This window comes from Vibrio agarilyticus (assembly GCF_012641465.1).
GTDB lineage: Bacteria > Pseudomonadota > Gammaproteobacteria > Enterobacterales > Vibrionaceae > Vibrio > Vibrio agarilyticus.
In genome coordinates this window covers 115,343-173,013 of record NZ_JABAIK010000010.1, presented here as the reverse complement: position 1 = coordinate 173,013, position 57,671 = coordinate 115,343, and the positions used below count along the sequence as shown (strand labels likewise).

General features: G+C 46.0%; 51 protein-coding genes and 1 tRNA gene (2 of these 52 running past the window's edge). 24 read left to right on the top strand and 28 right to left on the bottom strand.

Annotated features, from left to right (window positions below; translation table 11 throughout):
• The 3 genes in view from HGP28_RS11985 to HGP28_RS11975 are tightly spaced (at most 48 nt apart) and all read left to right on the top strand, a layout consistent with a single transcriptional unit that may run on beyond the window.
• Nucleotides 1–307, top strand: the 3' portion of a protein-coding gene (locus HGP28_RS11985) for a hypothetical protein (RefSeq protein WP_168836706.1). Its footprint begins 302 nt before the window's first position; the window shows 307 of its 609 coding nt (coding positions 303–609); the start codon falls outside the window, past its left edge; its stop codon occupies nt 305–307.
• Nucleotides 308–312: 5 nt separating this feature from the next.
• Entirely contained in the window at nt 313–2,127 is a 1,815-nt protein-coding gene (locus tag HGP28_RS11980) for a helix-turn-helix domain-containing protein (RefSeq protein WP_246225693.1), read from the top strand.
• A gap of 48 nt (nt 2,128–2,175) precedes the next feature.
• Nucleotides 2,176–4,143, top strand: a complete 1,968-nt coding sequence (locus HGP28_RS11975) for a DNA polymerase (protein ID WP_168836704.1) — start codon at nt 2,176–2,178, stop codon at nt 4,141–4,143.
• A 1,314-nt stretch (nt 4,144–5,457) separates the two neighbouring features.
• Here the strand turns inward: HGP28_RS11975 and HGP28_RS11970 are convergent.
• From HGP28_RS11970 to HGP28_RS19440, 5 genes are all read right to left on the bottom strand, one after another.
• Nucleotides 5,458–6,159, bottom strand: a complete 702-nt coding sequence (locus HGP28_RS11970; protein ID WP_168836703.1) for an AraC family transcriptional regulator — start codon at nt 6,157–6,159, stop codon at nt 5,458–5,460.
• Nucleotides 6,113–6,889, bottom strand: a complete 777-nt coding sequence (locus HGP28_RS11965; RefSeq protein WP_168836702.1) for an EAL domain-containing protein — start codon at nt 6,887–6,889, stop codon at nt 6,113–6,115. Before HGP28_RS11965 ends, HGP28_RS11970 begins: the two co-directional genes overlap by 47 nt.
• A gap of 653 nt (nt 6,890–7,542) precedes the next feature.
• Nucleotides 7,543–7,740 (bottom strand): hypothetical protein, encoded by a 198-nt coding sequence (locus HGP28_RS11960; RefSeq protein WP_168836701.1) that lies wholly within the window; start codon nt 7,738–7,740, stop codon nt 7,543–7,545.
• Nucleotides 7,741–7,850: 110 nt separating this feature from the next.
• Nucleotides 7,851–8,033, bottom strand: a complete 183-nt coding sequence (locus HGP28_RS11955; RefSeq protein WP_168836700.1) for a hypothetical protein — start codon at nt 8,031–8,033, stop codon at nt 7,851–7,853.
• On the bottom strand, nt 7,991–8,125 hold the full coding sequence (locus HGP28_RS19440) for a hypothetical protein (protein ID WP_369333942.1): 135 nt from the start codon (nt 8,123–8,125) through the stop codon (nt 7,991–7,993). Before HGP28_RS19440 ends, HGP28_RS11955 begins: the two co-directional genes overlap by 43 nt.
• A 228-nt stretch (nt 8,126–8,353) precedes the next feature.
• On the opposite strand from HGP28_RS19440, the gene HGP28_RS11950 reads away from it, so the two are divergent.
• Nucleotides 8,354–9,211: a helix-turn-helix transcriptional regulator gene (locus HGP28_RS11950; RefSeq protein WP_168836699.1), complete on the top strand. Its 858-nt coding sequence runs from the start codon at nt 8,354–8,356 to the stop codon at nt 9,209–9,211.
• Between the two features lie 532 nt (nt 9,212–9,743).
• Here HGP28_RS11950 and HGP28_RS11945 read toward each other — a convergent pair.
• The 4 genes from HGP28_RS11945 to HGP28_RS11930 all read right to left on the bottom strand — a co-directional run bounded on the left by HGP28_RS11945 (nt 9,744) and on the right by HGP28_RS11930 (nt 12,531).
• Nucleotides 9,744–10,175 (bottom strand): DUF2787 domain-containing protein, encoded by a 432-nt coding sequence (locus tag HGP28_RS11945; protein ID WP_168836698.1) that lies wholly within the window; start codon nt 10,173–10,175, stop codon nt 9,744–9,746.
• Nucleotides 10,176–10,277: 102 nt separating this feature from the next.
• Nucleotides 10,278–10,778, bottom strand: coding sequence for a hypothetical protein (locus HGP28_RS11940; protein ID WP_168836697.1), 501 nt, complete (start codon nt 10,776–10,778; stop codon nt 10,278–10,280).
• A gap of 44 nt (nt 10,779–10,822) precedes the next feature.
• Nucleotides 10,823–11,206 carry a hypothetical protein gene (locus tag HGP28_RS11935; protein WP_168836696.1) on the bottom strand — a complete coding sequence of 128 codons (384 nt, stop codon included), beginning with the start codon at nt 11,204–11,206 and terminating at the stop codon, nt 10,823–10,825.
• A gap of 92 nt (nt 11,207–11,298) precedes the next feature.
• A complete protein-coding gene (locus tag HGP28_RS11930; protein WP_168836695.1) occupies nt 11,299–12,531 on the bottom strand; it encodes a tyrosine-type recombinase/integrase in 1,233 nt (410 codons plus the stop codon).
• A 422-nt stretch (nt 12,532–12,953) separates the two neighbouring features.
• On the opposite strand from HGP28_RS11930, the gene HGP28_RS11925 reads away from it, so the two are divergent.
• A complete protein-coding gene (locus HGP28_RS11925; RefSeq protein ID WP_168836694.1) occupies nt 12,954–14,504 on the top strand; it encodes a helix-turn-helix domain-containing protein in 1,551 nt (516 codons plus the stop codon).
• Between the two features lie 398 nt (nt 14,505–14,902).
• Here HGP28_RS11925 and HGP28_RS11920 read toward each other — a convergent pair whose 3' ends face one another.
• Nucleotides 14,903–15,469, bottom strand: a complete 567-nt coding sequence (locus HGP28_RS11920) for a hypothetical protein (protein ID WP_168836693.1) — start codon at nt 15,467–15,469, stop codon at nt 14,903–14,905.
• A gap of 510 nt (nt 15,470–15,979) precedes the next feature.
• A tRNA-Leu gene (locus HGP28_RS11915) sits at nt 15,980–16,064 on the bottom strand.
• A gap of 234 nt (nt 16,065–16,298) precedes the next feature.
• On the opposite strand from HGP28_RS11915, the gene HGP28_RS11910 reads away from it, so the two are divergent.
• Nucleotides 16,299–16,793 (top strand): RDD family protein, encoded by a 495-nt coding sequence (locus HGP28_RS11910; RefSeq protein WP_168836692.1) that lies wholly within the window; start codon nt 16,299–16,301, stop codon nt 16,791–16,793.
• 119 nt (nt 16,794–16,912) lie between these two features.
• Here the strand turns inward: HGP28_RS11910 and HGP28_RS11905 are convergent, their stop codons facing one another.
• The 4 genes from HGP28_RS11905 to lptF form a co-directional block, all read right to left on the bottom strand.
• The gene (locus HGP28_RS11905) at nt 16,913–18,232 is read right to left on the bottom strand and encodes a DUF1501 domain-containing protein (protein ID WP_168836691.1); all 1,320 of its coding nucleotides are present in this window, start codon (nt 18,230–18,232) and stop codon (nt 16,913–16,915) included.
• 2 nt (nt 18,233–18,234) lie between these two features.
• Nucleotides 18,235–19,962 carry a DUF1800 family protein gene (locus tag HGP28_RS11900; protein ID WP_168836690.1) on the bottom strand — a complete coding sequence of 576 codons (1,728 nt, stop codon included), beginning with the start codon at nt 19,960–19,962 and terminating at the stop codon, nt 18,235–18,237.
• Nucleotides 19,963–20,166: 204 nt separating this feature from the next.
• Nucleotides 20,167–21,237, bottom strand: coding sequence for an LPS export ABC transporter permease LptG (gene lptG, locus HGP28_RS11895; RefSeq protein ID WP_168836689.1), 1,071 nt, complete (start codon nt 21,235–21,237; stop codon nt 20,167–20,169).
• A 2-nt stretch (nt 21,238–21,239) separates the two neighbouring features.
• Complete coding sequence (lptF, locus tag HGP28_RS11890) at nt 21,240–22,343, bottom strand: LPS export ABC transporter permease LptF (RefSeq protein WP_168836688.1); 1,104 nt, start codon at nt 22,341–22,343, stop codon at nt 21,240–21,242.
• A 191-nt stretch (nt 22,344–22,534) separates the two neighbouring features.
• Here lptF and pepA point away from each other — a divergent pair, with 191 nt between their 5' ends.
• From pepA to HGP28_RS11875, 3 genes are all read left to right on the top strand, one after another.
• Nucleotides 22,535–24,043 carry a leucyl aminopeptidase gene (gene pepA, locus HGP28_RS11885; RefSeq protein WP_168836687.1) on the top strand — a complete coding sequence of 503 codons (1,509 nt, stop codon included), beginning with the start codon at nt 22,535–22,537 and terminating at the stop codon, nt 24,041–24,043.
• A 96-nt stretch (nt 24,044–24,139) separates the two neighbouring features.
• The gene (locus tag HGP28_RS11880; RefSeq protein ID WP_168836686.1) at nt 24,140–24,589 is read left to right on the top strand and encodes a DNA polymerase III subunit chi; all 450 of its coding nucleotides are present in this window, start codon (nt 24,140–24,142) and stop codon (nt 24,587–24,589) included.
• A 417-nt stretch (nt 24,590–25,006) separates the two neighbouring features.
• Nucleotides 25,007–27,862 (top strand): valine--tRNA ligase, encoded by a 2,856-nt coding sequence (locus tag HGP28_RS11875; protein ID WP_168836685.1) that lies wholly within the window; start codon nt 25,007–25,009, stop codon nt 27,860–27,862.
• Between the two features lie 86 nt (nt 27,863–27,948).
• Here the strand turns inward: HGP28_RS11875 and HGP28_RS11870 are convergent, their stop codons facing one another.
• Nucleotides 27,949–28,965, bottom strand: coding sequence for a M48 family metallopeptidase (locus tag HGP28_RS11870; protein WP_168836684.1), 1,017 nt, complete (start codon nt 28,963–28,965; stop codon nt 27,949–27,951).
• The gene (locus HGP28_RS11865) at nt 28,965–30,200 is read right to left on the bottom strand and encodes a YjgN family protein (protein WP_168836683.1); all 1,236 of its coding nucleotides are present in this window, start codon (nt 30,198–30,200) and stop codon (nt 28,965–28,967) included. Before HGP28_RS11865 ends, HGP28_RS11870 begins: the two co-directional genes overlap by 1 nt.
• Before the next feature lie 303 nt (nt 30,201–30,503).
• Between HGP28_RS11865 and HGP28_RS11860 the strand changes: the two genes are divergently transcribed.
• Nucleotides 30,504–30,890 (top strand): DUF2061 domain-containing protein, encoded by a 387-nt coding sequence (locus HGP28_RS11860; protein ID WP_168836682.1) that lies wholly within the window; start codon nt 30,504–30,506, stop codon nt 30,888–30,890.
• Nucleotides 30,891–31,039: 149 nt separating this feature from the next.
• Nucleotides 31,040–31,606, top strand: coding sequence for a GNAT family N-acetyltransferase (locus HGP28_RS11855; protein WP_168836681.1), 567 nt, complete (start codon nt 31,040–31,042; stop codon nt 31,604–31,606).
• Here HGP28_RS11855 and HGP28_RS11850 read toward each other — a convergent pair.
• Together HGP28_RS11850 and rraB are read right to left on the bottom strand one after the other, a co-directional pair.
• Nucleotides 31,548–32,429: a hypothetical protein gene (locus HGP28_RS11850; RefSeq protein ID WP_168836680.1), complete on the bottom strand. Its 882-nt coding sequence runs from the start codon at nt 32,427–32,429 to the stop codon at nt 31,548–31,550. The genes HGP28_RS11855 and HGP28_RS11850 overlap by 59 nt on opposite strands.
• A 141-nt stretch (nt 32,430–32,570) precedes the next feature.
• On the bottom strand, nt 32,571–32,990 hold the full coding sequence (gene rraB / locus HGP28_RS11845) for a ribonuclease E inhibitor RraB (protein ID WP_168836717.1): 420 nt from the start codon (nt 32,988–32,990) through the stop codon (nt 32,571–32,573).
• 378 nt (nt 32,991–33,368) lie between these two features.
• Here rraB and arcA point away from each other — a divergent pair, with 378 nt between their 5' ends.
• From arcA to HGP28_RS11820, 5 genes are all read left to right on the top strand, one after another.
• Nucleotides 33,369–34,595 (top strand): arginine deiminase, encoded by a 1,227-nt coding sequence (arcA, locus tag HGP28_RS11840; RefSeq protein WP_168836679.1) that lies wholly within the window; start codon nt 33,369–33,371, stop codon nt 34,593–34,595.
• Between the two features lie 86 nt (nt 34,596–34,681).
• On the top strand, nt 34,682–35,686 hold the full coding sequence (locus tag HGP28_RS11835) for an ornithine carbamoyltransferase (RefSeq protein ID WP_168836678.1): 1,005 nt from the start codon (nt 34,682–34,684) through the stop codon (nt 35,684–35,686).
• Between the two features lie 284 nt (nt 35,687–35,970).
• Complete coding sequence (pyrB, locus tag HGP28_RS11830) at nt 35,971–36,903, top strand: aspartate carbamoyltransferase (protein ID WP_168836677.1); 933 nt, start codon at nt 35,971–35,973, stop codon at nt 36,901–36,903.
• Between the two features lie 11 nt (nt 36,904–36,914).
• Nucleotides 36,915–37,379 (top strand): aspartate carbamoyltransferase regulatory subunit, encoded by a 465-nt coding sequence (pyrI, locus tag HGP28_RS11825; protein ID WP_168836676.1) that lies wholly within the window; start codon nt 36,915–36,917, stop codon nt 37,377–37,379.
• A 123-nt stretch (nt 37,380–37,502) separates the two neighbouring features.
• Nucleotides 37,503–37,892, top strand: coding sequence for a RidA family protein (locus HGP28_RS11820; RefSeq protein WP_168836675.1), 390 nt, complete (start codon nt 37,503–37,505; stop codon nt 37,890–37,892).
• A 172-nt stretch (nt 37,893–38,064) separates the two neighbouring features.
• Here HGP28_RS11820 and HGP28_RS11815 read toward each other — a convergent pair whose 3' ends face one another.
• Together HGP28_RS11815 and rluA are read right to left on the bottom strand one after the other, a co-directional pair.
• Nucleotides 38,065–39,027, bottom strand: coding sequence for a D-2-hydroxyacid dehydrogenase (locus HGP28_RS11815; protein WP_168836674.1), 963 nt, complete (start codon nt 39,025–39,027; stop codon nt 38,065–38,067).
• Between the two features lie 55 nt (nt 39,028–39,082).
• Nucleotides 39,083–39,820, bottom strand: a complete 738-nt coding sequence (gene rluA, locus HGP28_RS11810) for a bifunctional tRNA pseudouridine(32) synthase/23S rRNA pseudouridine(746) synthase RluA (protein WP_168836673.1) — start codon at nt 39,818–39,820, stop codon at nt 39,083–39,085.
• Nucleotides 39,821–40,231: 411 nt separating this feature from the next.
• On the opposite strand from rluA, the gene HGP28_RS11805 reads away from it, so the two are divergent.
• Nucleotides 40,232–41,455, top strand: a complete 1,224-nt coding sequence (locus HGP28_RS11805; RefSeq protein WP_246225697.1) for an Nramp family divalent metal transporter — start codon at nt 40,232–40,234, stop codon at nt 41,453–41,455.
• A gap of 84 nt (nt 41,456–41,539) precedes the next feature.
• On the opposite strand, the gene rapA is transcribed toward HGP28_RS11805, so the two are convergent.
• Complete coding sequence (gene rapA, locus HGP28_RS11800) at nt 41,540–44,449, bottom strand: RNA polymerase-associated protein RapA (RefSeq protein ID WP_168836671.1); 2,910 nt, start codon at nt 44,447–44,449, stop codon at nt 41,540–41,542.
• A 261-nt stretch (nt 44,450–44,710) separates the two neighbouring features.
• Here rapA and HGP28_RS11795 point away from each other — a divergent pair, with 261 nt between their 5' ends.
• The 3 genes from HGP28_RS11795 (at nt 44,711) to mutM (ending at nt 47,872) form a co-directional block, all read left to right on the top strand.
• A complete protein-coding gene (locus tag HGP28_RS11795; RefSeq protein WP_168836670.1) occupies nt 44,711–46,087 on the top strand; it encodes a PhoH family protein in 1,377 nt (458 codons plus the stop codon).
• A gap of 401 nt (nt 46,088–46,488) precedes the next feature.
• On the top strand, nt 46,489–47,013 hold the full coding sequence (locus HGP28_RS11790; RefSeq protein ID WP_168836669.1) for a hypothetical protein: 525 nt from the start codon (nt 46,489–46,491) through the stop codon (nt 47,011–47,013).
• Nucleotides 47,014–47,059: 46 nt separating this feature from the next.
• Nucleotides 47,060–47,872: a bifunctional DNA-formamidopyrimidine glycosylase/DNA-(apurinic or apyrimidinic site) lyase gene (gene mutM / locus HGP28_RS11785; protein ID WP_168836668.1), complete on the top strand. Its 813-nt coding sequence runs from the start codon at nt 47,060–47,062 to the stop codon at nt 47,870–47,872.
• On the opposite strand, the gene HGP28_RS11780 is transcribed toward mutM, so the two are convergent.
• Nucleotides 47,867–48,832, bottom strand: coding sequence for a glycosyl transferase family 90 (locus tag HGP28_RS11780; RefSeq protein WP_168836667.1), 966 nt, complete (start codon nt 48,830–48,832; stop codon nt 47,867–47,869). The two genes, mutM and HGP28_RS11780, sit on opposite strands and share 6 nt — an antisense overlap.
• Before the next feature lie 143 nt (nt 48,833–48,975).
• Nucleotides 48,976–49,470 (bottom strand): pantetheine-phosphate adenylyltransferase, encoded by a 495-nt coding sequence (gene coaD / locus HGP28_RS11775; RefSeq protein WP_168836666.1) that lies wholly within the window; start codon nt 49,468–49,470, stop codon nt 48,976–48,978.
• Nucleotides 49,471–49,575: 105 nt separating this feature from the next.
• On the opposite strand from coaD, the gene HGP28_RS11770 reads away from it, so the two are divergent.
• Nucleotides 49,576–50,610: a glycosyltransferase family 9 protein gene (locus HGP28_RS11770; RefSeq protein ID WP_168836665.1), complete on the top strand. Its 1,035-nt coding sequence runs from the start codon at nt 49,576–49,578 to the stop codon at nt 50,608–50,610.
• On the opposite strand, the gene HGP28_RS11765 is transcribed toward HGP28_RS11770, so the two are convergent.
• Both HGP28_RS11765 and HGP28_RS11760 read right to left on the bottom strand, forming a co-directional pair.
• Nucleotides 50,579–51,358, bottom strand: a complete 780-nt coding sequence (locus HGP28_RS11765; protein ID WP_168836664.1) for a glycosyltransferase family 2 protein — start codon at nt 51,356–51,358, stop codon at nt 50,579–50,581. The two genes, HGP28_RS11770 and HGP28_RS11765, sit on opposite strands and share 32 nt — an antisense overlap.
• Before the next feature lie 51 nt (nt 51,359–51,409).
• On the bottom strand, nt 51,410–52,462 hold the full coding sequence (locus HGP28_RS11760; RefSeq protein WP_168836663.1) for a glycosyltransferase family 9 protein: 1,053 nt from the start codon (nt 52,460–52,462) through the stop codon (nt 51,410–51,412).
• A 103-nt stretch (nt 52,463–52,565) separates the two neighbouring features.
• Here HGP28_RS11760 and HGP28_RS11755 point away from each other — a divergent pair, with 103 nt between their 5' ends.
• On the top strand, nt 52,566–53,306 hold the full coding sequence (locus HGP28_RS11755; protein WP_168836662.1) for a 3-deoxy-D-manno-octulosonic acid kinase: 741 nt from the start codon (nt 52,566–52,568) through the stop codon (nt 53,304–53,306).
• A 4-nt stretch (nt 53,307–53,310) separates the two neighbouring features.
• On the opposite strand, the gene HGP28_RS11750 is transcribed toward HGP28_RS11755, so the two are convergent.
• Both HGP28_RS11750 and HGP28_RS11745 read right to left on the bottom strand, forming a co-directional pair.
• Entirely contained in the window at nt 53,311–54,360 is a 1,050-nt protein-coding gene (locus tag HGP28_RS11750; protein ID WP_168836661.1) for an O-antigen ligase family protein, read from the bottom strand.
• Between the two features lie 530 nt (nt 54,361–54,890).
• Nucleotides 54,891–55,436 (bottom strand): YrbL family protein, encoded by a 546-nt coding sequence (locus HGP28_RS11745; RefSeq protein ID WP_168836660.1) that lies wholly within the window; start codon nt 55,434–55,436, stop codon nt 54,891–54,893.
• A gap of 290 nt (nt 55,437–55,726) precedes the next feature.
• Between HGP28_RS11745 and HGP28_RS11740 the strand changes: the two genes are divergently transcribed.
• Together HGP28_RS11740 and HGP28_RS11735 are read left to right on the top strand one after the other, a co-directional pair.
• The gene (locus HGP28_RS11740) at nt 55,727–56,917 is read left to right on the top strand and encodes a UDP-N-acetylglucosamine 4,6-dehydratase (protein ID WP_168836659.1); all 1,191 of its coding nucleotides are present in this window, start codon (nt 55,727–55,729) and stop codon (nt 56,915–56,917) included.
• 9 nt (nt 56,918–56,926) lie between these two features.
• Nucleotides 56,927–57,671: the 5' portion of a LegC family aminotransferase gene (locus tag HGP28_RS11735; protein WP_168836658.1), read on the top strand. It continues 404 nt past the right edge of the window; only the first 745 of its 1,149 coding nucleotides appear in the window; its start codon is at nt 56,927–56,929; its stop codon lies off the right edge, out of view.

Genomic DNA, 57,671 nt, shown 5'->3' with positions numbered 1-57,671 from the left:
GCAGCGTATGGAGGTGCTCGCCATTCCAACGGCAAACAAACCGACCTCGTTGCTCCCATTATTAAAGCCACTATTTGGCCAAGCGGGTCTAGCCATCAGTATCACGAAAAACGGATACCAATACAGTGTTTCATCGAAACAGCTGCCGACTGGTTTAGCTCTTGATCAAGACACCATCGAGTCTTTTCAACAGGGGCTGGATACCAAGTCATTTGCTCTGAGTGATATTTATCAGACCGCGACCAATGAAGAATTTGAGGCGCTTCCTAACATCAAGACCCGCCTCGCATTCAAGCGGGCAGCATAATGGTCATGACTACACAACTCATTAGCGGGGCCATGCGCCTCGCTAACTTTAGGCATGAAAACAGTGCTGAGGTTATTCTTCAGCATTGCCTAGAGCACCAGAACGTTGTCGTCAACTGGCAAGTCGGCGTCGGCAAGTCCCATAACATGGATCAAGTGACTGAAACGGCGATTCTCTCAGGCACTTACGATCTTGTAATTGTGATGACCCCTACTCGCAGCATTATCGATGAGCGTAAATTTATAACAAACCCACCAGAAGATATTGAAGTCATCAATATCCGCCCTCGCCCTACTGAACTATGTGGTAAAGAGCGCAATCAAGCATGGGAAAAATATGAAGCACGGAACCTTGCTCAATTAGGCAAGCGGCACTGCTGTGAGTTGTGCCCTAGGCGCTCTGAATGTTTCTGGCCTAGCCAATACGGTAAAGATCTACAAGGCAAACAGGTAGTGTTCGCAGCTCAAGCGCACCTTGAGCATAACCCGTACTTTATTGCTCATATAAGGCAAATGACTTCATCGGAGAAAGTGCTGGTCATATTTGATGAGGCGAATGTCAGCCTAGCCGATTACAGTCGCATCATTACGTTAGACTCTATCCATCAGTTAATTGATGCAACGAAACGTTCCGATGTGTCCAAAAAACGCAAAGCCGAAATTGCCCATTACTTAGGCTGTTTGATCTGTGCGCCAAACGAGGACTTACAAGATGCCCATGCTTGGGCTTTCCCTCGCCTTAGTACTAACGAAATGTCTCAGATCTTGACCTGTGGTGATGAACTATTTGGTGAGTCATTTCACAACATCATTTACGACTTACAAGCCTTTGGTTCTTCCAGCGCTGAGTCTCGTGAAAAATTACCGAATGGCGATATCCGCTTTCCCGCATCTCCGTTTACTTCCGGGAGTAATGTGCTGCTCTACAGTGGCACCACTCATCTATCCATTTTAAAGATGCGGCTAGGTATCGATTTCTATTCGCCATACGACAACTACGAATTTAAAGGCGAGGGAACAACATGGTTGAACCTTGCTTCATCGATAGGAGCCAGCACTAATTTCAAAAAGAATGCCCCACAAATACTGGATGTCTTCTTACAGCTAACTGTACAGCGAATCCAGTCAGGCAAGCGTGTTCTACTGGTGTCAAAAAAAGATCACGTTGATTTCTGCATTGAAGCACTAAACCAACTGCTGGTAGAGCAAAATGTTAATGATATCCGTGTGGTACATGGCGAAAATTATGCGGAAAGCTCAGATTTGACTTTAGTTCCTGTCATTCACTATGGCGTTATCGGCATCAATCAATATGAAGGGTTCGACTGCTGTTACTGCCTCAATAGTTATTACGTCACCGAGAAAATCCTCAGCGATTCGATTCAAGGGTTGCGTGCAAACAATGAGCGTATTGAAGTTACGATTTCCCACTCGAAAAAGCCGCGTCGTCGCCATGGCGTCGTATCAGAACAACATCGTTTCACCGATGTTGCCGAAGTCGCAGACCCAATGTTGCAAACACTTGAGATGGGAACAGTGGTCCAAGCTGTTGGTCGCGTGCGTCCATTTACCAATAGTCGTGAAATCATTACGTTCCAGAACAATGATGCTCTAGCGACGACCTATGACAAAGAGTTCTCTAACTTGGCGGAATTGCGCAATCACTTCGGATTAGCACCCAAACGCACACGTAGCAGCAATTCTAAAGCGGATAATATTAGAGCTCTCAGCGCTAAAAACCTCAAACAAACTGAAATAGCGAAGCAGTTGGGTATCAGTGCTCGACAAGTGCGCCGCTATTTACATCAAACCGCCGCCTAACTTCATTAATTTGGGCGTGATAATTCGCCCTTTCCGAGGATTAGAACCATGAATTTACTTCAGGGAATTGAGCAGTACTTTGCCCCAACTAAAAACAAAAAGGTATCAACCATAGTTCTACCTAAAAGCCCTAACTTTACCAGTGGAAAAACTACGCAGATCAATACGCAGCAGGGGCTATGTGACTTTATCGACCTAGCATTACAACTGCCTCTCAGTCATGTCGGTATTGAGTGCAAACATATTTACGGCACATCTCACGTAACCTTGCCCAATGATTACGACAAATATGATATCTCTGCAATTCAGCCAACTGAACTGTGTCTAACTCTCTGCACTGGCGATGTAACGTCAGTAGAGCAGCATACCTTTATCATTAACTTGGCGTCAGATATTGAAGCTCGCCAACTACAAACCCTATTTGACTTGCCAGTCACTTTTATCTCTTACGATGCTAACAAGCTGCTGCATTGCCTTTGGGCTTTAGAGCTTAAAGAGCCCAGGCATATCTGGGACATACTGATTGCAGAAAAGGCTCGCTACCTTGGGCTGCACCAGTTCGATAAACGCCAAGAGTTTGATGGCCTAGTGGCCAAAATCGAGGCTAAAGATAGCTTTGCTTCTGAGCGCGGTAATTTCTATAGCCTAAAAGCGACTGCTGCTCGTTATGGCGTGGAGTTCTCATTGGCAGAGCAAAGCGGAACATTGTGCGAGAAAGTTGCTCAATTATACATGCCGCAAGTCCAAGCGACCGTTATGCAAGGTATTCACGGCCATTTAATTGAAGTGGAAATGCCTTGGATTGTTACCAATGCGGCAATGGAGAAAAATGGTCTCCTTGTATCTCGCGAGCAATGTGAAAAAATTCTCATTGGAACGAAAGAAAAGCTCGCTCAATGGCAAGCAGAACTTGAAGCCTATGGACTAATCAACCCAAACAGTCATGATGAAAAAATTACTTTCTTCAATTCGCTTGGCTTGCTGCATCACTTTAAAGAAGGTAACGATTATCGCTTTGAACGTGGGATATTAAGCGCTAACTATGACTTGCACCCAGCAGTGAAATTGTTAGCTAAGTACTCAAATATGGCATCAATTTCTAAAGACATCACTTTTCAGCCGGGACTTGTCGGCGCTGATGGCCGCATCCATCCAGTACACAAGCACCTAGATACCGTAACGGGCCGTCAAGCGACAATGGCACCCAACATTTTTGGCCTACCTGCTGTACTTCGGCCTATCGTAGTTGCGCCAGAATGTTATGGCATTGGTGAGGTGGACTTGGCTCAGATTGAAGTGGCTATTACCGCAGCTGTCTACAACGATGCCAATTTGATTGAGAAGTACAACGCTGGTGACTTGTACTCCGCATTAGCTCAAGAATTTTACCAAGGCGAGTTGCCAGAAGAACATACGCATTGCTCGCTAGTTATGTTCAAAGAACACCACGCAGATAAGCGCCATGTTATGAAGCAATGCACTCTAGGTCTAATTTACGGCATCACCGCCTTTGGATTGGCTAAAAAGCTCAAAGTATCAGAGTTCAAAGCAAGGCAACTCATGGACGAGTTTCTAGCCATGTTCCCTACTTTGGAAAAAGCCATGCATACAGCGCCTCAATACGGCGCGATTCGGGGTTATGTAAGCACAGCTACCGGACTGCAACGACAGCGCACCGAAAATGCCGAACGCAATCGCAGCGAGAAAAACTGGATGATTAATATGCCAGTTCAAGGAACCGCTGCTGCGCTGTTTAAAATGGCAGGCAACCGCCTACATCAGCTATACAAGCGCTATGATGCTAAACTGATTGTTGCCCTGCATGACGCCTTTGTATTTGAGGCACCACTAGACAAGCTAGACGAAGTGGCCGCACTCACCTCTCAAGTCATGATTCAAGTGATCCAAGAAAAATATCCACAGCTCAACATTCGCACAGATATCAACGTCACATCGCCCAATTGTTGGAATAAAGACGGCAACGCAGCCAGTATTGATGGCTGGCTGAGCAGGTAACAAAGTGGACGCCAAGCCTATATAGAATTTCTAATTAGGCTCCATGTCCACCTCGCCGACATTTGAGGGCACGATACACATAGCGTGTATCATACTTTCTTAGTTAGCACCGACTTTACGGAACCAACGAGTTATGTATTTCGAGAACTGTTTGCGGCCAAATGAGTTATGACCATTCTTCTGAGCTAAGTCGTTCCTAAAGCAGGATCGAACATAGTTCCTCAGATATGTCGATTCAGCCATTGGTCCGTATGATTTTTCATATTGGCAGATGCTATCATCTAGTACCTCTAGGTATGACTGCATGTTGCCTGTTTTCAATTCAGCGGTGTTTTTCTCAATGATTTTCTCGAAGTTTTTCATTTTTATTGCTCCATCTATTTCTACAAGTTAGTTCCCCTTGCCAACCGTGCAGGGTTATTAATTTGTTAGAAAAAGAATGAAAAACTTAGATGAGCTTAAAGGGCTCTTTGTTACCTACTAGGCAACGTGCGGATCTACTGGGGCTTATTACTGTCGAAAAAAAGTAGAGACGTCCCATCCCTACTTTTCACACATCGATGTTAATCACCCAGAACTTCATCAATGACCAAGCCGAGTGCAAAACCAGCAACCGCCCCACTTATCAAACCCCAGGGCCCAAAGCGTGCGCCAAGCGTACCAAATAACTGAGCTGCTTTCAGTCCAGTATCCCTTTTAGACTTCGGTAACTGTGTTGGCCTGGGGTAACATGCACTTCCTCGTTTCTTCATTTTTATCTCCTATTTTGCAGACATGAAAAAGGGCGAGTTGCACGGTATTCCAATCGTTGTGTGGTGAGAATGGTTTGATTTTTTTATTTAGTGACTAAATACAACGCTGAATGAATAAAAAATAAATTTTATTATAAACATAAGGTTTTCCTTGTAGAGCCTCCCCCCACTTAACAGCGGGTTTCTTTCAATAATGAAAGGCAAGGGTTTCAAATAATTTAGAAACCCTTTTATTTATAAATAACACTCGCATAAATATGCGATTTTGCAATGAATTATTTTCAGGTAAATTCTTATGAGTTTTTTAATTGCAAATTCTACATCATGCATAACATGTCAATGTTGCATTTATAGAGTCATGCCTAGGAATTTTTTAGAACGAAACATAACAAGGCGCAATCAAAAAAAATATGCTTGCACACAATGCGGTGAAATTAAATTTGTAAAAATGCCATATAAAATCAGATAAATAATATCAATATCCTATAAAAACAAAAGAGCCACACATTAAAAAATATCATGAAATGTATGACTCATCTGTATATTAAATAAACCATTTAAATTATAATCGACTCTTCCTATACTCCGATGGAGTCATTCCATATTTTGCTCTAAATTTCTTTGAGAAGTAAGATCCAGAGTTAAATCCCGAGTTATAACAAACTTCTCCTATTGCAAGATTTGTTCTTTTTAACAACCCTCTAGAGTACTCAAGCCTTATATCATCAACAAAATCAATTAACAGTATACCTTCTTTTCTTAATGCTCGATAAAGCGTTGACTGAGACATATAAAGAACTGCTCCAAGACGCGAATAAGTCCATTTTTCTGTCACATTAGACAATACTACATTTCTTAACTTTGCCTTAAATTTAGAATCCTTGGCCCCATCTAGAATTCTTTTCTGAACCACATGAGATATATAAAAATCAAGTGCCTTAGGTATATAATCATCATTTGACTTAATCAGAGACATCGCTTTTAAATACGATGATATATCTGAAAAAAAATCATTATGAAATGCACCCCTGCACTTATACAACCTAATTTTTAGATTGGATGATAATTCACCAAAAACAAAAACTCTGATAATTTCATTCTTAGGAAGGAATATTATCTCACCCTCAGAGAATTTAATTAAATTTCTTTTATGAGACAAATAACCACAGCAAGAAAAAGATATTATATGATTACGCCGAAATTTGGCCAGATAAAAATTAGACGACCCACCCCTCAGGTTCAATTCCTTTGAATTTATTTCCATAATTAATCTCATTCACTTTATTACTTGAGTCACTCCAATTGACAGGATATGAAAAATAATATCCCTGACAACCCGCACCAATAGATTTAATTAATTTAGCTTGATACGATGTCTCTATTCCTTCAAATATTAACCCTTTCTTAGTGAATGGTGACAAAACTATATTTAAAGCTTTTACCGATAGTGGTTCATTATCATTGTGAAATAAAAATGACTTATCAATTTTTATCACATCCCAGAGAATAATCCCCAATGTCAAATTAGCTTGCTTGTTATTATAGTGATAATCGTCGAGCCAAATCTCCACTCCGTTAGCCTGGAGAAGACTTATGTTATTTTTTATTTCTTGAGAATCTGTAAAACAGTTTAATTCATTAATTTCAAGCGCAACAAAGTTAGAACCAATATCAATAATATCACTAACAAAATTTTCGTCTGACAAGCAACTAACATTTATGTTAATTGACACTTTTTCTTTAAAACCATAACTCCTCGCCGCCTTTATTTGATAAATTGCCATTTTTTTTATGAATTCATCATCAATTTTCTCAAAAAAGTCTTGACTATCATATCGCTCACCAGCCTGTCCAGTCACTCTTGACAAAATCTCATAGCAAGTTATTTCATTGCGTTTCGGTGAGTATATTGGTTGATATAGAAAATCAAAAATGGCGTATGTATCTGAATTCTCGACTATAACACCACCATCAACCCCAACGAAATTATACATTTCTTCCTCCTTTAAGAGTATTTGCGATGTTTTTTGTTAACTGTATTCAAATTTACAGAATTATATAACGAACATATACCATAGATTCATTTTCGCGATGATATTGATTGTTTTTTTTCATAACGCCAAATAATTATCCATTAAATTATCACTGTTATTCCAATTGGAAATATCGCAAACAGAAATGCATAAACAAAATTAATCATAATGAAAGAAAATGACAATCGATAAAAAAAATATGTCGTCGCAAAAACAAAAGCATGCTCACATGATTGCACCCATTTTCTATGCGATTAGATATCTGTAATATTTGAACTGTTTTTTATACTCTTAGTTATTAATTTTAATTAACATGTACTCAACAATCACTCACACACATATATATATGGCAAAGTTAATTATCGAATCTGATCCCTGCACATCATGTAAGTGCGTAACCTATCAATTAATTAAACGAAACTTTATCGAAAAATTAATCACAAAAAGAAAATATATAAAGTATCAATGTGTGGACTGCGGAAAAATGTACTTTACTCCGGGGAGATGCATCAATTAAAATCATATTTAATTTCATAAAGGTTACAATTAACAACCTAGTAAAAATGAAAGCAATAAATAGAATAGGCGTAGAACGCCTACTCAATTATTCTTTATTAAGATTTACCAAGCACACCACCTATAATACAAAACATCATAACACAGACAGGAGTAGCTAGGGGATGTGGGATCTTGGAGCCAATCATTGCTCCAATTAAACATCCACGTCTAGCCCCCTCAAGACTCAAATCAACCTCATATTTATGTGGATTCTTAGTGTCTAATCCATTATTAAATATTGAATTTTTTTTCATATTAATCCTTTATATTTCATTTTCTAGTGCTGTTTGAAAGATCTTCGCCGCATTACGGTGCGTTAATTTTTACACTGTTAAAATGCAATTCACGTTCTTTCTATTCATAATTAATCGTTATCGTCACTGTCTTCATCATCGTCTTCCCACAGCTCATGCCAGTTCATACCCAGCTCGTTGAGCGCTTCTTCTTCGGTATAACCGTTTTCATTCATGCACTGCTCTACGTCAGCGTTTAACTTAGGCATGATTATGAACACTTCTTGCAGTAGTTCTGGGTTACTTGCTTGCATGAATTACAGACCCATTGCCCACATCGACTGCATGAGGTTCCCCCCATCACATCTGTTTTTTTACGGCATTTATGGCAAGTCCAACGTTTCATCATTTTTTATTTTTCCTTATTTAGATCAGTTGCATCGCAACACTGGTGAGATTATTTACCGACACTCGGACAGCTTGTGTCCTCTCATTCGGCAATTTTGTTTAAGTAGAGAAAACCCAGAAGCAATAAGGCTTATAAAACCTATGCCAGTTCTGGGTGCTTAACGTTTTCATTCATTTAAAAATCAAACGGACGCAACCTGTCCAAGCCGACCGTTACGATGTAGAAATGAGTGATAAGAGTGAAAAGTTAGCCTTTCGATTAAGTGACATCCTGACCCGTTTATTCATGGGTGAGGTGCTTTCTATCGAGCAGCTAATGAGGGATTATCAGGTCAGTGAAAAGACCCTACGTCGTGACTTCAATGAAAGACTCATCAAAGCTCCCATTACGAAATGTGAAGAGGGTTACCGCCTTGCGCCAGTCAGCCGAGTTGCTGTACCGAATATTCAAAAGATAATGAGCGAATCCGGGCTATCGGGAATGGTTCCTAACGGGATCACATTCAGTCGCGCATATCAAAACCTCCTATTTAAAAACCCACGAACGGAAAATACTGAATCGCTTGATGTGATGTTTAGAACCTTATCGGACGCCATCACTTCAAAGTCCATCATTGACCTTGCTTACCAAGGACAAGTCATCGAATCCGTTCACCCCTACAGACTCGTCAACGACCGTGGACTCTGGTACTTAGCCGCTACCCACTCAGGCATCCTGTATTCGTACAGATTGAGCAAGATTTCGCAGATTTACCGCCGTGAGGATAAATACAAACCTAGCCCTAAAGTTCGAGAGTCCATCACCAGTCAGGGAATGGAATGGTTAACAGCGGAAAAGGCTGATGTCTTATTACAGGTTGATGCGGATATAACGGAGTTTTTTCTTGATGGCATGACGCTGCCTAATCAGCAGATATTAAAACAACTTGAAGACGGCAGTCTGCTCATTAGCTCTCGCGTTACCAAGCTAGGCGACGTGATACCGACGCTCAAGGCTTTGATGCCCAAAATAGAAGTGCTCTCTCCTGTGAGTTTAAAGTTAGAGTTAATACGTGAGCTCAATGCCTCACTGGAAAGGCTATAGTTGAGAAGCGATTTGCAAAAGGTGATAAATGATCGTCGGCATAAAAGTCTTACGCGATTTCACTACACCATAAATTCTCACCTTTTAGCTACATTTTTAAAACAACCTTATTAAGGTGCACTCTTGGTGCTGATATTAAAGCCGATGATTATGGACAAACTCAGGGTAAATCGAGCTTCTGACCCACTCTCTATACCCGCCCTGAAGGAAACACCGTTCTCACTCCCATTGCTCGTTGAAGCAATGGGAGTCACTGATGTCAAAAGCTCAGAACAAACCAACCAGACTGGTTAGAATTAAAATCCACTCCTTGGTTTAAAGCACCATTTCTCTAGCTCCATTGAACTGTTCCCCTCTGAATCCCGACTGCAACGTTTAAGTAAAACGTTGTAGAACGTTACCCAAATGAAAAAGGCCCCCCATCACACCATGACAAACATGGAACAATGGGAAGCCTTAATTTCACTAGGAAGTGACTGGCGAATTTTATGGTGCATACATGGTGCTTTCAACTTGATTGGTTAGCGATGGACTAATCCACCGTGACTTTTATCTCATCGAACACGCCCATCTCGACGTAGCTGAGAAAGTTCGATTCCCACATCGAGTAGAACTCCATTACCTCGCTACTGGTTATCGGCAACTCAGGAACATAAGAAAAGCCCACCGTTCCCGATGAGAAGTTAAAGTCCACCTCTTTAACCAGTTCAGGATATGGACCACCGCAGTAGGCAAAGTCAGTGATGTAATCAAAGATCCACTGGTCGTAAAGTCGAACCAGTCTTATTTCAACTGGGTGCCAACCACCATCTTCAACACTATATGTAGTATCTCGGAAGTTAAACACCACCGATTGGATCATGGGAGTCCATTTGCCTGATTCGCTGATCACTCGGTTTAAAGCATCTTGAAGATCAACACTGACAGGCAGCAGTAATCGCTCAACGTCAAAAGTTAAGGTCATAATAAAGTCTCGTTTAGTTTGCAAGGGGAGCACTCTTGGTCAGTGCTAGGTATGAAAAGCCAGAGCAGGCTTGGTTGGTAAGGATTAATGAATTTTTCAGGGTTATTCTGATTTAGTTTCGTCACTCACTAGAGACAGCAATTCATCACGACGTTGCTCGTAGTCTGGCGCTAGAACATGGAGAAACACCGATTTCTCCGTTGGGATGATAAGATCTAACCCACGACAACAAGCCGCCAAGAAACCAGCATTATTGGCACTGCCACCTTTGAACACTGACTTGAATACAGTGCTCTTAAATGGCTTATCAGTCTGCCCGTTTAGTACAGTGAATATATCTTCAAGCGCGATCCATTCCTTAGAGTGAAGGCCGCCTCCCTCATTACCAGAAAGACGGATAAACAACGCTTTTAGATCATCATGCTCCGAAACCTCATAGAACACATGGTTTGTTGTTTTCGGTGATAACTTTTTCGCTTTGCCATCGAATACGATATTAGTGAAATGATCGACTGGCAGTTCCTCCGCAACTGTTACTTGTTCATTGCCCTCTGCGATTTCAGGTTGAACCACTTCTTGTTGTTGGTTTGGTTTACGTGCCATAGGACACCTCCTTTAAGATGGAATTGTTCAGGTTGAATTTGGTTTTAAGATTCAGCTTGATCAGTTAACTTGGCGACAGGGAACGTTGGACTGTTCATTGGAGCGCAGCAGTAAACGCCACCACCCTCCATGGTCACTATGGCGACCGCCAGCAACCAAGGACAATCATCATCGTTTAACAGCAGAACCCATTCAGGGTAATTTGAAACAAAGCGTAGGAAGTGCTGATCTTCTTCGGCTTGTTCACTCAAGGTTTCGTCGTTATCGGACTCCTCGATCAAGTACAAGGTTGTAGTGACCTCATCCCAGAACGCTTTAGTGCTTTCTTCATCACCGAATGGCTCTATCAAATGTTCTAACAGTTTCGCTTTAATCCCATCAGGCATTGGCAGCGATGCGACTTCTTCAAACTTGTTTACTTTTTTCATCGTGAGTTTCCTTTTAGCAATGAAAAAGCCCCTGTTTAGCGATGAACTAAACAGGGGCTTTTCTAATGTATTTTTCAAATCAGCGGCACTGGCTACCAACGTATTTCGGGCTTTGCCGTGACCATGTCCGATAAGTAAGAGCCTATCTCTCTTCGGCGTCCAACAGTCAGCTTGGAATAACGCCTTGTACTTGATAGATCTGCATGGTTTAACTGTTTGGCAATGTCGTGCAATGACACTCCGTTCGAGGCCAATAAACTTCCTACCGTATGGCGTGCCGAATGCAGTGTCATATTCGCTTTATCTCCCGGTATCTCAGGCAACCCCATCTTGGCTTTAATCGCCTTGAATGCATGCCTAGGTTGTCCTATCGGCTTGCCTCTTTTGCGTCCAGGAAAGAGAAAAGGATTATTCGACACATCAGGCACCATTCTTAAAATATCAAGCATGTAATCACTCAAGTAAATAATGTGGCTACTACCGTTTTTCGTATGCGGAATAGTGAGGGTTTTCTCCTCCCAATTGATATCGGATTTCAAGCGCAGTCGCATCTCCTTATCCCTTGTTCCCGTTAAAAACAGCAACGCTAGATACGCACCAATGCTTTTATCATCGTGGTTCATAGCGTGGCTAATGAACTCCTTGAGCTGAACTTCCGAGAAGTAACCCGTACGCACATTATCTTCTTTCATCAAGCTAACCTTGCTTGCGATTAATGGCGCGTCCATCAATTTATAAGATTGGCGATTGATCGTTTTCAATAGTGCCAAAACGCGATTGATTGAGGCCACTGCATAAGGTTTGCCCGTGGTTTCACTAATCGCTTCCTGCATTTCCATTTGAATCTTAATGATATGTGCCGCAGTGAGCCGATGTATCGACACTTGATGAATAGACTTGGCATGACGAAACCGTGCGACATCGTCTTTCCATGAGCGTTTCTGCTTGGCTAATGGCAAATAGACTTCATTGAAAAATCGTTCAAGGGTCATAGAAGAATCAATCTTTCCAGTATCACGTTCAATCTTCGGATCGTGACCATCTAGGATTTGTTGACGATACTCTTTAGCAAGCTTTCTCAGTGTCGATAAGTCCGTTTCGGGATGCTTACCAAGCCCGATGGAAGCTTTTTTACCCGTTACTGGACTGATATATCGAAGCAAGAAGCGCTTGTTACCAGACTTACCCACTAGGCAGCGAACACCCGTAGGCAAACCAGAGTCTTTCATAGCGGATAAGTTGACTTCGTAATCGGTCGATTTAGCGTTGGCAGGGTTGGGCTTGAGATTGTTTAGATAGGCAGTGGTGAGTCGTTGTGTGCTCATTCAAACCTCCATTAACTAGATATTCAATTAGTTAATATGTGTTTGAATGGCAATTTGTTACAGCGACATGATACGGTTAGAGGCACCACAAAAATTACGCAAAACTTCCGCCGGATAAAAGTAAAGCTTCAATACATAAGGCAACAAGGGAGGTTTATTTATGTAAAATTTACGCAGCACGGCATTTAAGCTCAATAACTCTCCTCTCATGTAAAAAATCACCCAAAAGTAACGAATGGCAGGGTATCTTTCAGCCCAAAACACCTTAAAAACACCCAAAATTTCTCTGTTGATTTCTTTAAAAATAAAAAATTACTTTTAATTTCAATTAATTACAAAAACACACTTACGTAAATTTTCCTTTTATTTTCTTATTATATGCATTTATAGTCATTTCAAACTTAATCCCAAAAGAGGTGTCTATGTCAGAATCAATAACCCACAACCAAAAGCTTGATAAGGACTGCGCAAAAAGCATTGTCGAGCAACTTGAATCGTTAAATATAGCTCCATCAGAAATCGCTCGCAGATGTGGCGTAAAACAGTCCAGAATCAACGGGTGGAAAGACGGTCAGAAACCTAGCGATGAATACCTTCAAAAACTAAGAGCATTGTTAAACCTCCGCTTACCGAACCATAAAGCAGAAACATTCCAAGTTTCAAAATGCGTGCGTTTAGCTTTATCTAAAGAAGACCTAGACCTATTTCTGGTAAAGCAAGTAAAAGCCTTTATAGGAGGGCTCGAGTCACTTCCTTTTGAACTACGTGAGAAATTCGACAGTACAGTGTCATTAGAATCATTAAATGAGGTTATCGCGACTCAGTATCACTTGTATGTTTGCAAGGAAGTTGATTCCGACCTCCATTTCTCCAAGAAGCAAGAACACTTACTCAGCCAAATGTCACCTTATGTAAAACCATTTAGCGTATTACCATCAAGTTACCAAAACACTATGCAAGCCGTACTCGCACAACTTAAAAAAGCGATTCAAGAGGCAGAAGAACAAATAGAAAGCAAAACGCATCGTGAGAAAAACCAACGAGAGTTCTTCAAGAGCACTATTGAGTATTCCATTTCAAGTAGCTTACAAAGAACCCTATACAATCGAAACCCCGATCAAAACCTTGAAGAGATAAAAGACGAGCTTCTTCAACAAGTCGACAAAGCTCTACAAGATTTTAACTACACTGGCACGTACTTCACACACCCGTTAGCAGAACTCGTGAGCATTATGACGAGAGTTGCTCAATTTCTCGATGACAGTCAATTTGGTCCTAAGTACGGCATGCTACGGCTAGAAAATCGTGATGCCTATTTCTCTGATTCTATTAGCAAGCCTGACGGTTTTATCGAATTTGACGATATCGAATTCGCAATTGATTCCGCTAAAAAACTTCAAGGCACCTTTGAAAAATTTATAGAGGAACAGCAAGATCGCTACTCAGAACTCTTTAACTTTAAGGAGAAAGAGCTAGGACTATGTTCCAAGCTAGATAGCGATAAAGTATTTCACCAAAAAGCTTGTGAAGCTCTCACATCAGGTAAAGAGCTTGAGGTTCTAGATCCTCGCCTGAATGACCTATCTGTTATTGCCGATAGCATTTTGAAATCAGGCCAGCTAAAAATTGCTTTGGACGGAAATAAACATGAGTTAGAACTATTAAACGGACTCAAAGACATGTTGACTGCACAAACACCCGAACCAGTCATTCATACAGTTCAAATTGGTGGTAAATTGGCTTTCTCTACAGAAAGAGAAAGCCAAGGGAAGACTTTAATATATTCTTTAGACAACAATGATCTAATTCTTCTTCAAGAAGCTAGCATCTTCGACCAAAAAATCTTAACAATACAGCCAAAACTAGCAGCAGAAGAGCTACTAGATCATATCGATGTCAATCTCAAAGAGTCAGTTAAGCAATCACTGCTAGAACACGGCTACATGTTCAGTGATGTCGAGGTTTTTGGGTAACTGACACGAAAAAAAACGCTTACAGAAAAAGAGGTTTTCGAAGGGCTTAGTGTCTGATTTCGTCAGCAGAACCACTAACATACTATTAATAATAACGAGTACAACAGCGGCCTACGGCAAGCGGTTGTACTCGTTATTATATATTTAATATCAAAATCCAATCACCACAGTACTGTCAATTCATCCCACCGCATCCATGCCATCGTTCAGGCTCCGATACCACAACCACAATTACATCCCATAGCGCACATAGCAACTCCACGAGCAACAATAGGTTTAAGTCTACAGCCAGCGGCCCCCTACTCAGTGGTCAGTGACAGTTACCGCAGAGAAGCCCCAAAATAGTCACCCAGTGGACATTTAACGGCGATATTTACGACTTGATGCTACTAGCAAGGCTAACATCTCACCCACATTTTCTTCGACTGAGGAGAGCGCTTGATTTGATTGCTTTTCGATAGCTCATTAATTGCTTTAGTAAAATCAGATTTAGATAACCCTAACCGCTGCTGAAATTCGGGATCTAACGAGTGCGGTGATTTAAGAGCTTTTAATAACTTGGCTTCTGCTGAGTTCGGTTTTGGTGATGTTGATGCTGATTCAGTGATAGGTACGACAGTCTGCTCTCTAGTTCGAATGATCTGACAGTTAGCCCCAAGTTGATCACACTGAAATTCAAATGCCGTAATTAGATTTTCATCATTACTGTATAGCTCGAAATGAATCGAACCTAATTGCTTCTTATCCAAAGCCAGTAACACTCTTGATAGGTAGGCAATAATGTAGAAATCAGCTTGGTTCTGTCCTGTGGGGTAATCATTCAAGCAAAGGTACATAGACTTTTCGCATACCAACTTAACCGCATCTGATTTCGAGAACACAAATACCTTATCGACAATCGAGGCATTAATCTTTTCAAGCTCTTTCAGCCCAACATTTTCCGCATCGACGAATATCACTTTCATAGTGCAATCAACTCCATTTGGATGACATTACACCAAAGATTACACAGTTGCATATCGAACACAACTTGCCGATGAATGTGTCTGTGTAGTTGTTTGTTGATGTATATCCCCTACGGCTTTAATACACACTAACCAACAAACCCCATGATAAAAGGCTTAAAGACCAATTCATCAAAACGAACTTTCACCCAAACCAAACTACCTACCTGAACCCATAGCACTGTAAATTCACCATGGTCGCACCATGGTTCTTACCCCCCACAGCCCTTGGCAATACTGGCTTGCATCTTTGTAGCAACCGGTGTTTGTTGGATTTACTAGGATTCCCTTGCGCACAGAATCGGCATGCGATGAACCATAGATGGACCATGGGAGAAATTTCAGCGTTGATAACGAGAGTCTATCGGGAGAGACTTTTCGCTGATAACAGGAAAGGAAAACTGAGGTAAACTTTTGATTGTGTTAGAAACAACAAAGCCCCGACTTTCGTCGAGGCTTTGTCTTTAAATTTGGTACCGGTGGGCGGACTTGAACCGCCACTCCCGAAGGAAACGGATTTTGAATCCGTCGTGTATACCAATTTCACCACACCGGCATCGGGAATGCTCCCGTTGTTGCCATGAACTATACCAAGTTTCTAAATGACTGCAACACAAAATCATATGAGCTTGATTCAATTGCTGCGATTTGCACCACTTCGCACCAGCTATAATCTCGTAAAATTGTGAGCTAACATCGTGGCCAAGAAGTTTAAATGGCCGTAAGCCTTTTTTCCTTTTAATCAAGCCAGTATGCTAAAGCTACACTTTTACAACCGAACCCAATACCTATGAATTCCAGTGCTACATCGCACCACTCAGCCTCATTAACCCAAGCAGGATTTGGCCGCAGAGTGGCTGCGCTACTTTATGATGGGCTCATTGTTATTGCGCTTGAAATGCTGGCAGCAGGTGTGGTTGTTGCAACGCTTGAAGCGCTACTCGCTTTTGGCGTGATTCACTACGCCGGCTATCAAGATGTCAGTGATATGCTGACTCACCACCCGGTTTGGAGCCCTGTTTACGTTGCGTATTTAGCCTTGGTTTGGATTGGTTTTTTTACTTTTTTCTGGGTGCGCGCTGGGCAAACCCTTGGCATGCGCGCTTGGAAATTGGAAGTGCAAAACCTACAAGGGGGCCGTATCACGGTCAGTCAAGCGCTGATCCGACTCGCCACATCCGGCTTTGGGCTGGCTAATTTAGCCGCGTTACTCGACCCTAAAAAGCGCGGGGTTCATGATATGTGGGCTAAAACTCAAGTCGTGGTGTTGTCGCAACCCCGTTAAATAGAGCGCCAACCCACTGAAGATGCAGCCAGACAGTCAGCAACTAACGTCCATTATACCCAAGTGATCTCAAGAGTGCCGACCAACAAAGCTGCAACTTCAGGTGGAAAGAGGATTATCTACACTTTGAGGATGTTGAGTGCCTCAAATTTGATCGCGTTGGGGAACACATGGTTAATTGCCGTTTCCGTCGCCCCGAGCCAACGAGCCACTGCAATATTAATTTGATCGGTTGCCGTAGTCGGTAGTAAGCGTCCACGCTCCACCATATTGGGCCCATCAATATTGTATTCTGGCCATCGGCCAATAAACTGAGTGCTTTGTACATCACCGCCCAAAATCAACTGATGCCCACCCCAACCATGATCCGTACCAGTACCATTGACCGGAATTCGGCGACCAAAATCTGACATTGTCATCGTGATCACATCATGATGCAGTCCCAGCACTTTGAGGTGCTGATAAAACGTGGCTAACGCATCGCTCAGTTCAGCGTATTTTTCATCCAACGTTTCCTGTTGATTCGCATGAGTATCGAACCCTGAGAGTTGCAAGAAAAACACTTGTTGCTGATGCCCCAATGCAGCTCTACTCCGAATCAATTTTGCGGTAACTTTGCATTGCAAACCCAGTCCCGTATCAGGATAAACAAAAGCATCGTGTTCATCGGCTGCATCAATCACATCTATGAGATCTTGCGCGACGTGAATCGCATCACGTCCCACCTGTGCTACCGTTGCGTCAAAAGGATCTGACCACCCATTCTCTAGATAACTATCCAACTGCTGCGTGATATTGGCACCCGTGTTGAGCTTGGCAATGTTATCACCACGAATGATATTCTGGCTGAGTGTGCTCGCTCGCAGCACCAGTGCATCACCTGCGTGGCTAAATAAAGGGTCAATGTTCGATGAGTCATCACGGATCACGTCCATCAAACGCCCGACCCAGCCGGTGGTGAGATTGTGGCCAGCCGCGCTTTTCGCCAGCTCGACTTTTTGAGAGTTATGGGAGAACAAAAACGGCGGCAAACGATACGCTTGGGTTTCGGCTTGTGCTTTAGTCACAGGTTCACGCAATACACCACAATTGACGATAACGTTCCCCTCTTGACGATTAAGCAGTTCCGCCAATTGTGTCATTTTCGGGTGCAAACCGAGGGCGACGGTTTGATCATTATGATCAAACCCCGTTTGAGGGATCGGCAATAACCGCGCTTCATCGATGGCCAATTCGGGCCGAATAGCTTGATATTGCGAATAATGCTCACCGGTTGGTATCACCATGTGAGCCGAGTCATTGCCGCCATCAAGCATCACAATCACCAATGCTTTGCTTCGACTTGCGCTAGAGGCGCAAGCCAACGATGCGGTTCCTAACATTGGCGCGGTTAAGGAAAATAGCGCCATATTTTTTAGTACATCACGACGAGAAACCATGGTTACCTCTGAATTAAAAATTCTGGACTGGTCACTGCCAGCGTGATCGCAAGAGCGGCTTTATTGTGATAAGCCGTTGGCTTCTCCTTCTCAGCACCAGTGAGAATCGCTTGCGTGAGTTCATCACTCATAGCGCCACCGAAAAAGCGTTGATTGATCAAGTTCGGCAATGCCATCGCATCGGCGTCTTGCGCAGCGGCATGGTAGTCAGTGAGGTCAAAATGAAGGGCATTATCGCAACGCAGCGTATCGGGTTTTGCCACTCGATTCATGCGCGTTCTTACGATGTTTTGATAGCCAATAAATCCAGCCCACGGAAAAATCTCAAATTCAGGGGCAAAGAGTTGATTATCCAATAAGGGGCCACTGGGTTTATAATCCGGTGAATAAAAATTAAACACCGAATTGGCACTGAGCGGCCCCTGCGCAACTGATTTGAAAACTTCATTGGTATCTAATACAAACGCGTTTGAATCGGATTTTTCAGCGTTTAGGCGATGAAACACTTCCGCTAGTGCAAGGACAGGCTCTTTCAATTTTTGTATTGGATAACGCGTTGAATCGACAGCGCCATTAAGCGCTTCACTATCAAGCCAAACGGCAGCCAATACGCTTTTTAAATCGCCGCGCACGCCTTGACCATTATCAACAAACACACTTGCGACGCGCTCAATATACTCAGGCGAAGGATTGGAGGTGACCAAGCGCTGGATCAGATGACGGGCAACAAACGGTGCGGTGTTCGAATGTTCAAATAGAATGTCTAATACCGCTTGCACATCCTCTAATGGCGCTTGGCCTGCGGGCAATACATGGCCAAGCACGACTTTCGCTTCACTATCGTGCCATACACCCCATTTATCACTGCCCGGCTCCATCGGCTTCACATAGCCTTTACCGTGGATGATTTTGCCTTCCTCATCGCGTTCAATGTCAGAATAAGTCCAGCCACTGAGTGCGCGTGCGACTTCTTCAACATCTTTTTGAGAGTAAGTGCTTATCGGGTTGCCGCTGGCATCACGCTTAACGGAGCCATCAAGATTAAGCTCATACAGTCCGATAGTGAAAAGCTGCATCACTTCACGAGCAAAGTTTTCATCCGGAAAGGTGCCTCGTTTTGGGTTGGCCTTTTTGCTATTTGCCATACTCAAAAATGCCCCCATCGCAGGGCTGAGAGTGATCTCTTCAAGCAGATCACGATAGTTACCAAAAGCGTGCTTGAGAAGAATGTCATAATAGGCCGTCAATGCCTGCGGATGGTTGCGCATTGGATTGTCTTTGCGGCTGACCACCAAAAGCTGGCTTAGTGCAAATGCCGCGCGTTGACGCAGCTGATCCTCACCAAAGAGTAGGCTCTCCCACCAAATGCCTTCGCGCACATCGCTACGATCAAAGCGAACCCAGCGGCAATTGTCTTGAGGCACCGCTCCTTGCAATGCAGTGTCAATCGCATCATAACGCGATTTTTGGCTAGCAAAGGGCAACGCAAACTGCTGACTCATCCACGTTATATAACCTAACGCCGCTAGCTCCTCGGCGACATCTTCATCACCCGTCGCGGTAGCGTGCTGCAACAAATGAGTCTGTTGCTGAGGCGTTAATACCTCAGGCGCAGATTGCGGTAACCAATACGGTAGCGCGCTATTCTCACTCTCATTCGATGACTGGCTTGAACCCAGACACCCGGTTAATAACAGTGCTGTGCCAAATGCGATAATTTTTTGTGCCACTTACACATTCCAACAATAAAACGAAGTCGTGGATATACCACCCCGTTCTTCTGAAACAAACAGCGGAATGTCAAAATTATCAATAAGTGTCGTTTTGATTCAAATTTATCGTATGCGTACTTGAATATAGATATAAAAAAAGAAGACCTTACGGTCTTCTCTTAATTCATATCGGTTTCACATTCCAAACGGTATGACAGTTTGCTATAACTTTCGTCGCAACAGCATGATGGCGATAATAAGAAATACCACGCTCGGCGCCAACGCGCCGATCACAGGTGGAATGCCATACACTAAGGTCAAAGGACCAAAAAATTCGCTGGAAATGTAAAACGCGAATCCCGCCACCACGCCAGAGAGCACTCGCGCGCCCATAGTTACACTACGCAGCGGCCCAAAAACAAATGACAGCGCCATCAGCATCATCACCGCGACAGAGAGTGGCTGAGACACTTTGCGCCAAAATGCCAATTCATAACGCGAAGCATCTTGCTCTGATGCTTTAAGGTAACTGACATAATCATATAAACCACTTAATGCCAGCTCTTCTGGCTTCACCGTCACCACCGCCAACTTGTCTGGCGCGAGCGTTGTCAGCCAATCTTGCTGCTCTAGCGATGTTTTGGTGATTTTTTCGGGGTTTTCCATGTTGGTCACTTGGACGTAACGCATTAGCCAACGATTATCTTGTTGGTAATCCACCTCTTCTGCGAACGTGATAGTTTGTAACTGTTTATCCGCATCAAACTGCCAAATATTGACGCCATACAGCTTCTCGTCTTCCACTTTGGCGATAAAGATATAATCGTTGACATCTCGCGCCCACACGCCTGCGCGCACCGACACAATAGAACCGCCTGAAAGGGCAAATGCGCGAAGTTCACGCGCCATTTTTTGCGCTTGCGGCGCGCCCCATTGACCCAGCGCCATCACCATCACCATCAGTGGCAACGCGGTTTTTAATACCGACACTCCAATATTGAGCTTGGAATAGCCTGCCGCCTGCATCACCACCAGCTCCGAGCTGGAGGCGAGCATACCAAGCGCAATCAGAGCGCCAAGCAGTGCCGCCATCGGAAAAAACATTTCGATATCGCGCGGCACGCTAAGCAGAACAAACAAAACCGCATCAAGCATGTCATAAGTACCACGGCCTACTTTGCGCAGTTGCTCAACAAACTTAATAATACCGGAGAGCCCGACAAATACCGAAAGCACTAAAGCAGAGGTTGCGATAATCGTTCGGCCAATATAGAGATCTAAGATCTTAAACATCGTTATACCGCCTCAGACTTCTTACGTAGCGACTCTTTCATTCGGCGAACCGTAACACTGTCCATCAAATTAGCCGCAATGGCGACCAGCAGTAGCGCAATATTAATTGGCCACATGCCAATGTCAGATGGCACCGCGCCGTCTTCCAATGCGGATTTCATTGCACTGATGGCTAAGAAATACGCCAAATAAATCAAAATCGCAGGGCCCATTTTGGCAAAACGCCCTTGTCTTGGGTTCACAGCAGAAAGTGGAATCACTAACATAGTGAGTAACGGAATACAGATAAACAGCGACAAACGCCATTGCAATTCCGCTTGCGCTTTTGGCGACGGATCATTCATCAGCGCTAGGGTTGGCATCGCCTCCCAATCTCGGCCTTTCTCTTTCACCGCACGCTGACCAATCACACCTTGATACTGTTCAAATTCAGTGATCATATATTCAAGGCGAGTTGGAATGCCGGCGTAGCGTGTGCCCTCATCCACCACGATGAGTTGCTGACCATCGCTCAGTTCGCGCACTTCTCCGCTTTGCGCAAATAACACGCTTGGCAGCATTGAGCCTTCGGTATTGAGCTGTGCAACAAAGACGTTATTAAGTCGTTTGTCTTTAATTGAGTCGATGAAAATCACCGACGAGCCGTCAGGTGAGCGCTGAAACTGCCCTTGCTGCAGCAAATCAACACTGTTTTCTGCCGCCACCTGCTCCATAAGACGCTCGACTCTGTCTTGCGACCACGGCGCCAACCACAACGCATTAAACGCCGCTAAGCCCGCCGTGAGCACCGCTAAATACAGTGCCGCCTGCACGAGAAATTTATTGCCTATCCCTGTGGCGTTCATCACCACAATTTCACTTTCCGCGTAGAGTCGGCCAAAGGTGATCAAAATGCCGATATACAAACTCAGCGGCAACATCAATAACCCCATTGACGGCATATTTAAACCGACAATCGACAAAATAAGCCCAGCGGGAATGTCGCCATCGGACGCATCCGCCAATACGCTAATGAATTTTTGGCTCAGAAACACAAGGAAAAGTACGAAAAAAATCGCAAATTGACTCTTGAGTGTTTCGCGGATCAAATATCTAACAATAATCACGCTGAAAGTACCTAGACAAAACTTGTATTTTTGATGGAATCACTATAATTTCCCGTTGAACCTTATATTTTTTAATAATTACGGCTAAATGTTAAGGTGGCACTTTAACCGAAGTCTGCCAACGATTTGAACAACTAATCATTCATTATCTAACATTTAGTCTGATTTGTCTTCAGGATGTAGGAGTACGCATGGAGTTCAGTGTAAAAAGTGGCAGTCCCGAAAAACAGCGCAGCGCGTGTATTGTTGTCGGCGTATTTGAACCACGCCGCCTTTCTCCCGTCGCCGAACAACTCGACAAAATAAGTGATGGCTACATCAGTTCACTGCTACGTCGCGGTGATCTCGAGGGTAAACCCGGTCAGATGCTTCTGCTGCATCAAGTTCCCGGCGTGTTATCTGAGCGGGTGCTTTTAGTCGGTTGCGGCAAAGAGCGTGAGCTTGGGGAGCGTCAGTACAAAGAGATTATTCAAAAAACCATCAGCACTCTTAACGAAACGGGCTCAATGGAAGCGGTCTGCTTTCTGACTGAGCTGCACGTTAAGGGCCGCGATACCTATTGGAAAGTGCGTCAAGCGGTTGAAGCCACCAAAGATGGCCTTTATACCTTTGATCAGTTCAAGAGCAATAAGCCTGAGCTGCGCCGTCCATTGCGTAAATTGGTGTTCAACGTTCCAACGCGTCGCGAGCTTAACCTTGGCGAGCGCGCCATTGCGCACGGCCTAAGCATTGCCGATGGTGTTAAAGCGTCAAAAGATCTTGGCAACATGCCACCCAATATCGCCAATCCCGCTTACCTCGCATCACAAGCGCGTCGCCTTGCGGATGATTTTGACTCCATCACCACCAAAATCATTGGTGAGCAGGAGATGGACAAGCTTGGCATGCACTCCTACCTTGCCGTTGGTCGTGGTTCAAAAAATGAATCCATGATGTCGGTAATGGAATACCGTGGCAATCCCGATCCAAGCGCAAAACCAATTGTGCTGATTGGTAAAGGTTTGACCTTTGATTCCGGTGGTATCTCGCTAAAACCTGGCGAAGCCATGGATGAGATGAAATACGACATGTGTGGCGCAGCATCGGTCTTTGGTACGATGAAAGCCCTCGCGCAATTGAATCTACCGATCAATGTGGTTGCCGTCTTAGCAGGCTGTGAAAATATGCCAGGCAGCAATGCTTACCGTCCGGGTGATATTCTTACCACCATGTCGGGCCAAACGGTTGAAGTGCTCAACACCGATGCTGAAGGTCGTTTGGTGCTGTGCGATGCGCTGACCTATGTGGAGCGCTTTGAACCCGATTGCGTGATTGACGTTGCCACTCTGACTGGTGCATGTGTGATTGCCCTTGGTCATCACATTAGTGGTGTGCTTTCAAACCACAATCCACTGGCCCATGAGCTTATCAACGCCTCTGAACAAGCCAGTGATAGAGCATGGCGTCTGCCGATGGCCGATGAGTACCACGAACAGCTCAAGAGCCCATTTGCAGATATGGCAAACATTGGGGGCCGTCCAGCAGGAACGATCACCGCAGGTTGCTTCTTGTCTAAATTTGCCAAAAAGTATAACTGGGCTCATATTGACATTGCAGGCACGGCATGGAAATCCGGTGCGGCAAAAGGCTCAACGGGTCGTCCTGTGTCAATGCTGGTGCAGTTCTTACTTAACCGCAGTGGCCAAGAAACAGAAGAATAAAAAAGGGGCCAGATGGCCCTTTTTTCTTGTAATAGCGTCCCACGGGGATTGCTGACTGCGTCGAATTTGTTGTGACGTTTGGAGTAGTAAAGACCAATGAATCACGCCACGTTTTATGTCGTAAAGCCCGATTCTCCGCAAGCCGAGGCAGCTGGGTTTGCGGACTATGTGATTTTTTTGGCTCAGCACTACGCCAAACAAGGCGCCAAAATCTATCTGTGCGCCAATGATAAAACCGACGCTGAGCATTACGCTGAGATATTTTGGCAAGTGACCGCTGAGCAATTTGTTGCGCATAATCTGGTGGGAGAAGGCCCCAAATACGCCACGCCTATCGAGATTGGCTACCTTGGGGCTAAGCCAACCTGGAACCGACAATTGGTTATCAATTTAGCGGATGTCAACACAACCTTTGCGAAGCAGTTTGCTCAAGTGATAGACTTCGTTCCTTGCACAGAAAAAGCAAAGCAGCTCGCGCGAGAACGGTATAAAATCTATCGTCAAGCAGGGTACCAGCTGCAAACAATCGAAATTCAACACCCTTAAACGGTCAATACTTATAGTTATACCCAAGTAACCTCAAGATGCGAGGTTCAGCGAGAATGACTTGGTTTATCAGTGAGGCGAGACAGAACGCCCCTTGGGAGCCAATCACTGAACCGATAGCGGCGTTAAACAACTTGAAAATAGACTGGCTATTTCACTGCGTTGTTTGCCTTGCTCTCTGCCCAGTGAGTCGGCTCTGAATCCAGCATCTTGAAGTCATTTGGGTATAAGCTCTCTTGACCGAGAGTTCACTTATAAGCATTGACCATGATTAACCAGAACCAGTCCTCTAAATAGTTGGACTTAGAGCAAGGCAGCAAATGAATAAACTCATGAGCATACATCAGTATGTGATTGAGCTTTATGAATGCAGCTAACGCCGCTATTCGTCCAAATATGACGAGGAGAAAGAGTGCTATGGAAAAAACATACAACCCAACCTCAATCGAACAAGCTCTGTATCAGACTTGGGAAGAGAACGGCTACTTTAAGCCACACGGTGACACCACTAAAGACGCTTACAGCATCATGATCCCGCCACCGAACGTCACAGGTAGCCTGCATATGGGCCATGCGTTCCAAGACACGATCATGGACACGCTGATCCGTTGCGAGCGTATGAAAGGCAAGAACACCCTTTGGCAGGTCGGTACAGACCACGCAGGCATCGCGACTCAAATGGTGGTTGAGCGTAAGATCGCAGCAGAAGAAGGCAAAACCAAGCACGATTACGGCCGCGAAGCGTTTATCGATAAAATCTGGGAATGGAAAGCCGAGTCTGGCGGTACCATCACAAAACAGTTGCGTCGCCTTGGCGCGTCAGTCGATTGGGATCGTGAGCGCTTCACTATGGACGCAGGCTTGTCAAATGCGGTTCAAGAGGTGTTCGTCCGTCTGTATGAAGATGATTTGATTTACCGTGGCAAGCGTCTGGTGAACTGGGATCCGAAGCTGCACACCGCTATTTCAGATCTTGAAGTTGAGAATAAAGAGACGAAAGGCCATATGTGGCACTTCCGTTACCCGCTGGCTGATGGCGTAAAAACCGCCGATGGCAAAGACTACATCGTCGTTGCCACCACGCGTCCTGAAACCATGCTTGGCGATACGGGTGTTGCGGTTAACCCAGACGATCCGCGTTACCAAGATCTGATCGGTAAAGAGCTGCTCCTTCCTATCGTCAATCGTCGCATCCTCATTGTGGGCGATGAGCACGCTGATATGGAAAAAGGCACTGGCTGTGTAAAAATCACGCCAGCACACGACTTCAACGACTATGAAGTCGGTAAGCGCCACCAGCTACCAATGATCAATATTCTAACGTTCGATGCCAACATTCGTGATGCTGCGGAAGTGTTCAACACTAACGGCGAAGCATCGGATGTTTATGCAACGGATCTTCCTGAGAAATACCATGGTATGGAGCGCTTTGCGGCGCGTAAAGCCATCGTCGCTGAATTCGACGAGCTAGGTCTATTGGATGAAATCAAAGATCATGACTTAACCGTACCTTATGGCGACCGTGGCGGTGTGGTGATTGAACCTATGCTCACCGACCAGTGGTACGTTCGCACAGCGCCGCTAGCGAAAACCGCTGTTGAAGCGGTTGAAAACGGCGACATCCAATTTGTGCCGAAACAGTACGAAAACATGTACTTCTCTTGGATGCGTGACGTGCAAGATTGGTGTATCTCGCGCCAGCTTTGGTGGGGTCACCGCATTCCGGCATGGTACGACAACCAGGGGAATGTTTACGTTGGTCGCAGTGAAGACGAAGTTCGTCAAAACAACAACCTAGAAACCGTTATCGAACTGCATCAAGACAATGACGTACTCGATACTTGGTTCTCCTCTGCACTGTGGACATTTGGCACCTTAGGCTGGCCTGAGCAAACGGATGAATTGAAAGTTTTCCACCCAACGGATGTGCTGGTTACCGGTTTTGACATCATCTTCTTCTGGGTAGCGCGCATGATCATGATGACCATGCATTTCGTCAAGGACGAAAACGGTAAACCACAAGTGCCATTTAAAACCGTTTATGTCACGGGCCTTATCCGTGATGAAAACGGCGACAAGATGTCGAAGTCAAAAGGCAACGTGCTTGATCCAATCGACATGATCGATGGTATCGATCTTGAGTCTCTGGTTGAGAAACGCTGTGGCAACATGATGCAGCCTCAATTGGCCGCGAAAATCGAGAAGAACACGCGTAAAACGTTTGAACACGGCATCGAAGCTTATGGTACTGACGCCCTGCGCTTCACGCTAGCAGCAATGGCATCAACGGGTCGCGACATCAACTGGGATATGAAGCGACTTGAAGGTTACCGCAACTTCTGTAACAAACTTTGGAACGCCAGCCGTTACGTGCTGATGAACACCGAAGAGCAAGATTGTGGCTTCAACGACAACGATGTTGAGTACTCACTGGCCGATAAATGGATCGAGTCTCAGTTTGAACTGGCAGCGAAATCGTTCAACAACCATATCGATAACTTCCGTCTCGATATGGCAGCGAATACGCTCTACGAATTTATCTGGAACCAATTCTGTGACTGGTATCTTGAGCTGACCAAACCGGTTCTATGGAAAGGCACCGAAGCGCAGCAACGCGGTACTCGTCGTACGCTGATCACAGTACTTGAAAAAACGCTGCGTTTGGCACATCCAGTGATCCCATACATCACTGAGACCATTTGGCAAAGCATCAAACCGCTCATTCCTGCGGTCCAAGGTGACACCATCATGCTGCAAACTCTGCCGCAGTACGATGACGCCAACTTTAACCAGCAAGCGCTCGATGATATCGAGTGGGTGAAAACCTTCATCACCAGCATTCGTAACTTACGCGCGGAATATGACATCAACCCAGGCAAACCACTGGAAGTGATGCTCAAAGCCGATGCTATTGATGCCGCTCGTCTTGAGGCGAACAAACAAGTTCTCACTTCACTGGCGAAGCTAGAGTCGGTTCGCGTGTTGGCTGAGGGTGAAACCACACCCGCTTGTGCAACCGCGCTTGTCGGTCAATCTGAGCTGATGATCCCAATGGCGGGTATTATCGATAAAGAAGCGGAACTGGCACGTCTTGCGAAAGAAATGAGCAAAACCGAAGGTGAAATTAAACGCATCGAAGGCAAATTGGGTAACCAAGGATTTGTCGCAAAAGCACCAGAAGCGGTGATCGCCAAAGAGCGTGAAAAACTGGAAGGCTATCAGCAAACTCTGCTCAAACTGCAAGAGCAACAAGCCACGATTGCGGCGTTGTAAGTGTAATCGCACATGACAATAAAAAAGCCCGTCCATAATGTGACGGGCTTTTTATTCAATTAACGCCAAGTTTCAGCAAAGACACTTCATTGATCTTTTGCATCAAAAGCGCGAGCCAAACGAATTCGCTCATTCATATCTGGGTGACTGCTTAACCATACTGGCAGTTCCATTGTGGAATGGCGATGAAGTCGTTCAAACATTTGCGCCATTGGTTCCACTGAACCATGAACTTCATGCATTGCACGCCATGCGTAGCGATCAGCTTCATATTCAGCCTCTCGACTTTGGCTATTTTGAAACAGTAATACCGCAGTCCCAGTGAGTAAATCAGCCACCGTCGAACCATCCCCAACAATCAAGCTGATTGCAACGGCCCAAATACTGCGTTCAATCACTGCCGATGTCATATGGCGATGATAAACATGTCCCATTTCATGCAAAATCACACTCTCAAGCTGAGCGCGATTATTCATTAACGTCACCAAGTCATCGAGAAGAACGATGTGCCCTCCGGGTAAAGCAAACGCATTTGCCCCCAATTCAGAATGGCGAAAATGCAACGTCAATGACGGTACAGGTTGCGACAACATGGGCAGAATCGCAGCAACCCTTTGCAGAATTTGCTGCTGCTTTGCTTGAGTTAATCGAGTGGGCTCAAAATAGGTGTCATCCAATTGTGTCAGCACGCTAGCACCTATAGGCTCCAACCAACGCTGAGGCAGCGTATTAGCAATTTTTTCAGCGCTCCATGGGATCACAAAGGCATAAGTTACCCAACCACAAAATAAAATCAGCAGCAATGACGCAAACCAAGCACTTTTATGGGCTTCAAGCCATACGACAATACTGCGATTTTGATGCTGCTTCAGCCAATGACGCAGTGCAGGCTCTGTCTCAACCACCACAACCCAACCATCAGCGAACTGAAATCGAGTCGGTAGCTGACCGACAGAGCTAGAAATCGCGATCTCTTTACAGGAGACCTGTTGCTGCACCTTGTCAGCAATCCACAATCGCACCACACCATTATCCAATAACTCAAGCTCTGCATTCACTCGCGTTGATTGATGTGGCGCAAAGGCCGTTGAAGAAATTCGCATCAACCCAGACCAAAGCCAAGATCGTACGCTTCTGCGATTTCATCACCGATGGCAGAACGCACATCGCTATTGTCACCGACTGCGGCAAGCATCGACATATCACCCAGCACCGACGTGTATTCAGCCAAATAACGGCTATGACGGATCAATGTCCAAGGGCGAGCCAAACCAAGGCTAAAGATCACCAATAAAAAGTTACTGATCAAAAGCCAAGTGTATCCCCAAACAGGTAGATCTGACCGTAAAGCAAAGCTATGCACGGGTGAAAGGTCGCACTCTTTCGGCTCTTCTTTCTTGTCAGCGTCACTTATTTGATTCAATTCGGGTTGATGGTAGAGCGCGGTTTGCGTGAATGCATAGTTACGTGATCGTGTATGGACATAAGCTGAAATCGCAACGCTTGTTATCATTGCCGCAAGCCAAACCATCACGAGCAAAGCGGTTGAATGCATCAGCTCTAAAATTGCAAAAGAATCACCAGAGACTAAGCGTGTCAGTAGCGAACCACCAAAGAAAAGATAAAAAGTAACAGCAAGAAAAACGATAAGGCTGAGCAACCCCAATCCGACCGCTTTCAGATAAAGTTTAATAAAGAATCGAGTCTGAATATCGCCTTTGAATTGATAGTCACCATAGCGCTGCCCATTAACAGTGTAATGAATCATTCCCGCCATAACCCAAGCGTTCGCCATAACACAAACAAGGACCACGCCAATCACATACACGATAGTCAGCGATGGTATTATCTGAGTCAATATAGCGAAAACCATCATTGCTGCGACAATAGCAACCGTTGCGACTAGTCCTCTTCCAAGAAGGGTGCGATAAATGCCGCCTAAAGTGCCGACAAAACGAAAATGAACGTTACGAAAACTGGTCATCGCCGCATCGAATCTTGCATTACTCCAAAGTAGCCATGGCATCATTAGATAAAAAACCAGCAATAACACCCCGCCAATCACTGGCACAATATTCATCGTCAATGCCAGCAACAGTACGACAAATAAGGCGACAATACGTCCCTTAAGGATTTGCCAAGGGGTGGCGTGATATTCAAAATTATCGCCATCAATCACTGTATTGCCGTAAAAATAACGCTTTGTTCGTACCTTAGCCCAAGCCGAGTAGATACCTAACGTTACCACCGAAAGCAGAATATTAACGATCCAAATACCAAAATATTCGCCTCCCTTACCATTAAACTGTACTGAGTTCGCCTTTAATGCGTTGTTCATATTTCTCTCCCTGAACATAAATAAAGCGCCTAATACGATTGTCACAGCTCTTCTTACATACTGTTACACAATGTAACGGACGGCTTAGTCTACACCGAGTTTTATGAGAACAGTCACTTACCAAACTGGCTTTTTATCACTCCTTGACAAAGCTCTCACTATCAATCCCTTGCAAATCATACATTTAACAATAATCATTTTGATAGCCCGCACCTATCAAACTAATCGACGTAATAATATTGCCAAAACCACCAATGCAAATGATAATGATTATCAACAGAAAGACATAAAGAGAATCTTCTCATGAAAAAGACACTGACCTTTGCGAGTTTACATTTTACGATTGCGAGCCTGATTGCTTATCTGCTCACAGGCGATATCTTGCTGAGCAGCTTGGTGGCGTTAATTGAGCCTTCGGTAAATACGGTGGCCTTTTATTTCCATGAAAAGATTTGGGCACGCGTTCCGGCACTAAAAACGCGTCAATGGATGACTCAAATAAAGACGGCTAGTTTTGCAACCGTGCATTTTAGCGTCGCGTTCACTGTGGTGTACTTATTAACAGGCGATGCGTTCATCGGTGGTGTAATGGCATTGATTGAGCCAAGCGTTAATACTGTGGCTTACTACTTCCATGAGAAAGTTTGGTTACGTCGCAACGCAGATCTGAACTTAGCTCACGCCCATTAATGATACCCAAACAATTTAGCGTTGCAGATATACCCAAACAACTTGGAGTAGGACGGATATTAAAGCAAGACCTTGGTGTCTTGCTTTTTTATTGTTAACCTCAGGGCTTTAATTTCATACGGGTTTATCACCCTAAGCGCTTGCTTTTCATGCCATCTGTAGCTTATTTAGACCAAATCCAATTACCGCCCTCTTTTTCTTTAAGACCGATAGAGCCTCAAGATAATGCCGCTATTGCCCAAGTGATTCGCGACGTTTCAAAGGAGTGGGGCTTGTCTTCAGACCAAGGATTCAGTGCCGCCGATCCGGATTTGGATCAGCTCTATGAGGTGTATCAGCGCCCAAACTCACGCTATTGGGTGCTATTGGAAAACGATCTCGTCGTTGGAGGCGCAGGCATTGCGCCACTGGCTGGAGCGCCAACGATCATCGAGCTGCAAAAAATGTATTTTCGTCCTCAAGCCCGTGGACGTGGCATCGCCAACATACTGGCTAACCTCTGCTTTATCCAAGCGCACGAGTGGCAGTTCGAGCAATGCTATTTAGAAACCACCGCTAGTCTCACCACGGCGATGACGCTTTATCAATCGTTGGGCTTTAGCCAACTTGGCGCGCCGCTGGGCAATACCGGGCATTGTGCATGTGAAATCGCCATGATTAGGCCCGTTCGCTCTCTGGAGTCAGCTCATTTAAGGTCACGCACAGCGCAGGATTAAGCGTAATGGGGTAATCAAATGAGAGATTATCCAGCTCAATATTGAGCCAATAGAGCGGCGTTTGTACTGGCGTTTGAATGGAGGTGGCACGCGGCGCCTCAATTTGAAACAGCGCGCTCACCTGTTGGCTGCGCATATCTAGCGGCACGCGATACGTCATACCATCAAACTTTATCGCCGCAGAGACTAAGCTAGGCCGATGCACTTGGTAGTGCAACGTCACTTTGACCTCGCATCCGCCACCGTGATGCCAGATCTGCTCCGCGTCAACTTGTCTCAATTCAACGTGCGGCGCAAAGACGAGCCGTGGCGCTGTCGCAATACCAAATCGCGCCGCCTCCCCATCGTTCAACTCGCATTGACGATAGGGGACTAAGCCATGGCCCGCATCGTCTTGAACGTCAGGTTCAATTAACCATTCATCATTATCGTGAAGCAGTAAAATCTCAATGCGGTTGCCCCCTTGATGCAGATAGGAGCGAATATTTTTGCGCTGCAGACTCACGTAGTGAGGCCACTCGTTCTGGCAAATAGGCAAGGCTTCAATTGCGCTATCACAGTCCATCACCGCCACACCGTTAACCCGAACTTCAGCATAGCCACTGATCCCGGCCAATTGCAGCTCAATGCAGCCTGCACTCAACATTGTTTCGCTCATTTCAACATCGTGCATCAAATGCCACTCTTGCTTGGCTATCTCGGTGTCGGTGAGCTCGTACGGTAACGCTAAAGCAAATGCAGCAGGCAGCGTCATATCCAGTTGTGGTAACGAAAGATCGGTTAACGGCGATACCTGCCAAGGCGTTGAAAGAGTCAGTTCCATAAAATTTGCGTTAGATCAATTTTATTAAGTATATGAAACTTAGGTATCTCCACTCAACTGATTTTCTGCGTCGTTCATTTATCCCGAGGCGAAATGGGAATAAAAAAACCGGCTAAAGCCGGTTTCAAGAGGAATTTACGATCACTCGTCATCATACTCATCATCATCATCAGGGTAAAGCGCATCTTCACCCTCATAGTAAGTGCCCCAACCATCGTAGATAATGTCGTATTTTTCGGCCAAATGAACCAGCTTTTCCACTTGCTCATCAATTAATTCAGCGTTTAAAGCACAGCGCATCGTCGCATCACAGCACAACATTTTCGTGCCATCTTCGTCTTCGGTCTCTTCGGCTTCTAGAACTTCAAAACCCATTTTAAAGGCTTCAACAACGGCCTTTTCGAGCTTATCAAACTCTTCTGCAAACAAATGGTGCTCAATTTCGTACAGCGCATCTGGATCACTGCCATCTTCGAGTAGTGCTTCGATTATGTCGCGCGTCTCTTCTTTTTGAAACGCAATCAGTTCGTCTACAGACATGTAATCATCTTGTTGAGACATCATTTGACTCCAGAACATTCAGCAAAGCCGAATCGGTTAAGTTAGGGATTATTCGCGGTGAATATGGCATGGATTGCGTTGAAAAGCCACCAGCACTCACCCACACACGCAAGATTGGCGCTTTTCAACGCTTATTTATACCCATATGTGGTCTTCCTTTATTGATATATACCCAAACAACTTGGAGATGCAGGTAGGCGGCAAACGAACAAAGCCTCTGAGCATAGACACACTATGTGATGAGGTTTGTGAGAGCCAGCCAACAACGCTGCAACTTCAAGTAGAAAGGGTATACCCATGTTGATAAAACCAACAGGTCACTTGCGATAACCCAAGCTCTCAAGCAAGATAGAAAAGATACTAGCAAAGGAACGCACCATGTCACGATTATACGTCGGATCAGAAGTCGGCCAGTTGCGCCGCGTATTACTGCACCGCCCTGAGCGCGCCCTCACTCACTTGACCCCTTCCAACTGTCACGACTTACTGTTCGATGATGTTCTCGCCGTTGAGGCAGCCGGACAAGAACACGATGCCTTTGCGCAGACGCTGCGAGACAACCAAGTCGAAGTTCTATTACTGCACGACTTACTTGAAGAAACGCTGGCCATCACCGAGGCCAAACAGTGGTTACTGCAAACCCAAATCAGTGATTTTCGCTTTGGCCCAACGCTGGCGTGTGAATTGCGCCGCCGCTTGAGTCGTTTTGATCACAACAAATTAGCCAGCTTGCTGCTTGGGGGCCTTGCTTATGCTGAGCTGGACTTTCACTCTAACTCCATGCTCGCCAAAATGCGCGGCCCACTCGATTTTGTTATTGATCCGCTGCCTAATCACCTCTTTACCCGTGACACCTCATGTTGGATCTATTCTGGCGTCTCGCTCAATCCGATGATGATGGCCGCGCGCCAACGTGAAACCAACCATCTGCGAGCGATTTATCATTGGCATCCGCTGTTTGCCGATCAGCCATTTCATCGCTATTTGGGGGATGATGGCCATTACGACAATACGGCCATTGAAGGGGGCGATGTTTTAGTCTTAGGCCAAGGCGTGGTATTGATTGGCTTATCTGAGCGCACCACACCTCAAGGGGTAGAGAATTTAGCCGCGCGTTTGTTTGCAACGGGACAAGCGCGCGAAGTTTTGGTGCTCTCTTTGCCTAAACAGCGCGCGTGTATGCACTTAGATACCGTGATGACTCAGCTCAACCACGACACCTTTTCCATCTATCCACAAGTGGTGCGGCGCGATCTTGAAACTTGGCGTCTTACCCCTAAACGCGATGGGGGCATGAGTGCTCGCGCGTCTCATCATTATCAAAAAGCGCTCGAGCGCGCTCTTGGGCTCTCGGCGCTCAATATTATTACCACTGGCGGCAACAGCTTTGAAGCCGAACGCGAGCAGTGGAATGACGCCAACAATGTGCTTACCGTAAAACCGGGTGTGGTGGTCAGTTACGAGCGCAATCATTTCACCAATGAGAAATACGACAAAGCCGGGATCACTGTGTTGCCGATACCGGGCAATGAATTGGGTCGCGGTCGCGGCGGCGCCCGCTGTATGAGCTGCCCAATCGAACGTGATGATATTCATTATTCGTGAGATTTAGCTCGGAAAAATATTTATTCACTTTTGATGCATTTTTATGATTAACTATGGCTGCATCATTATACGATTAAGGACCGATCATGGCTTTCAACTTACGCAATCGCAATTTCTTAAAATTGCTCGACTTTAGTCCCAAAGAAATTCAATTTTTGCTCGACTTAGCGGCTGAGCTAAAAAAGGCCAAGTACGCAGGGTGCGAACAGCCAAAGCTTCGCGGCAAAAACATTGCGCTGATCTTTGAAAAAGCCTCCACTCGCACTCGCTGCGCTTTTGAAGTCGCCGCTTTTGATCAAGGCGCTCAGGTCTCTTATATCGGTCCAACAGGTTCACAAATTGGGGCTAAAGAGTCGATGAAAGACACCGCTCGCGTGTTGGGTCGCATGTACGATGGTATCGAATACCGTGGTTATGGTCAGTCCATTGCCGAAGAGCTTGGGCAATACGCTGGCGTTCCGGTCTGGAATGGTCTCACCGATGAGTTTCACCCGACTCAAATTCTGGCTGATTTTCTTACTATGCTAGAGCACAGTCAGGGCAAGCCACTAAATCAAATTGCGTTTGCCTATTTAGGTGATGCACGCAACAACATGGGTAACTCGCTTATGGTGGGCGCAGCAAAAATGGGCATGGACATTCGCCTCGTCGCGCCCAAAGCGTTTTGGCCAGACGAAACCCTAGTGGCACAGTGTCGTGAGATTGCCGAACACACTGGCGCGGTCATTACGCTGACAGAAGCGGTCGCCGAAGGGGTGTTAGGCTGCGATTTTCTCTACACTGATGTTTGGGTCTCGATGGGAGAGCCGCCTGAAGCGTGGGATGAACGCGTTGCATTAATGACGCCATATCAGGTCAACATGGCTGTGTTGCAAGCCACGGGCAATCCTAACGTCAAATTTATGCATTGCCTGCCAGCGTTTCACAATGATGAAACCACCATTGGCAAACAAGTGGCCGAAAAATATGGTATGAACGGGCTGGAAGTCACGGATGAGGTATTTGAGTCCGAGCACTCAATCGTCTTTGATGAGGCGGAAAACCGCATGCACACCATTAAGGCGGTGATGGTGGCCACGCTCGGTCACTAAGTCTTCGTCTGACTGGAATCCAAGTGAATATTTAAGACAAAAATTCGCCCAAACGCGCGCGACGTAAACGCTTGCGTCACCATAACTTAGGCGTATAATACCCGGCAATTTGTCTTGGAATGATGACATGACGCGGTACTTAATAACAACGACAGCCCTTTCTTCTGCACTGCCAGAATTTGGCCGTGGCGTTGTATTTTCTGGCGTTATGCTATTTCAAACATATGATTAAAGCCTTCCTATTGGGAAGGCTTTTTTTTGGTCCATTAGTAGGGAAGAGACACATGGCGAATTCGCTTTACCGCAAGCATATCATCTCTATTCCAGAGCTTTCTCGTGAAGAGCTGGAACTCATCGTGGCCACCGCTGGCCAACTTAAGGCGGAGCCACAACCTGAGCTTATCAAGCACAAAGTCGTGGCGAGCTGTTTTTTTGAACCCTCAACGCGCACACGTTTGTCGTTTGAAACCGCCATTCAACGCATTGGCGGCGATGTGATTGGTTTTGATAATGGGGGTAACACCTCACTGGCGAAAAAAGGCGAAACCCTGATTGATTCTGTGCAGGTCATTTCTAATTACGTTGATGCCTTTGTAATGCGTCATCCGCAAGAGGGCGCGGCTCGTCTGGCGTCTGAATTTTCTGGCGGCGTGCCGGTGATCAATGCCGGTGATGGCTCCAACCAACACCCGACTCAAACCTTGTTGGATTTGTTCTCTATTTATGAAACGCAAGGCCGCTTGGACAATCTCAATGTCGCTCTGGTTGGCGATCTTAAATACGGTCGTACCGTGCACTCGCTGACTCAAGCTCTGGCCAAATTCAACGGCAACCGTTTTTACTTTATTGCCCCAGAAGCGCTTGCAATGCCGGATTACATCATCGAAGAGCTGGATGAGGCAGGCATTGAGTACAGCTTGCATACCGATATGGAAAGCGTGGTGCCTGAGTTAGATATTTTGTACATGACTCGAGTCCAAAAAGAGCGCTTTGATGAGTCGGAATACGCCCATCTTAAGTCGGCTTACATTCTCACAGCAGCGACCCTCACAGGCGCACGTGACAACCTGAAAGTGCTACACCCACTGCCACGTGTGGATGAAATTACCACTGACGTCGATACCACTCCATACGCTTATTATTTCCAACAAGCTGGCAATGGTATGTACGCTCGTGAAGCGCTGCTCGCTTTGGTCTTGAACGAAACGCTCTCTTAAGGATATTCCTCATGATGAAACAAACTCAGCTGCAAGTCGAAGCGATCAAAAACGGCACGGTTATCGACCATGTTCCGGCGCACATCGGCATTAAAGTATTGAAACTGTTTGAGATGCACAATGCTGATCAGCGTGTCACCATTGGTCTTAACTTGCCGTCGTCGGCCATGGGCAGCAAAGATTTACTGAAATTTGAGAACGTGTTTATAAGCGAGGCGCAAGCCAGCAAGTTGGCACTTTATGCACCACAGGCGACCGTCAATCAGATTGAAAATTATCAAGTCGTAAAAAAACTGGCGCTCGAGCTGCCTGAACAGATCAGCGACGTGTTTGCTTGCCCAAACAGCAATTGCATCACGCACAACGAGCCGGTTGCCAGCAGCTTTAAAGTGATTCAAAAAGGCCACGATGTGCGCTTGAAGTGTAAGTATTGCGAAAAAGTCTACGCACGCGAAATCGTCACTGAATACGCCTAATAAGACTCGCAGCAATGATGGGCTCAGGGGTTTTCCTCACAGCGTCATTCTGGCACACTGGTCTTTTACCTAGATACCCAAGTTACCTCAAGGAATGTGGGTATCACTCAATTGGATTGTGACATGACTAAAGTATTGCATACCGAGTCTGCCCCTGCGGCAATTGGTCCTTATGTACAAGGCGTGGATTTGGGCAACATGGTTTTGACCTCAGGTCAGATCCCAGTAAACCCAAGTACTGGTGAGATCCCAACTGAAATCACGGCGCAAGCGCGTCAATCTCTCGACAATGTGAAAGCGGTCGTTGAGGCCTCTGGCCTTAGTGTCGCTGACATCGTCAAAATGACGGTGTTTGTCAAAGATCTCAATGACTTCGCTGCTGTGAATGACGTTTATGGTCAGTTTTTTGATGAGCATAATGTTGCTCACTACCCAGCGCGCTCTTGCGTTGAAGTAGCACGTCTACCTAAAGATGTCGGCATTGAAATTGAAGCCATTGCGGTCCGTCGCTAACGGCGAGTCAGCGATTAAATGACTCAACCCAAAATGGGTTAAAAAAGGTGGCTCAGCCACCTTTTTGTTTTTAACGTATGTGTTCATTAACGCATTAGTTCATAGCGCATTGGTTCACGAACACATCAATTCATAGCACATTGGTTCAATTCGCCATACCCATAGTATCGCGCTAGACGACGCGATTGAGCTGCTCGCCATCCATAAATGCATTGATATTATCAATCAAGATTCGGCAAAAACGGGTTAAGGCTGAATCACTTCCCCAGGCCACATGCGGTGTAAGCAAAAGATTGGGTAATGCCATATTCGCAATTAATGGATTACTCTCATCGGCAGGCTCAGAGGTAAAAACATCCACGCCCGCCCCCGCAATTTGCTGATGCTTCAACGCGTCCACTAAGGCCTGCTCGTCAACAAGCCCTCCACGTCCCGCGTTGATTAATAGCGCTGTCGATTTCATTTGCGCCAGCTCAGGCGCGGCTATTAGATTGCGTGTTTGTCGATTCAATGGGCAATGCAATGTCACCACATCACTTTGCGCAAGCACCTCGTCAAAAGGCACAAAGCCCTCTCGGCACTGCGGCGCGCCTTTCACTTCGGCAAACAAAACTTGCATTCCAACCGCTTGCGCTAAGCTCGCCGTTGCTTTACCCAGCTCGCCAGCGCCAATAATGCCTAATGTGCTGCCTGCGACATCACCGATGGCATGAGTAAAAAAGCAAAATTTATTCTGCCGCTGCCATTCACCATCGGCAATGTCTTGTTTGTAAGCCAGCAGATTACGCTTGAGGGCAAAAATCATCGCAAGAACGTATTCAGGCACCGATTGTGTGGCGTAACCACGAATGTTGGTCACTGCAATGCCGTGCTCTTCACAGTAGGCCACATCAATGTTGTCATAGCCGGTGGCGGCCACTGCCACTAAACACAGCTCTGGCAATTGAGCCAGTATGTCCGCCGTCAATTTGACTTTATTGACAATAATCACATCCGCATCTTGTGCACGCTCAACCACTTGCTCTGCCGTGGTCACCGCATACTCAACCCAATGATGGGGAAAGTCAGGCTTAGGCACCTCAATGTGGCTGGGGATAGTATCACGGTCTAAAAAAACAACTTTTGCCTGAGACATAACAACTCCTTATCGCTCATAGCCCCAACCACACAGGTGTGGGACTGGCACTGTTTTAATCGCATTGGGTGAGCTGCTTATAGTCAGGCAATTTTCTTAAGGGATCAAAACGCTCAAACAGTACCGCTTCGCTCGGCGCAAAATCACACGGCACAAACAGGCTCTTTAACCAATGACTCTTTGGATGATAGAAGGTCAGCTCTGCCGCATGCAATGCCAAGCGATCGTAATTCTCAAACGCGGGGCCTTCTGCGTAAAATTCATCGCCGACAATCGAATGCCCCAGCGCTTGCATGTGAACGCGCAATTGATGTGAGCGCCCCGTGATAGGCAGCAGTCGCACAACCGTGGTGTGAGCTTCTCGAGCCACCACTTCATACAAGGTTTTTGACGGCTTACCGTGCTCAAAACAGACCTTTTGCTTCGGTCGATTTGGCCAATCGCAGATCAGTGGCAGGTTGATTTCACCTTGGTCAGCCTCAACATGCCCCCAAACGCGCGCAATGTACTGCTTATGAGTCAAACGATACTGAAATTGCTTCTTCAGAGCGCGTTCGGCGTGTTTATTTTTAGCAAACACCATGAGCCCTGATGTTGCCATATCTAAGCGGTGCACAACCTGAATATCAGGATGTGTTTCCTGCAGGCGGCTCCACATGCTATCGCGGTGCTCAGGCAAACGGCCAGGTACGGAAAGCAGCCCTGAGGGCTTATTGGTCGCTAAAATATGCTCGTCTTCAAAGATGATATCAACCCATGGGTCGGTCGGTGGGGTGTATTCAAGCATTGCCATAACATCAAGGTTCCTGAGCGCATATTTTCGTGGCGGCGATTATATACCTATACCCTTTCCACTTGAAGCTGCAGGGTCGTCGGCTCAACCTACGACCCGGACCAGACTAAATCGTTCGATTTTCAACCACCAAACCCAGCATAAAACATTAAATATCAACCAATAATTCAGTTTAATATTCCATCATCATTAACAAAACCAGCCTCAAATGATTCATTTACAAAACATTTAACTATTAACTTGTAAATAATTATTGACGACTTAACATGTTTGAATAATTAAAACCAATATTGACAACGACATAAAAAGAACAAGCTGTAAGGACGTTCTATGAATCCACTTTCCGAATCTCAACCTTCTCCCACTTTTGATGCCACGCCACAGCGTAGCTGGCGTCAGGTTCTCCACTCTATGGGCCCAGGCATTATGATGGCTGCGGCAGCCGTCGGCGGTTCTCATTTAGTCGCCTCAACCCAAGCAGGGGCTATCTATGGTTACCAACTGGCACTGCTGATTTTGCTGGTCAATCTGTTCAAGTATCCGTTTTTCCGCGCAGGGGTTCAGTACACGATGGGCACGGGCGATAGCTTGGTAGAAGGCTATGCCAAGTTAGGTAAGCCTTACTTATGGCTCTTTGCGCTATTGTGTGCCTTTTCCGCTGTGGTCAACACGGCAGCGCTACTGATGTTCAGCGCCAGCCTATTGGGGTATTTTTTGCCGTTCACCCTAGCACCGTTAACCCTTGCTTTTATCGTAATGGCGATTTGTTTGGCTATCTTATTGGCGGGTCATTACAAAGCGTTGGATAAGCTCTCCAAAGGGATCATGATTGTGCTCACGCTGGCTACGGTACTTGCCGTTGTTATGGCGATGGGCAATCCAGCTCAACCAACAGCAGATTTTGTCGCGCCTTCACCTTGGAATTTAGCGGCGATTGGCTTTATTGTCGTGACCATGGGATGGATGCCAGCACCGATTGAGGTATCAAGCCTTACGTCAATGTGGTTAAAGAGTCAGCGTCGCTATCAAAACGTCACGCCGCGCTCGGCGATGTTTGATTTCAATGTCGGCTATATTGGTACTGCGGTGCTTGCGTTGGTTTTCTTGGCACTTGGCGCCTTGGTGCTGCATGGCACAGATGTTGAACTGGCTCGCTCGGGCGTTGGCTTCTCTCATCAGTTGGTGGGGCTTTATGCTACTACTATTGGCGAATGGTCGCGTTACCTGATTGCGATTATTGCCTTTTTCTGTATTTTTGGCAGCACGATTACCGTACTCGATGGATACGCTCGAGTGGTGGCTGAGTCGCAGCGCCTGATCTTCCAATCAAACGACAAACCGGCCAAAAAGTTCAATCCACAATGGAATACCGCATGGATGCTGATCATCGCGATTGGCTCACTGGCCATCATTGCGTTTTTGGCTTCAGCACTTCTGCCAATGCTTGATTTCGCCATGATCATGGCCTTTGTGACAACGCCGATTTTTGCTCTGCTCAATTATATTTTGGTCACGCGTACCAAATTGCCTCAGGAGCTTGCCCTTAGTCGTCGTCAGAACATCTTGTCAATTGTTGGCCTTATCTACCTATTCGGCTTTTTGGCGCTGTTCATTTGGTGGAAATGGCTAATGTAACGCCCGCCCATCCTCAACAAAAAAGGTCTTCGCTCTGAAGACCTTTTTATTGGAGAGTATCATTAGGGCCAAAAGCCCTACTCATTATTGATGAGAGACCACAATCACTCGTAGGGAGTCTAGCTGCCACTGCGCTTTATCTATGTATTGTGTCAGCTCAGCAATCTGATTTTCAAGCGCTTCAAGCTCTTCATCACGAATATTGGGGTTCACCGCTTTAAGTACTTTTAAGCGCTCAAGCTCAGCCGTTAACGAGCTTTGCATTGCTGACATCGCTTGCTCACGCACCTGGCTCACTTGCGCTTCCACCAGCTTATCGCCCGCTTCAATCATACTGTGAATCGATGACTGCACAGAATTCACCAATTTGCTCGCCATATGACGATTCACAGGGCTCAATTGACGGTTGAAACTTTCAAACTCCACTTGGCTTGATAAGTCATTACCGCGCGCATCCATCATTAAGCGCAGTGGCGTTTTTGGTAAGAAATGTCCAATACCACTGCGCTTTGGTGCTTGCGCATCAACCAGATATACCAATTCAAGCAGCAAGGTGCCAACCGGCAGTGCCTTGTTTTTCAGTAGTGATACGGCCGATGTTCCCACCCCTTCGCTCATCAGCAAATCGATACCACCTTGGATCATTGGGTGCTCCCAACTGATAAAGTGCATATCTTCTCGTGACAGTGCGGTATCGCGATCAAACGTGACTGTGGCGCCTTCATAAGGTAAGCCTGGATAACTTGGCACCATCATGTGCTCAGATGGCGTGACCACAATCGCATTCTCGCCTTTGTCATCTTGGTTTAGGCCAATGGTGTCAAACAAGCTCAAAGCAAAGGTCACAAGATTGGTATCGCCATCGGTTGCCGCGATTTGCTCAACAATTTGCTGCGCCTTTTCGCCACCATTGGAGTGCATTTCCAATAAACGGTCACGCCCTTGCTCAAGCTGAGCCTTTAACGTGGCGTTCATTTGCGCCGATTGAGCAATAATGTCGTCCAGCGCGGTCACATCACCGCTGGCGAGCATTTCAATCAGAGCATCGGAATACTGGTCGTACACCGCGCGTCCTGTCGGACAGGTTTCACCAAAGGCGCTAAGCCCCTCATCAAACCAACGCGCCAAAATCGCTTGTGATGTACCTTCAAGATAAGGCACATGAATATCGATATCGCGCTTTTGCCCAATACGGTCCAAACGACCAATACGCTGCTCGAGCAAGTCTGGGTTGAATGGCAAATCAAACATCACTAATTGGCTCGCAAACTGAAAGTTACGCCCTTCCGAACCAATTTCACTACAGATAAGCACCTGAGCGCCGCCTTCTTCTTGCGCAAAATAAGCCGCAGCTTTGTCACGCTCTAAAATCGACATACCTTCATGGAATACCGTCGCGCGAATGCCTTCACGTTCACGCAGTGCCTGCTCAAGTTGCAACGCAGTACTGGCGCGCGATGCGATCACTAAAATTTTATCGCTGCGCTTGGCTTTGACTTTTTCAAGCAACCAGTTCACGCGTGGGTCAAATTGCCACCAGCTCGCTTCATCGCCCTCAAATTCTTGAAACAGCTCTTCTGGGTAGAGGTTTTTGATCGCGCGTGCTTCTAGTGATAATTTGCCACCGAGCATACCCGCCACACGCATAGAGGTGGCGTATTGCGTTGGAATCGCCATTGGCAGTAGGTGGACATGACGCGCCGGAAACCCTTTGATTGCCGCGCGCGTATTACGAAACAGCACGCGACCAGTGCCGTGTCTGTCCATTAAGTTATCAATCAGCGTCTGTCTTGCCTGTGCCACCGTCTCAGCATCGGCTGAGCCCATTAGTGTAGCCAGTAACGCTTCAACATTTTGCTCGGGTAGCAGCGCGGTAATTTGCTGTTTGGCGCTGTCGCTCAACACCTCACCAGAGAACAACGCCGTAATCGCATCCGCCACGGGCGCGTATTGAGCCTCTTCGTCAACAAAGGCTTGGTAATCGTAAAAACGGTCTGGGTCTAACAGGCGCAAGCGCGCAAAGTGGCTTTGGTGTCCCAACTGTTCAGGTGTTGCGGTCAGTAGCAGTACGCCCGGCGTAGCTTCGGCAAGCGCTTCAATCACTTGATATTCACGGCTTGGCTTCTCATCATTCCAGACCAAATGATGCGCCTCATCGACCACCAACAGATCCCATTGCGCATCAAGTGCTTGTTCAAAACGCTGGCGACTTTTGCGCAGAAAATCAAGCGAGCAAAGCACATATTGCTGCGTTTCAAATGGGTTATCCGCTTCAGCAAATGCTTCAATGCAGCGCTCTTCGTCAAAAATCGAGAAATGCAGATTGAAACGGCGCATCATTTCGACCAACCACTGATGCTGCAGCGTTTCGGGCACCACAATCAAAATGCGCTCCGCTCGGCCTTGCAGTACTTGCTGGTGAATGATCATGCCCGCTTCAATGGTTTTACCTAGCCCCACTTCATCGGCCAACAACACGCGAGGTGCGTAACGACGGCCAACTTCATAGGCGATAAAAAGTTGATGTGGGATTAGGCCTGCGCGCATGCCACACAAGCCACGCATCGGGCTCTTATGTTGCTCAAATTGATTTTTGAGCGCGCGGTAACGCAAAACAAAATTGTCCATGCGATCAATTTGACCGGCATAAAGCTTATCTTGCGGCTTATTAAAGCGAATTTGATGGCTAAGAAAGATTTCACGCAGCACAACACCGCTCTCACCAGTATCTTCCCGCGTGCCGATGTAAGTGATCACCCCGCTGTCATCCACCACATCTTCGACCGTTAACGACCAGCCTTCCTGACTTTCAATGACATCACCAAGGTTAAAAACCACGCGGGTGACAGGAGCATCATTACTGGCATAGACACGGTTCTCTTCTGATGCGGCAAACATCAGGGTTACCGTACGAGCATCAACGGCAACCACCGTTCCTAAACCTAAATCGCTCTCTGTGTCGCTGATCCAGCGTTGGCCCAAAGCAAATGTCATGAACGCCCTACCTCATCTCGTTATCAATCTTATTCGTTACCCAAACAACATAGCGTTGCTCGCAGCAGCAGACAAATCGTACGCCGCAAAAGGGCGCTCATCTTACTGGATGGCGTGATAGAGGTCACGCCCGTCTCACGCTTTTTTTAACGCGCTCTCACTGACATCAAATTGTCAACAGTTTTGCACTAGGCTGAAAACTGAACGCAATGATTTTTCGTACAAAACAAAAGAACAGCCAATCACGGGCTAGGAGGCGCTATGGGCGATACCGACCGAAAATTATTTGTTCTCGACACCAATATTTTGCTGCATGAACCACTGGCGATATTTTCCTTTCAAGAGCACGATGTTGTCATCCCAATGACAGTGCTGGAAGAGCTAGACCGAATCAAAGATAGTAAGCGCGATGTCGCTCGCGATGCGCGCGTGGCGATTCGTACGCTGGAAAATCTGTTTAGCGACGCCACCCCCGATGAAATCACCGATGGCATACCGCTGCATCAAGAAACGCCGAGCCAAGGCACAATATCCATTTTGGCGGATTTCGAATTGCAAGAGACCGTCAAAGCGTTTGCCGATAAGGCCGGTGATAATCGCATTCTTAATGCGGTGTTGTATCTGCAGACCAAGCGCTCTCCTCGTGAGGTCGTTCTTGTAACCAAAGACATCAATATGCGATTGCGCGCCAAAGGCGCGGGGGTGCGTTTTGTTGAGGATTACCGTACCGATCAATTGATCGACGATATTCGCTTTCTGAGCCAAGGGTTTCAGCGCCGTGAGGGCGATTTTTGGCAGCAGGTCGATGATGTTCAAAGCCGTAACGCGGGCAGCGTCACGTTGCACACGCTGGCCCGTGAGCCGTTTGAGCCAACCTATTTAAATCAATACGTTATTGACGAAGAGAGTGATTTTGTCGGTCGAGTTGATGCGCTTAATGAAGAGACGGTCACCCTGCGCGATCTGAGCCGTGAACGACTGCTCAGCCGCAAAGTGTGGGACATTACGCCGAAAAATATTTATCAAGCGATGGCGCTCGACGCGCTACTTGACCCTGATATTGATTTGGTGATCCTCACCGGCGCTGCGGGTAGTGGTAAAACGCTGTTAGCCCTTGCTGCTGCGCTCGAGCAAAGCATCGAGAAAAAACAGTTTGATAAAATCATTGTCACCCGTAACACGCCAGACATTGCCGAATCGATCGGCTTTTTACCCGGCAGCGAAGAAGAAAAGATGCTGCCATGGCTTGCGGCGGTAACCGATACGTTAGAGGCGCTGCATAAAAACGATCACTGCACCGAAGGCTCGCTCAAATACATTTGTGACAAAGCCAATATCCAATTTAAGTCGATAAACTTTATGCGTGGTCGCTCGATTCAAAATGCGTTTGTCTTATTAGACGAGTGCCAAAACCTCACGGCCTCACAAATTAAAACCATTATCACGCGCTGTGGTGAAGGGACCAAAATTGTCTGCTCGGGCAATTTGGCGCAAATCGACTCAGCCTATCTCACGCCTGTGACCTCAGGACTCACTTATATGGTCGAACGATTTAAACATTTTGAAGGCAGCGCGAATGTGCACCTTAATGGCGTGGTGCGCAGCCGTCTCGCTGAGTTTGCCGAAGAGAATATGTAGTAGTGACTATTCTCCACTTCAATAAAAAAAGCCAGTGCAGGGAATCGCACTGGCTTTATACCCAAGTAACCTCAAGATGCATGGTTCAGCGAGAATGACTTGGTTTGTCAGTGAGGCGAGGATTTGAAGATTGAGTGGCTCTCAATCGAAAATCGTCAACAAAGCTGATGAGCCAAGGCAGCTCGCCCTTTGGGAGCCAATCACTGAACCGCTTTTTGTTGTAACGAAAGTGCGTTAAACAACTTGAAAATAGGCTCGCTATTTCGCTGCGTTGTTTGCCTTGCTCTCAGCTCATTGAGCCGGCTCTGAATCCAGCATCTTGAAGTCACTTGGGTATAAGGCGCGTGATTCAATGAGAATGACGTGGTGGGTCTTTGAGAAGCCTTTGATAAGGAACGCACATGCGAGTTTCGCCTAATAAGCGGCGTCGATGGAATAACTATTTGATCCTCATCGTGATTGCCGCCATGGCACTGTTCAATGCGCCAACGTGGATCAAAGCGTATTTGATGCCACAGGAGACTCAGCCGAGTACGCCTGAACTGACTCGGTTATTCACGCCAGATGAACCGCTTCGTCAGCTTGAAACTCGTGGCAAAGGATTCATCTATTTGAATGGCACGTGGCGCTTTATCGATTCGCATGCGACGGAGCAGAGTGGTATTACGGCGGCCACGTATCTAGAGCGCTGGTTAGCACTGACGGGTACGGTCATTGACAGCTCTATGGTTGAAAAAATCATAATGAGCGCAGAGGACGCATCCCAAAGTCAATCGGAGCATCTGACGATTTGGTATCAAGGTGACTCTGAACCGCAAAGGCTGACCTACTACGTTCTGCCTCGTTTTTGGTTGATGAAAAATGCACAAGGGCAGTGGATGGCGGTCACGGTACCAGACGGTTATCTATTGCCAGCGACACCTTGAGCCGAGCACTTGCGAGCGGAAACCATTATTCCGGAGCTGAGATATTATGCCTGAATTACCCGAAGTTGAAGTGAGCCGTATGGGGATCTCCCCCCATCTTGTCGGCCAAACCATTAAGACGATCACTTGGCGAGCGCCCAAATTGCGCTGGCCGATCCCCGAAGAACTTAAGCAACTGGAAGGTCAGCCTATCACCGCGATTGAGCGACGAGCGAAGTACTTGTTGCTGCACACACCTGCCGGTACTGCAGTGATGCATTTAGGCATGTCCGGCTCACTGCGAGTGTTAGATGCTCTCGTGACACCGAATAAACACGATCATGTTGATGTGCAATTAACCAATGGCAAGGTGCTGCGATATAACGATCCACGTCGTTTTGGCGCGTGGTTATGGTGCGCGCCAGGTCAATCTCATGATGTTTTGGTCAACTTGGGCCCAGAGCCATTGACCGACGCATTTCATGCCGAGCAAATGGCGCAACGAGCGCAAGGCAAGCGAAGCACGGTAAAGCAATTTATTATGGACAATCGGCATGTGGTTGGCGTTGGTAACATTTACGCCTGTGAAGCGCTGTTTCAAGCGCGAATTCACCCTACCAAAGCGGTTGGGACGCTGAAGATTACTCAGTGGAATACGCTGGTTGGTGCAATTAAACAGACGTTGGCCGCCGCCATTGAGCAAGGCGGCACAACATTGAAGGATTTTTCACAAGCCGATGGTAAACCGGGGTATTTTAAACAATCTCTTGCGGTGTATGGCCGGGACGGCGAGCCCTGCATTGAGTGCGGAGAGCCGATCCAAGCACTTAAAATTGGCCAGCGCAACACGTTTTATTGCGATGTGTGCCAAATCTTATAGTAATACCTGCGGTGTTAGCTCGTCGCTGGCGTGGAGCTGGTGGGCAAAGTATTTCTCTGCAACTAAGAAACTCAAAGCGCGCTCGATGTGCGGCTGCTGAAATTGAGCCACCCATGCGTGAGCATTGTTAATGATCGCCAACGCTTCTTGCTCATGGGCAAGGTAATAGTCCATTTTCTCAATTAAATCAGAGTAGTCGTCTTTAAGCTCAACATAATGAACCCCAGCTTGCAGCTTTCCTTCCATAAACCAAGTTTCGTAGCGTGGTTTTGACATCATCACCACAGAGTTTGCTGACATCGCCCATTTCAAATTGGTGGCAACATCATTGCCTTCAATCGCCAGCAAAAATTTATATTTCAGCTGCTCTTCAATGCTTAAAAAACCTTTGAACCAAGGCTCACCGGTTTGTGGCTTACTTTGACCAATATTGCAGCGTGGATGCTGGTAATAAGAGTGAATGACAACTTTGCGATGGGGTTGGTGACCGACACCGCGCCAAACCACACTCTCTTTTTTCTGTTGGTAGGGCATGGTGTCATTCACAAATTGAAAATGACGGATTTTATTCAGCTTCAGCAGTACAGAATTTTGATTGTTACCACCAATTGGACGACTTTTGACAAACGTGGGCGTTGCGGGAACATGGCGAATATCACCATTGAGGTAGTTGAATGCCATGTTGGGTGCAAATTGGCGTATCACCGCTTTTAAGTCGAAGAAGTAGGTCCAACCCTTGGTCTTTTTAAATTGAGCGACAGTGCTGTATTGCGCTTCGTTTGCGTTAGGCGTGAAAAAGTGGGTCACTTTATTGTAATAAGCCAATCGCGATTCAACGTGCTGTTTATCTTGCTCATTTAGACGCTCAAATTGGCGTTTACCGTGCCAACGATAGATGAAATTGGGCGTGAGCTGGGCAATTGTATTTTTAAAATAATAACTGAACTTACTGTTTTGCATCGAGACTCATGACCTTAAATGACTGCGGTGGCGAATACCTAAATGTGCGAACAATCAATTAGACGTGTTAACGAATAAAGTTGTCAAGTTTCTGCTTTCAGTGGTCGCGAACGGTGGGATGAAGCCGCAGATTGAGCGAATTATTACACCTTTCTTTTTTCATGCAGTGCATCTGCGATAATGCTCGGAACAAACTGACTGACATCACCACCATGGATCGCCACTTCGCGTACAATCGTGGATGATAAGAATGCGTATTCTTCTGCAGGTGTGAGGAAGACGCTTTCAAGTTGGGGCATAAGGCGGCGATACATATTGGTTAAGCCAAACTCATACTCAAAATCGACCGTGGTGCGCAAGCCACGAATCAAAATATTGGCATCAACTTCGCGCGCAAAATCTACCATCAAGCCTGAAAATCCCTGTGCCGATACGTTGGGAAGATGCCGTGTGACGACCTGAACAAACGCAACTCGTTCCTGAAGAGTAAACATGGTATTTTTACTCGGGCTGGCCGCCACCGCGATGATCACCTCATCGAACAGACAAGCTGAGCGTTCAATCAAATCAAGGTGGCCGTTGGTAAGAGGGTCAAACGTACCGGGATAAACCACACGTGTAAGCGATTGTTTGGACACAATAGACCTTAATAATAGAAAACCGTAAAGACGTTACCTTAGCAAGATGCAAGTGATTGGCAAGCATTAACGCTGGGTCATTAATAGAGTAAGGCATAGAAGGGCATGAAAAAAGTATTGGTAGTGCGTAATGATAAGATTGGTGACTTTATACTGGCATGGCCCAGTTTTGCGATGCTCAAACAATCTATGCCTGAGGTGCATGTAACTGCATTAGTGCCAAGCTATACTATGTCATTGGCTCAAATATGCCCTTGGATTGATGAAGTCATCTTAGATCCTACCGCAAGCGGCGATAAAGTTGCGCAGCGTGCGCTAATCGCAACGCTGAAAGCGGCGCGATTTGATGCCTCTATTAATCTATTCTCCACGACCTATAACGCACTTTTAGTTTGGAAAGCGGCTATCCCTTATCGTTTGGCACCCGCCACCAAATGGGCTCAAGTTTTTTATAACCACAGAATTCGGCAAAAGCGTTCGCAATCGGCAAAACCTGAATTTGAATACAATTTGGACTTGATCCGCCATTTTTTGCAATCTCACAATGTCGCACCCGTTGAGCCGAGCGCGCCTTATTTGCAATTCTCAGCGCAGCAACTTACCGAGCAGCGAGCAAAACTGGCTCAAACCCTTGCACTGGATAGTAACAAGCCTTGGGTGATGGTGCATGCTGGTACTGGCGGTTCGGCGAATAATTTGAGTTTTGAACAATATGTTGAATTATTGTCAGGCATTGAACAAGATTATCAACTGATCATTACCGCAGGACCGAGTGAGCTTGAACAAGCGCAAACACTGTTAGCGTTGGCCGAGCAGCGCGGTATTGTTGGGGTAATTTACGCTAAAAATGATGGCTTAGCCGATTTCTCTTGCTCAATCGCTTGCGCCAATCTGTTTATTGCAGGCTCGACGGGACCGTTACACATTGCAGCGGCGATTGACGTGTTAACGATTGGTTTTTTTCCTAGCAAACGTTCAGCAACGCCACTTCGTTGGCAACCAATCAACTCTGCTGGACGTCATTTGGCGTTTGCACCACCAACAGGTGGCGGCGCAGAGCAAGAAATGGATTTACGCGGAATCGATATCAATCAAGTATTGAAACGGGTTAATCCTTGGGTGGCTCAGCACTGGTCTTGATCCACAAATCGGCGTATTTCACAAAAGTGGAATGCGCTGAGAGTAACGAGAGTAATAAACCTTGGCGACCATCCAAAAAACCCGCTTTTAAAAGATACATTTTCCCAAAGCACGCTAATGCATGAGCAAACCCGGATCCAATGCTGCTGCGTTTGCCTTGGGCTTGTCGCTGCTCTGCCCATGCGTTGGCGTACCCGGCGGATTTTACGAGATAGTGATGCAAATCGTTGTAGGTGTAATGAATAGCATCACCCGTCAAGTCGACCAATTGCATATTTGAACTCACTTCGACTTTCTCATGTACTAAAGCATCATTGTACTGCGTTAGATGAGTGGGGTAGAGACGAATAACACGGTCAGGATACCAGCCGCAATGGCGAATATAACGGCCAAAGACCCAGCTCAAGCGACAAATCCGATACAGCGTATTAGGCTGATTCTTTGCGACGGCTTGGGTAATGCTGGCCTGCAATTCTGGCGTGATCCGTTCGTCTGCATCGAGCCAGAGTACGTAATCAGAGGCCACGTATTGCTGGGCCAATTGACGCTGCTTACCAAAGCCAGGCCATTCAAGGTTGGTGTAAAACTTGTCAGTATACTGCCGAGCAATTTGCTCAGTTGCGTCACTGCTGCCAGAGTCTAAGATCACAATCTCATCCACCCAATCCTTTACGGTTTCGAGACAAGCTTGCAAATGTTTGGCTTCATTTTTGACAATGAGAGCAACGGCTAAAGTGGGCTTCGACAAGAGAGAGTCCTTTTGAGTTAAATGGCTTAGAAAGGCGCCAGTTGAATTCGGTTATAACGAAAAATCTTCTGCAACGCGATCAAACATCTCAATCACTTGGGTGGGTTGAATGGCGTTCATCGCTTGCGGATTTTTAGCTCTCGTACGCCATTCCAGTGCGCTTAGCGGTTTGCCAGTTTCTTGGGTGATGGTTTGCTCGTAAACAGACACCACGTAATCTAAGTAGTGATAAGGCCCCACTCGCGCTGGATTGTGGTGGGCATACAGTCCAATCACTGGGATTCGCAATGCACTGGCCATATGCGTCGGCCCCGTGTCTGGCGCAATCACCATTTGCACGTTATCAATCAGAGCTAGCATTTGCAAAAGCCGACTTTGGCCCACAAGATCAAGGCACGGCGTTATCAGTTGAGATTGAATAGCGTCAGCCAAATCGCGCTCCACTGGCGCAGGGCTGCCTGCCAAAATCACTTGCCACCCTTTGCTACGAGCGTGATTTATCACGGCCACATAACCCGTCGCGGTCCAGTTTTTGTAAGCCTTACTCGCGCCTGGGACGAGCAGTAGTGTCGGCATTGTCGAGTCAATATAACTGTTTGCCCATGTTTTATCTTCGCTGCCATAACATAATGACCAATTAAGCGGTTTGGGTTTAACGCCTAAAGTATCGGCAAAAGCCGCTAAGCCATCTGCGACATGCAATGAGCGCGGTGATGGGACTTTAACGTTGGTAAACAAGGTTTGAAAATCTTGACTGCGATCGGCCGCGAAGCCCAATTTGTATTTGGCGCGGATCCCTAAGGTAGCAATACTTGCTCGAATGGCATATTGCATGTGTAAAAGTGCATCAAATTCACGCCCTTTTAGTGTTTTCCAAAGCGCAAGATAGCCCTTTAATCCCTGCTTTTTATCAAAAACGATCACTTCGACGCCATCAATCGCCGTAAGCAGCTGGGCCTCAAGTTTACTGGTGATCCAAGTGATAGCTGTTTCAGGCCATTGGCGCTGAATCGCTTGAATGGTCGCAATGGTATTGCAGACATCCCCAAGGGCCGATAAGCGTAAAATGCACAGTGAGCGTGGCGCGTGATTGAATAAAGTCATCGAGTTTTCAACTTACACATTGAAATTTGAGCGGCATAAATTATGCAGATAACGGTAATGAATGTAAAATGCCGCGGTTGAAATTCGAGCTGTGGGAACCATTATGATCCGCTCTCTTCAGTGCAATCGCACCATGATTTGGTATAACGAGCAGTATTTAACCCAAGAGACAGTTAACACTCTGGGTGAACAGCTGTTTTCTTCCGACTATTGGCAAAGCCAAGATAAGATCGTGGGTAGCGCCAGTGGGCGCGGTACGACGTGGTTCATTCAGTTACCACAGATCCAGGCAGCACTGCGTCACTATCGGCGGGGCGGTCTGTTTGGCAAGCTGGTGGCAGATAGCTATTGGTTTCAATCTTGGCAACAAACCCGCGGCGTTCAGGAGTTGATGCTGCTTGAGCATTTGAGGACCTTCGGTGTGAATGTCCCGCGGCCTGTTGCCGCACGTGCGATTCGTTGTGGCGTCACTTATCGCGCCGACTTAATGAGTGAGCGCATTCCAAACGCGCAAGATTTGGTGGCTCGTTTGGTCAATGCACCTTTGAGTGCGGCAGATTACCATGCGATTGGCGCGCAAATTGGCCAGATGCATCGTGCCAATGTCGATCACACCGATCTTAATATCCATAATATTTTGCTCGATACGAACAACACAGTGTGGATCATCGATTTTGATAAGTGTAGTCAACGTGAAGGTCAACACTGGCAACCGCGCAACCTTGAGAGGCTCAAGCGTTCTTTTATCAAAGAGCAGAAACGCTGCAACATTCACTGGCATGAAAGTGAGTTCAAGGCGTTACTCGAGGGGTATCGTAACGCACTCACAAACTCATCAGACTGAGATGTCACGTATTGACCTCATTTGCTTTGGAAGGGTGAGTGTTGGCATTATCCGTCGCTTTTTGCCGAAGGTTTTGTGGGTAGAGCTGAGCGATAAAAATAAAGCAGAGATAAATACTGATGCTTTGGGCATGACTGAATGGGACATCGGTGAGCGCTGCCGCGGCAAAGACCAGTACCATAGCGACCATCGCCAGTTGACTTACCTGTCTATGTGACCATGATGATGGTGTTGAATACGCTTGGGTTTGCCACCATCCAATGAGTGGCAATAAAAGTAGTGCGCAGATCAGTACAAAGCTAAAAATTCCATCCTTTACCAGCGCATCAATAAATTGATTATGATAATGAGTAAAAGGCACGGCTGCTTGGTCGATAAAACCGGTATCGGCTAAGTGTTGCTTAGCAGAGATGTGTTTATCACCATGACCGAGCCAAAATTTATCAGGGATTAATTCAAAGCCGGCACGCCACATTTGTAGTCTTAGTCCAATCGAAGAGCCAAAATTGTCATCGCTGATCCGAGCCATTTCATATTCTGTACGGACAATTCGCTGCTCAATACTGGTTGAATTTACGCTTATGACAGCGATAGCGGATAACGCCACAAGACCAAGTCGTTTCATTTTTAACTGACCTAAAAACGTTAAATAAGCCAGCATAACAATAGTGGCGGAAGTGAGCGCCAGCGCAGTACCTCGAGTTTGACTTATGACGAGCGAATTGAGGGCGAGGGTAAAGCCTAACAACATAAGTCGACGAATATTTTGCTTGTCATGGCACAAGAAAAAAATAAGGCAGATGCTAGTGACAGCAGCAGACACGGTCGTATACGGGATCGGATTAATGCTCCACCCGCGCCCAACATTAAGCCAGTAAACATGAAAACCACTATAAATAAAAGCGGTAACCGCCGCGATGAAAACAAAGCAGTGCACTCGTTCTAAAATCCATCGCTGGAGAGAGCTTGGAATAATAGACAGGTACAATAGACACGCAATAAATGCGCGCAAAATACTGCTGCCAAATCCATGGTGCGCTTTAAAAAAAAGCATGGCGAATGCCGTTATTCCGATCAATATTAGCCAGGTATTTTGAGTGAGTCGTTGAATAATTGACCGACCATCATACAGTTTTAGTGATATTAATATTGATAATAATACCATCACAACAAACAGCTTTCTGGCATCGGGGTAAAGGAGTTGTCCGGTTATGGTCCAAATTAATGGAGCGATCAGAAAAGCATAAAACACCCCTTGAAGACGGATTTTTTTCGTGATCTTGGTTAAGAGTGAAATAGTGTTCATTGAAACGTTTTAGCCAGACGTCTGTTTATAGTAAATAAGTGCTAATGGTTATTGTGTATAAATATAGTAGCACCACGTGATTTTTTGAAGCGAGATGTTTGTTTTTTGTTTTATTTTAATTGAAATAAAGAGCAAGGTATAGAGTTTGATAAAAAATTTTACTATTAATGTGTTTTTATCTTAGGTTAGCTTGAGGATTGCGCCTGATTTTTTTGATTGATTTGTCATTAGCGGATGTGGCTTGAGTTTGACGAGTAAGGTTTAATTTAACTTTATGATTATACGATGCGCATGAGTTGAGCTAGGTGCCTGTCAAATCTCTTGATAATTTGTTTTCGTAGTAAACTTTTTGAAAAATATGCTACGGGAATAATGTTTGAATAACCAAACCCATCAATTATTATTAGATCATATTCTAGCTCATTTTTAAATTTACAACATATATTTTGGGGTGGAAGGTCGGTTATTGAAATATTGTTGTCGATAAGACTCCTTTTTAGTTCGATAAGTTTATTAGCAAGTTCGCTATAATTTAAAGATGATATTAATTGTGCTAATGTTTTTGATGGACGACCGTCATAATCCTTAATTAATGGAAAGGTCAATCCTTTTCCCAGATTAGTGTTAACCCAACAAATGGGTTTAGCAATGAATTCGATATTTTTCAAATGACGTTTACTGTATTTCATTTCCTGTTTGCTTTCGTTTCGTTTTCGTTTTCGATGCCAATATACTTTTATACATTGCTCCTCATTTTCTGGATTTTTATAACATGCTCGTTCTGAGCCTTTAGCAATAAATGAATTATCTAGTAAAGTAATCATATTCAACCTGAAATATGTAATAGCTAAATGACTAAATATATTATTCATTTTTGTATTTAATAATGAGAACGTGATCACCAGCTGAATGTTTAGAAAATCTATTGCATATTATGTTATTTTTTGAAATTTATGAATGATAGCAAAATGATATAAAATCCTGTTACTATCGCTGAGTTCTCGGTTCTGAACCCGTGGAGGGGGCATGACTCGGGAATAATCTGGTCAGGTTACTTTGCCTGCTCTCATGCATGGTTTAAACTGGCGTCTTTTCTAGTGATCGCAGGTATAATATGAACCCCATTCTACCTCTCATCGGTCGCACCGATGCTCTGTTTACGCAAGACATTGCCCAGCACGAAGCTGAGCTTTCTAACATCGTTTCTCAGTCTCGTTTTCTGGTTCTTGGGGGCGCAGGCTCGATTGGCCAAGCGGTGACCAAAGAGATCTTCAAACGTCATCCGAAAAAGCTCCACGTTGTCGATATCAGCGAGAACAACATGGTGGAATTGGTGCGCGATATTCGCAGCTCGTTTGGTTACATCGACGGTGATTTCCAAACCTTCGCACTCGACATTGGCTCGATTGAGTACGATGCGTTCATCAAGGCCGATGGTCAGTACGATTACGTACTGAACTTGTCGGCACTTAAGCACGTTCGCAGTGAAAAAGACCCGTTCACCCTGATGCGCATGATTGATGTCAACGTGTTCAACACCGACAAAACCATTCAACAGTCGATTGACGCGGGCGTGAAGAAATACTTTTGCGTATCAACTGATAAAGCGGCGAACCCTGTCAACATGATGGGCGCATCTAAGCGCATCATGGAAATGTTCTTGATGCGCAAGAGCGAAGAGATCGCCATCTCTACTGCGCGTTTCGCCAACGTGGCATTTTCCGATGGCTCTTTGCTGCACGGCTTTAACCAGCGTTTGCAAAAGAACCAGCCGATCGTGGCACCCAATGACATTAAGCGTTACTTCGTGACGCCACAAGAATCAGGCGAGTTGTGTCTGATGTCGTGCATATTTGGTGAAAATCGAGACATTTTCTTCCCGAAATTGAGTAAAGCATTGCACCTCATCACGTTTGCCGATATCGCGGTGAAATACCTCAAGCAGCGCGGCTATGAACCTCATTTGTGTACCAATGAAGATGAAGCGCGCAAACTGGCGCACACGCTGCCTGCGCAAGGCAAGTGGCCATGCCTGTTCACTGAAAGTGATACCACCGGTGAGAAAGATTTCGAAGAATTCTTTACCGACAACGAAACCCTCGATATGGCGCGTTTTGACAACCTTGGCGTGATCAAAAACGAACCACTGTACGAGCCTGAAAAGTTGGCGCTGTTTGAATCGACCATCGCGCAGATGAAAACGGACCGTGCTTGGACCAAAGAGCAAATCGTTGAGCTGTTTTTTGCCATGCTCCCAGATTTTGGTCACAAAGAGACCGGCAAATACCTCGATAGCAAGATGTAAGGAATGAGCATGAAACCGTCATCGATTGTCGAGTTTGTTCGCGACACCTATCAAACCAACGATTTCATTCCGCTGCATGCGCCGACCTTTGATGGCAATGAAAAAGCGTATGTGATGGAAACCATCGACAGCACCTTCGTGTCCAGCGTGGGTAAGTTTGTTGATGAGTTTGAACACAAAATTGAAGCCTTTACTGGCACGGCGAAAGCGGTGGCCACCGTTAACGGTACGGCGGCCTTGCACGCGGCGCTTTACATGGCGGGTGTTGAGCGCGGTGATTTTGTGATCACCCAAGCGCTGACGTTCGTTGCAACTTGTAACGCGCTCTACCACATGGGCGCGGAGCCAATCTTTGTTGATGTGTCGCCAGTGAGTCTTGGCTTGTGCCCTAACGCGCTTGAGCGCTACCTTGAAGAGCACGCAGAACTGACCGAGCAAGGCTGTTTCCATAAAGGGCGCAAACAACGCATTAAAGCGGTGGTGCCAATGCACACGTTCGGCCATCCGGTAGAATTGGACGAGCTGATCGCGGTTTGTCACAAGTGGCAACTTGCGCTGGTGGAAGACGCAGCGGAAAGCCTAGGCTCTTTTTATAAAGGTCAGCACACCGGGACATTAGGTGAGTTTGGCGCGGTGAGTTTTAACGGCAACAAGATCATCACCACTGGTGGTGGTGGCATGGTGCTGTGTCGCGATCTGGAAGATGGCAAGCGCACCAAGCACGTGACCACCACGGCAAAAGTGCCGCACCCGT

Excerpts from the sequence above, each read along its gene's own strand:
- HGP28_RS11980 (WP_246225693.1), top strand. The coding sequence starts at position 313 with ATGACTACACAACTCATTAGCGGGGCCATGCGCCTCGCTAACTTTAGG.
- HGP28_RS11975 (WP_168836704.1), top strand. The coding sequence starts at position 2,176 with ATGAATTTACTTCAGGGAATTGAGCAGTACTTTGCCCCAACTAAAAAC.
- HGP28_RS11970 (WP_168836703.1), bottom strand. The coding sequence starts at position 6,159 with ATGGAAATAAATTCAAAGGAATTGAACCTGAGGGGTGGGTCGTCTAAT.
- HGP28_RS11965 (WP_168836702.1), bottom strand. The coding sequence starts at position 6,889 with ATGTATAATTTCGTTGGGGTTGATGGTGGTGTTATAGTCGAGAATTCA.
- HGP28_RS11960 (WP_168836701.1), bottom strand. The coding sequence starts at position 7,740 with ATGAAAAAAAATTCAATATTTAATAATGGATTAGACACTAAGAATCCA.
- HGP28_RS11955 (WP_168836700.1), bottom strand. The coding sequence starts at position 8,033 with ATGCAAGCAAGTAACCCAGAACTACTGCAAGAAGTGTTCATAATCATG.
- HGP28_RS19440 (WP_369333942.1), bottom strand. The coding sequence starts at position 8,125 with ATGAAACGTTGGACTTGCCATAAATGCCGTAAAAAAACAGATGTGATG.
- HGP28_RS11950 (WP_168836699.1), top strand. The coding sequence starts at position 8,354 with ATGAGTGATAAGAGTGAAAAGTTAGCCTTTCGATTAAGTGACATCCTG.
- HGP28_RS11945 (WP_168836698.1), bottom strand. The coding sequence starts at position 10,175 with ATGACCTTAACTTTTGACGTTGAGCGATTACTGCTGCCTGTCAGTGTT.
- HGP28_RS11940 (WP_168836697.1), bottom strand. The coding sequence starts at position 10,778 with ATGGCACGTAAACCAAACCAACAACAAGAAGTGGTTCAACCTGAAATC.
- HGP28_RS11935 (WP_168836696.1), bottom strand. The coding sequence starts at position 11,206 with ATGAAAAAAGTAAACAAGTTTGAAGAAGTCGCATCGCTGCCAATGCCT.
- HGP28_RS11930 (WP_168836695.1), bottom strand. The coding sequence starts at position 12,531 with ATGAGCACACAACGACTCACCACTGCCTATCTAAACAATCTCAAGCCC.
- HGP28_RS11925 (WP_168836694.1), top strand. The coding sequence starts at position 12,954 with ATGTCAGAATCAATAACCCACAACCAAAAGCTTGATAAGGACTGCGCA.
- HGP28_RS11920 (WP_168836693.1), bottom strand. The coding sequence starts at position 15,469 with ATGAAAGTGATATTCGTCGATGCGGAAAATGTTGGGCTGAAAGAGCTT.
- HGP28_RS11910 (WP_168836692.1), top strand. The coding sequence starts at position 16,299 with ATGAATTCCAGTGCTACATCGCACCACTCAGCCTCATTAACCCAAGCA.
- HGP28_RS11905 (WP_168836691.1), bottom strand. The coding sequence starts at position 18,232 with ATGGTTTCTCGTCGTGATGTACTAAAAAATATGGCGCTATTTTCCTTA.
- lptG (WP_168836689.1), bottom strand. The coding sequence starts at position 21,237 with ATGTTTAAGATCTTAGATCTCTATATTGGCCGAACGATTATCGCAACC.
- pepA (WP_168836687.1), top strand. The coding sequence starts at position 22,535 with ATGGAGTTCAGTGTAAAAAGTGGCAGTCCCGAAAAACAGCGCAGCGCG.
- HGP28_RS11880 (WP_168836686.1), top strand. The coding sequence starts at position 24,140 with ATGAATCACGCCACGTTTTATGTCGTAAAGCCCGATTCTCCGCAAGCC.
- HGP28_RS11875 (WP_168836685.1), top strand. The coding sequence starts at position 25,007 with ATGGAAAAAACATACAACCCAACCTCAATCGAACAAGCTCTGTATCAG.
- HGP28_RS11870 (WP_168836684.1), bottom strand. The coding sequence starts at position 28,965 with ATGCGAATTTCTTCAACGGCCTTTGCGCCACATCAATCAACGCGAGTG.
- HGP28_RS11865 (WP_168836683.1), bottom strand. The coding sequence starts at position 30,200 with ATGAACAACGCATTAAAGGCGAACTCAGTACAGTTTAATGGTAAGGGA.
- HGP28_RS11860 (WP_168836682.1), top strand. The coding sequence starts at position 30,504 with ATGAAAAAGACACTGACCTTTGCGAGTTTACATTTTACGATTGCGAGC.
- HGP28_RS11855 (WP_168836681.1), top strand. The coding sequence starts at position 31,040 with ATGCCATCTGTAGCTTATTTAGACCAAATCCAATTACCGCCCTCTTTT.
- HGP28_RS11850 (WP_168836680.1), bottom strand. The coding sequence starts at position 32,429 with ATGGAACTGACTCTTTCAACGCCTTGGCAGGTATCGCCGTTAACCGAT.
- rraB (WP_168836717.1), bottom strand. The coding sequence starts at position 32,990 with ATGTCTCAACAAGATGATTACATGTCTGTAGACGAACTGATTGCGTTT.
- arcA (WP_168836679.1), top strand. The coding sequence starts at position 33,369 with ATGTCACGATTATACGTCGGATCAGAAGTCGGCCAGTTGCGCCGCGTA.
- HGP28_RS11835 (WP_168836678.1), top strand. The coding sequence starts at position 34,682 with ATGGCTTTCAACTTACGCAATCGCAATTTCTTAAAATTGCTCGACTTT.
- pyrB (WP_168836677.1), top strand. The coding sequence starts at position 35,971 with ATGGCGAATTCGCTTTACCGCAAGCATATCATCTCTATTCCAGAGCTT.
- pyrI (WP_168836676.1), top strand. The coding sequence starts at position 36,915 with ATGATGAAACAAACTCAGCTGCAAGTCGAAGCGATCAAAAACGGCACG.
- HGP28_RS11820 (WP_168836675.1), top strand. The coding sequence starts at position 37,503 with ATGACTAAAGTATTGCATACCGAGTCTGCCCCTGCGGCAATTGGTCCT.
- HGP28_RS11815 (WP_168836674.1), bottom strand. The coding sequence starts at position 39,027 with ATGTCTCAGGCAAAAGTTGTTTTTTTAGACCGTGATACTATCCCCAGC.
- rluA (WP_168836673.1), bottom strand. The coding sequence starts at position 39,820 with ATGGCAATGCTTGAATACACCCCACCGACCGACCCATGGGTTGATATC.
- HGP28_RS11805 (WP_246225697.1), top strand. The coding sequence starts at position 40,232 with ATGGGCCCAGGCATTATGATGGCTGCGGCAGCCGTCGGCGGTTCTCAT.
- rapA (WP_168836671.1), bottom strand. The coding sequence starts at position 44,449 with ATGACATTTGCTTTGGGCCAACGCTGGATCAGCGACACAGAGAGCGAT.
- HGP28_RS11795 (WP_168836670.1), top strand. The coding sequence starts at position 44,711 with ATGGGCGATACCGACCGAAAATTATTTGTTCTCGACACCAATATTTTG.
- HGP28_RS11790 (WP_168836669.1), top strand. The coding sequence starts at position 46,489 with ATGCGAGTTTCGCCTAATAAGCGGCGTCGATGGAATAACTATTTGATC.
- mutM (WP_168836668.1), top strand. The coding sequence starts at position 47,060 with ATGCCTGAATTACCCGAAGTTGAAGTGAGCCGTATGGGGATCTCCCCC.
- HGP28_RS11780 (WP_168836667.1), bottom strand. The coding sequence starts at position 48,832 with ATGCAAAACAGTAAGTTCAGTTATTATTTTAAAAATACAATTGCCCAG.
- HGP28_RS11770 (WP_168836665.1), top strand. The coding sequence starts at position 49,576 with ATGAAAAAAGTATTGGTAGTGCGTAATGATAAGATTGGTGACTTTATA.
- HGP28_RS11760 (WP_168836663.1), bottom strand. The coding sequence starts at position 52,462 with ATGACTTTATTCAATCACGCGCCACGCTCACTGTGCATTTTACGCTTA.
- HGP28_RS11755 (WP_168836662.1), top strand. The coding sequence starts at position 52,566 with ATGATCCGCTCTCTTCAGTGCAATCGCACCATGATTTGGTATAACGAG.
- HGP28_RS11750 (WP_168836661.1), bottom strand. The coding sequence starts at position 54,360 with ATGCTTTTTTTTAAAGCGCACCATGGATTTGGCAGCAGTATTTTGCGC.
- HGP28_RS11745 (WP_168836660.1), bottom strand. The coding sequence starts at position 55,436 with ATGATTACTTTACTAGATAATTCATTTATTGCTAAAGGCTCAGAACGA.
- HGP28_RS11740 (WP_168836659.1), top strand. The coding sequence starts at position 55,727 with ATGAACCCCATTCTACCTCTCATCGGTCGCACCGATGCTCTGTTTACG.